51 protein-coding genes (2 of these 51 cut by a window edge) are annotated in these 57,671 nt (G+C 63.9%); all 51 read right to left on the reverse strand.

Annotation, left to right across the window (positions count from 1 at the left end):
- Positions 1 to 818, reverse strand: partial view of a DegT/DnrJ/EryC1/StrS family aminotransferase gene (locus Q8T13_00420; protein MDP3716214.1) — the 5' portion only. It extends 319 nt beyond the left edge of the window; the window shows 818 of its 1,137 coding nt (coding positions 1–818); it begins with the start codon at positions 816 to 818; its stop codon lies off the left edge, out of view.
- A complete protein-coding gene (locus Q8T13_00425; GenBank protein ID MDP3716215.1) occupies positions 815 to 1,510 on the reverse strand; it encodes a WbqC family protein in 696 nt (231 codons plus the stop codon). The genes Q8T13_00420 and Q8T13_00425 overlap by 4 nt, the downstream gene beginning before the upstream one ends.
- Before the next feature lie 13 nt (positions 1,511 to 1,523).
- Positions 1,524 to 2,270 carry a class I SAM-dependent methyltransferase gene (locus Q8T13_00430; protein MDP3716216.1) on the reverse strand — a complete coding sequence of 249 codons (747 nt, stop codon included), beginning with the start codon at positions 2,268 to 2,270 and terminating at the stop codon, positions 1,524 to 1,526.
- Positions 2,271 to 3,224 (reverse strand): hypothetical protein, encoded by a 954-nt coding sequence (locus tag Q8T13_00435; GenBank protein MDP3716217.1) that lies wholly within the window; start codon positions 3,222 to 3,224, stop codon positions 2,271 to 2,273.
- Positions 3,221 to 4,183 carry a glycosylase gene (locus tag Q8T13_00440; protein ID MDP3716218.1) on the reverse strand — a complete coding sequence of 321 codons (963 nt, stop codon included), beginning with the start codon at positions 4,181 to 4,183 and terminating at the stop codon, positions 3,221 to 3,223. Before Q8T13_00440 ends, Q8T13_00435 begins: the two co-directional genes overlap by 4 nt.
- Positions 4,183 to 4,581: a GNAT family N-acetyltransferase gene (locus Q8T13_00445; GenBank protein ID MDP3716219.1), complete on the reverse strand. Its 399-nt coding sequence runs from the start codon at positions 4,579 to 4,581 to the stop codon at positions 4,183 to 4,185. Before Q8T13_00445 ends, Q8T13_00440 begins: the two co-directional genes overlap by 1 nt.
- Before the next feature lie 4 nt (positions 4,582 to 4,585).
- A complete protein-coding gene (locus Q8T13_00450) occupies positions 4,586 to 5,722 on the reverse strand; it encodes a DegT/DnrJ/EryC1/StrS family aminotransferase (GenBank protein ID MDP3716220.1) in 1,137 nt (378 codons plus the stop codon).
- Between the two features lie 32 nt (positions 5,723 to 5,754).
- A complete protein-coding gene (locus tag Q8T13_00455) occupies positions 5,755 to 6,447 on the reverse strand; it encodes a methyltransferase domain-containing protein (protein MDP3716221.1) in 693 nt (230 codons plus the stop codon).
- Between the two features lie 8 nt (positions 6,448 to 6,455).
- A complete protein-coding gene (locus Q8T13_00460; protein ID MDP3716222.1) occupies positions 6,456 to 7,451 on the reverse strand; it encodes a glycosyltransferase family 2 protein in 996 nt (331 codons plus the stop codon).
- A gap of 44 nt (positions 7,452 to 7,495) precedes the next feature.
- Positions 7,496 to 10,468 carry a hypothetical protein gene (locus Q8T13_00465; GenBank protein ID MDP3716223.1) on the reverse strand — a complete coding sequence of 991 codons (2,973 nt, stop codon included), beginning with the start codon at positions 10,466 to 10,468 and terminating at the stop codon, positions 7,496 to 7,498.
- A 5-nt stretch (positions 10,469 to 10,473) separates the two neighbouring features.
- The gene (locus tag Q8T13_00470; GenBank protein ID MDP3716224.1) at positions 10,474 to 11,103 is read right to left on the reverse strand and encodes a GNAT family N-acetyltransferase; all 630 of its coding nucleotides are present in this window, start codon (positions 11,101 to 11,103) and stop codon (positions 10,474 to 10,476) included.
- Between the two features lie 14 nt (positions 11,104 to 11,117).
- Entirely contained in the window at positions 11,118 to 12,356 is a 1,239-nt protein-coding gene (locus Q8T13_00475; GenBank protein MDP3716225.1) for a DegT/DnrJ/EryC1/StrS aminotransferase family protein, read from the reverse strand.
- Positions 12,357 to 12,363: 7 nt separating this feature from the next.
- The gene (locus tag Q8T13_00480) at positions 12,364 to 13,209 is read right to left on the reverse strand and encodes a class I SAM-dependent methyltransferase (GenBank protein ID MDP3716226.1); all 846 of its coding nucleotides are present in this window, start codon (positions 13,207 to 13,209) and stop codon (positions 12,364 to 12,366) included.
- A gap of 2 nt (positions 13,210 to 13,211) precedes the next feature.
- Entirely contained in the window at positions 13,212 to 14,150 is a 939-nt protein-coding gene (locus Q8T13_00485) for a polysaccharide deacetylase family protein (protein ID MDP3716227.1), read from the reverse strand.
- A gap of 35 nt (positions 14,151 to 14,185) precedes the next feature.
- The gene (locus Q8T13_00490; protein MDP3716228.1) at positions 14,186 to 15,691 is read right to left on the reverse strand and encodes a radical SAM protein; all 1,506 of its coding nucleotides are present in this window, start codon (positions 15,689 to 15,691) and stop codon (positions 14,186 to 14,188) included.
- A 172-nt stretch (positions 15,692 to 15,863) separates the two neighbouring features.
- Positions 15,864 to 17,924: a hypothetical protein gene (locus Q8T13_00495; GenBank protein MDP3716229.1), complete on the reverse strand. Its 2,061-nt coding sequence runs from the start codon at positions 17,922 to 17,924 to the stop codon at positions 15,864 to 15,866.
- Between the two features lie 124 nt (positions 17,925 to 18,048).
- Complete coding sequence (locus Q8T13_00500; GenBank protein MDP3716230.1) at positions 18,049 to 19,308, reverse strand: methyltransferase domain-containing protein; 1,260 nt, start codon at positions 19,306 to 19,308, stop codon at positions 18,049 to 18,051.
- Positions 19,305 to 21,362, reverse strand: coding sequence for a hypothetical protein (locus tag Q8T13_00505; protein ID MDP3716231.1), 2,058 nt, complete (start codon positions 21,360 to 21,362; stop codon positions 19,305 to 19,307). Before Q8T13_00505 ends, Q8T13_00500 begins: the two co-directional genes overlap by 4 nt.
- Entirely contained in the window at positions 21,359 to 23,266 is a 1,908-nt protein-coding gene (gene asnB, locus Q8T13_00510; protein ID MDP3716232.1) for an asparagine synthase (glutamine-hydrolyzing), read from the reverse strand. The genes Q8T13_00505 and asnB (Q8T13_00510) overlap by 4 nt, the downstream gene beginning before the upstream one ends.
- Before the next feature lie 14 nt (positions 23,267 to 23,280).
- The gene (locus Q8T13_00515; protein ID MDP3716233.1) at positions 23,281 to 24,141 is read right to left on the reverse strand and encodes a glycosyltransferase; all 861 of its coding nucleotides are present in this window, start codon (positions 24,139 to 24,141) and stop codon (positions 23,281 to 23,283) included.
- A 15-nt stretch (positions 24,142 to 24,156) separates the two neighbouring features.
- Complete coding sequence (gene wecB, locus Q8T13_00520) at positions 24,157 to 25,206, reverse strand: UDP-N-acetylglucosamine 2-epimerase (non-hydrolyzing) (GenBank protein MDP3716234.1); 1,050 nt, start codon at positions 25,204 to 25,206, stop codon at positions 24,157 to 24,159.
- A 1-nt stretch (position 25,207) separates the two neighbouring features.
- Positions 25,208 to 27,085, reverse strand: coding sequence for a hypothetical protein (locus Q8T13_00525; protein ID MDP3716235.1), 1,878 nt, complete (start codon positions 27,083 to 27,085; stop codon positions 25,208 to 25,210).
- A complete protein-coding gene (locus Q8T13_00530; protein ID MDP3716236.1) occupies positions 27,082 to 27,828 on the reverse strand; it encodes a glycosyltransferase family 2 protein in 747 nt (248 codons plus the stop codon). The genes Q8T13_00525 and Q8T13_00530 overlap by 4 nt, the downstream gene beginning before the upstream one ends.
- A complete protein-coding gene (locus tag Q8T13_00535) occupies positions 27,791 to 28,492 on the reverse strand; it encodes a WbqC family protein (GenBank protein MDP3716237.1) in 702 nt (233 codons plus the stop codon). The genes Q8T13_00530 and Q8T13_00535 overlap by 38 nt, the downstream gene beginning before the upstream one ends.
- A gap of 4 nt (positions 28,493 to 28,496) precedes the next feature.
- Positions 28,497 to 29,621, reverse strand: coding sequence for a methionyl-tRNA formyltransferase (locus Q8T13_00540; GenBank protein MDP3716238.1), 1,125 nt, complete (start codon positions 29,619 to 29,621; stop codon positions 28,497 to 28,499).
- Between the two features lie 14 nt (positions 29,622 to 29,635).
- Complete coding sequence (locus Q8T13_00545) at positions 29,636 to 30,382, reverse strand: hypothetical protein (GenBank protein MDP3716239.1); 747 nt, start codon at positions 30,380 to 30,382, stop codon at positions 29,636 to 29,638.
- 7 nt (positions 30,383 to 30,389) lie between these two features.
- Positions 30,390 to 31,268, reverse strand: a complete 879-nt coding sequence (locus Q8T13_00550) for an NAD(P)-dependent oxidoreductase (protein MDP3716240.1) — start codon at positions 31,266 to 31,268, stop codon at positions 30,390 to 30,392.
- A 4-nt stretch (positions 31,269 to 31,272) separates the two neighbouring features.
- The gene (asnB, locus tag Q8T13_00555; GenBank protein ID MDP3716241.1) at positions 31,273 to 33,141 is read right to left on the reverse strand and encodes an asparagine synthase (glutamine-hydrolyzing); all 1,869 of its coding nucleotides are present in this window, start codon (positions 33,139 to 33,141) and stop codon (positions 31,273 to 31,275) included.
- 4 nt (positions 33,142 to 33,145) lie between these two features.
- Positions 33,146 to 34,108: an NAD-dependent epimerase/dehydratase family protein gene (locus Q8T13_00560; GenBank protein ID MDP3716242.1), complete on the reverse strand. Its 963-nt coding sequence runs from the start codon at positions 34,106 to 34,108 to the stop codon at positions 33,146 to 33,148.
- Entirely contained in the window at positions 34,105 to 36,102 is a 1,998-nt protein-coding gene (gene asnB, locus Q8T13_00565; GenBank protein ID MDP3716243.1) for an asparagine synthase (glutamine-hydrolyzing), read from the reverse strand. The genes Q8T13_00560 and asnB (Q8T13_00565) overlap by 4 nt, the downstream gene beginning before the upstream one ends.
- 35 nt (positions 36,103 to 36,137) lie before the next feature.
- On the reverse strand, positions 36,138 to 37,406 hold the full coding sequence (locus Q8T13_00570) for a class I SAM-dependent methyltransferase (protein MDP3716244.1): 1,269 nt from the start codon (positions 37,404 to 37,406) through the stop codon (positions 36,138 to 36,140).
- A 31-nt stretch (positions 37,407 to 37,437) separates the two neighbouring features.
- Positions 37,438 to 39,129: an ABC transporter ATP-binding protein gene (locus Q8T13_00575; GenBank protein ID MDP3716245.1), complete on the reverse strand. Its 1,692-nt coding sequence runs from the start codon at positions 39,127 to 39,129 to the stop codon at positions 37,438 to 37,440.
- A gap of 77 nt (positions 39,130 to 39,206) precedes the next feature.
- On the reverse strand, positions 39,207 to 40,163 hold the full coding sequence (locus tag Q8T13_00580) for a lysylphosphatidylglycerol synthase transmembrane domain-containing protein (protein ID MDP3716246.1): 957 nt from the start codon (positions 40,161 to 40,163) through the stop codon (positions 39,207 to 39,209).
- Positions 40,163 to 41,176: a transketolase C-terminal domain-containing protein gene (locus Q8T13_00585; GenBank protein ID MDP3716247.1), complete on the reverse strand. Its 1,014-nt coding sequence runs from the start codon at positions 41,174 to 41,176 to the stop codon at positions 40,163 to 40,165. The genes Q8T13_00580 and Q8T13_00585 overlap by 1 nt, the downstream gene beginning before the upstream one ends.
- Positions 41,177 to 42,052 carry a thiamine pyrophosphate-dependent dehydrogenase E1 component subunit alpha gene (locus Q8T13_00590; protein ID MDP3716248.1) on the reverse strand — a complete coding sequence of 292 codons (876 nt, stop codon included), beginning with the start codon at positions 42,050 to 42,052 and terminating at the stop codon, positions 41,177 to 41,179.
- Entirely contained in the window at positions 42,049 to 43,173 is a 1,125-nt protein-coding gene (locus Q8T13_00595; GenBank protein ID MDP3716249.1) for a 2-oxo acid dehydrogenase subunit E2, read from the reverse strand. Before Q8T13_00595 ends, Q8T13_00590 begins: the two co-directional genes overlap by 4 nt.
- A 1-nt stretch (position 43,174) precedes the next feature.
- Positions 43,175 to 43,438 (reverse strand): acyl carrier protein, encoded by a 264-nt coding sequence (locus tag Q8T13_00600; protein ID MDP3716250.1) that lies wholly within the window; start codon positions 43,436 to 43,438, stop codon positions 43,175 to 43,177.
- Positions 43,435 to 44,013, reverse strand: coding sequence for an acyltransferase (locus Q8T13_00605; GenBank protein ID MDP3716251.1), 579 nt, complete (start codon positions 44,011 to 44,013; stop codon positions 43,435 to 43,437). The genes Q8T13_00600 and Q8T13_00605 overlap by 4 nt, the downstream gene beginning before the upstream one ends.
- On the reverse strand, positions 44,006 to 44,950 hold the full coding sequence (locus Q8T13_00610; protein MDP3716252.1) for a Gfo/Idh/MocA family oxidoreductase: 945 nt from the start codon (positions 44,948 to 44,950) through the stop codon (positions 44,006 to 44,008). The genes Q8T13_00605 and Q8T13_00610 overlap by 8 nt, the downstream gene beginning before the upstream one ends.
- Positions 44,947 to 46,041 (reverse strand): glycosyltransferase family 4 protein, encoded by a 1,095-nt coding sequence (locus Q8T13_00615; GenBank protein MDP3716253.1) that lies wholly within the window; start codon positions 46,039 to 46,041, stop codon positions 44,947 to 44,949. Before Q8T13_00615 ends, Q8T13_00610 begins: the two co-directional genes overlap by 4 nt.
- Positions 46,038 to 46,487: a hypothetical protein gene (locus Q8T13_00620; GenBank protein MDP3716254.1), complete on the reverse strand. Its 450-nt coding sequence runs from the start codon at positions 46,485 to 46,487 to the stop codon at positions 46,038 to 46,040. The genes Q8T13_00615 and Q8T13_00620 overlap by 4 nt, the downstream gene beginning before the upstream one ends.
- Positions 46,448 to 47,503, reverse strand: a complete 1,056-nt coding sequence (locus Q8T13_00625) for an IPT/TIG domain-containing protein (GenBank protein MDP3716255.1) — start codon at positions 47,501 to 47,503, stop codon at positions 46,448 to 46,450. Before Q8T13_00625 ends, Q8T13_00620 begins: the two co-directional genes overlap by 40 nt.
- Positions 47,494 to 48,876, reverse strand: a complete 1,383-nt coding sequence (locus tag Q8T13_00630; protein MDP3716256.1) for a hypothetical protein — start codon at positions 48,874 to 48,876, stop codon at positions 47,494 to 47,496. The genes Q8T13_00625 and Q8T13_00630 overlap by 10 nt, the downstream gene beginning before the upstream one ends.
- Positions 48,873 to 49,976: a glycosyltransferase gene (locus Q8T13_00635; GenBank protein MDP3716257.1), complete on the reverse strand. Its 1,104-nt coding sequence runs from the start codon at positions 49,974 to 49,976 to the stop codon at positions 48,873 to 48,875. The genes Q8T13_00630 and Q8T13_00635 overlap by 4 nt, the downstream gene beginning before the upstream one ends.
- 23 nt (positions 49,977 to 49,999) lie before the next feature.
- A complete protein-coding gene (locus Q8T13_00640) occupies positions 50,000 to 51,214 on the reverse strand; it encodes a glycosyltransferase (GenBank protein MDP3716258.1) in 1,215 nt (404 codons plus the stop codon).
- Complete coding sequence (locus tag Q8T13_00645) at positions 51,211 to 52,362, reverse strand: glycosyltransferase (protein MDP3716259.1); 1,152 nt, start codon at positions 52,360 to 52,362, stop codon at positions 51,211 to 51,213. Before Q8T13_00645 ends, Q8T13_00640 begins: the two co-directional genes overlap by 4 nt.
- Positions 52,359 to 53,321, reverse strand: coding sequence for an NAD-dependent epimerase/dehydratase family protein (locus tag Q8T13_00650; GenBank protein ID MDP3716260.1), 963 nt, complete (start codon positions 53,319 to 53,321; stop codon positions 52,359 to 52,361). The genes Q8T13_00645 and Q8T13_00650 overlap by 4 nt, the downstream gene beginning before the upstream one ends.
- Positions 53,318 to 54,040, reverse strand: a complete 723-nt coding sequence (locus Q8T13_00655; GenBank protein ID MDP3716261.1) for a class I SAM-dependent methyltransferase — start codon at positions 54,038 to 54,040, stop codon at positions 53,318 to 53,320. The genes Q8T13_00650 and Q8T13_00655 overlap by 4 nt, the downstream gene beginning before the upstream one ends.
- Positions 54,037 to 54,849, reverse strand: a complete 813-nt coding sequence (locus tag Q8T13_00660) for a DUF2334 domain-containing protein (GenBank protein MDP3716262.1) — start codon at positions 54,847 to 54,849, stop codon at positions 54,037 to 54,039. Before Q8T13_00660 ends, Q8T13_00655 begins: the two co-directional genes overlap by 4 nt.
- Entirely contained in the window at positions 54,846 to 56,003 is a 1,158-nt protein-coding gene (locus Q8T13_00665; GenBank protein ID MDP3716263.1) for a glycosyltransferase family 4 protein, read from the reverse strand. Before Q8T13_00665 ends, Q8T13_00660 begins: the two co-directional genes overlap by 4 nt.
- Positions 55,994 to 57,671, reverse strand: the 3' portion of a protein-coding gene (asnB, locus tag Q8T13_00670) for an asparagine synthase (glutamine-hydrolyzing) (protein ID MDP3716264.1). It continues 206 nt past the right edge of the window; the window shows 1,678 of its 1,884 coding nt (coding positions 207–1,884); its start codon lies beyond the right edge, outside the window — the gene reads right to left on this strand; the stop codon is at positions 55,994 to 55,996. Before asnB (Q8T13_00670) ends, Q8T13_00665 begins: the two co-directional genes overlap by 10 nt.

Here is a 57,671-nt window from a genome sequence, read left to right on the forward strand (position 1 = left end):
GCCAATCCCGGCACCCCAGCCAGGCGCTCGCGGTAGCGCGCAATGATGGCCCGTCGCAGCCGAAGCTCGTCGGTGACGCAGTCGAGCACGGCCAGTCCGAGGGCCGCCTGCAGCTCGTTCATCTTGCCGTTGATGCCCACCACGTCGACTTCCTCCTGGTTGAGGATGCCAAAGTTCTTTAGGTGGTCGAAGGCGGCCTTGCTGTCGGCCTTCGGTGCCGTCAGCGCCCCGCCCTCGGCCGAGTGAAACAGCTTGGTAGCGTGAAAGCTGAACATCGAGGCATCGCCGAAGTTGCCAATTCCCACGCCATTGATCTTCGTGCCGAAAGCGTGCGCGGCATCGTACACGAGCTTCAGGCCCCGTCGGTTGGCAATGGCCTGCAGGGCGTAGACGTCGCACGGGATGCCATAGACGTGGACCGCCAGGATGCCGGTGGTCCGCGGTGTGATGAGCTCCTCTACCTTCGCCGGATCCAGGTTCATTGTCACCGGATCGATGTCGCAGAACACCGGCGTCGCGCCGCTCCAGCTGATCGCGTGCGGCGTGGCCGGAAACGTGAACGGTGTCGTAATTACCTCACCGCGCATCCCCAGGGCCCGAACCGCGGCCAACAGCGCGATGGTGCCGTTATTGAACAGCGACACGTGCGGCACGGCCAGGTAGTCCGCAATGGCCTGCGTCAGGCGCACGTGCTGCTGGCCGTCGTTGGTGAGCCAGCGCGCTTCCCAGATCTCGGCCAACCGCGCTTGCAGCGCCGGCAGGGGCGGCAACAACGGCCGCGTCACGTAGATGGGTTCGTCAAACGGCTTGATCGTCACAGCAGGTCGTACTCCCCGAGCAGGCGACGCACGGTGTCTGGAGAATTGAACATCATGACATCCAGAATCGACAGGCCGGGCACAAACGGCTGGCCGAACTGCGGATACATCACCGGCCTGGACTGGATGAACTTCAGCTCGACGCCGGCCGCGGCGAAGGCGTCGGCCTCATACAAGGTCCGCCCGCCGATGGTGTTGAGGTAACGGTTGGCGCCGAGCGCGCCGCACACGGCGAGCACCTTGTCGCCGGCCTTCAGGCGGTGGTCGACCGGCACCGTGGACGAGACAATGATCGGCGTCTTGATCTCAAGGTAGGCGGCCGTCATCACCAGGCTGTTCAGCAGGTATTCGAACAGGTTGCGGGGCGCCGCGGTGACGATGGTCTCGATCATCGGAAAGACCGCATCAAAGAATGGCGCCTTTCGGTACGACTCGCGAAATGGATTCAACAAGGTCGCGGGATTGAAATCGTCAGCCAGCGACCGCTCCCTCACGTCCAGGAAATCCGACCCTTTCTTGAGCGGCAGCGTGAATGTGGCGTCGGCACCATTGCGGAGGAACCGGTTGCGGTTAATCCAGCCCTTCTTCGTGTACTCGATGTTGTCGTAAACCACGAACCGATCCACGGCCGCCAGCAACTGCCAGTAACCGAGGTACGGCAGGAAATACGGCTGCATGATGCCGAGGGTCACGTGCGCATCCAGCCTACTGGTCGCCTGCTTCACACAGCAGGAAGATGCTCGAGCACAGATCAGGATAGACGTGACCAAGCTGGTAGCAGCCCTCGAGATAGTCAGGCGAGATAATGTCCGTAGCGAGCAGCCGATCCCACTGAAAGTTTGCCAGCGCCTTGAAGAAGATTCCCGAGCGATGCACCACGGTGAGGCCGGCGGCCTTCGCCTCGCGCTCGAGCGTGTCGAGCGAGTAGGTGATGCGGTGGCCATGTGCCGCCTCGGCCGGTGTGACCGCGGCATGGTGCGTGATCAGGCCCATGCGGACCGCGATCTGCCGTGATGCCGCGTTGGCATTGGGGCACACCAGGAAGAAGCGGCCGCCGGGCGCCAGCCACTCGCGGTTGACCCGGGCCATGACCCCAACCGGGTCGTCCAGGTGTTCGAGCACGTGCGTCAGGATGATGTTGTCGAATCGGCGGCCCAGCGAGACGGCTTCAAAAGTCCCGTTCACCACGTTCACCTTGTCGCCAAGCGCTTGGCGGGCGGCGGTGACCGCCTCGCCCGAGCCCTCCACGCAGGTGATGTCGGTGAAGTGCGGCAGCAGCCGTTTCGTGAAGTCGCCGCGGAAACTGCCAAGTTCGAGCACGCTGCCCGGCCGGAGGAACGGCTGGAACGAGCGCAGCATGAACGGGTGCATGACGTCGAAATCAAATGTGTAGGCGTACTTGTGGCCCAGCGCGTCCTGCGATTCCCGATCTAAGTCTCTACTCACGCTCATCTATTGCTCCAGGACCGCCACGCCAAAGCCGTCGCGACCGAAGGCATTGCCGTTGTACAGCAGGTAGGCCTGCCCATCGCTCCAGAATACATGAGGATAGCAGAGCATCTCGGCGTCCCAGCCATCGGCAGATACGTCAATTCCCGCGCGCGCATCGTCGCGGGTCCAGTGCTGCAGGTCGTCTGACCAGGCGTAGCCGAGCCGGTAGCCGCGCGCCTTGTTGGCCCGGAAGTCGGTGGCCTGGCGATAGCAGAAGTACATGTGCCAGCGCCCGTCCACCTCGATCACGGTGGGCAACGCCTGGCATTCATCAGGCCCGAGCGCGTCATTGATAATCGTCTGCGCGTCGCGCTGCCATGACACGCCGTCGGCCGACCGGGCATACGCGAGCTTGTAGACGCGCGCCGGCCCCGGATCTGACGGACTCTCCACCCAGTTGGTGCCGAAGATGTACCACATGTGCCAGACGCCATCGCGCACGGTCACGAACGGGTCGCCGACCAGGAAGGGTTCGTGCGGCGTGGGGCCCATCACGGGGCCGGGGCCAACCCGCGCGAACGTCAGGCCATCATCATGGCTGACCGCCAGACCAATGGCGGTCTCGACCGGCACCGAAACGCGGCGACTCCAGCCACACGTGAAGGCGTAAATGTGGTGGTCGTGGCGAACCATGTTGACGGGAAAGATGCCGTGTTCGTCGAAGGCGCCGAGTTCGCCCTGGGGAATCACCGTGGCTGTCGATGTCCGCAGGACCCGAGACACGGACTTGTCCACGTCCACAAACGCGATGTGGCTCACATACTGGCCGCCGGCATCGCGGCTGCGCGTCGAGAAATAGATGCGGACGAAGTCGTCGAACACCAATGCCTGTGGCGACTGCGCGAACTCGGTGCAACCGTTGGGCAACGAGTATTTCTGCGGCTCGAATAGCAGGCCGCACTTGGTCCACTTCACGCGAGCACGCCGTCCAGTTCCGCGAGGCCAAAGCCGTGACGGCCGACGCCGTTGCCCAAGTAGAACATGTAGGTCTTGCCATCGAGCTCGAAGACGTGGGGGTAACTGATCATCTCGGAATCCCAGCCCTCGGTCGACACGTCGATGCCAGCCTTGGCATCGTCGCGGGTCCACGTGACGAGGTCGGGTGAACTCGCATAGCCGATACGGTAGCCCTTTTCACGACCGCGATAGCCGAGGCTGTAGCGGTAGCAGAAGAACATGTGGTACTTGCCGTTGGCGTAGATCACGTCGGGGCTCGCCTGGCACTCGTCGGCTTCGAGCCGGACGGGAATCAGTTCCTGGCCGTGCCGGTTCCACGTCAGACCGTCCGGCGACGTCGCCATGCGGATGCGATAAACGGGTTCGGCGCGACCCTCACTGGGAAGCCACTTTGTGCCCGCGATGTACCACAGGCTGTAGAGGTCGCCGAACTGTCGGATCTTCGGGCCGCTGATCACGAACGGTTCGTGCAGGCTCGCACCCAGGACCGGCCCGCGGCCGTGCTTCTCGAACGTGACACCCTGATCGCGGCTGACCGCGTAGCCAATGGCGACGTCAAACGGCACCGACGAGCAGCGCGTCCATCCGCCGTAGTAGGAACGGACCTCGTCGCCATGGCGAATCACCGACATCGGATAGGTGCCGAACTCGTCGAACGCGCCGAGCCCGCCTAGCTCCATGATCGGCTCGGGCGACACGCCTACCACCTCGAACAGGTTGTCACGCTTGAGGTCCACGTAGGCGGCGCGGCTTACGTACTGCCCGGCGGCATCGGCGGGCGGGCGGCACGAGAAGAACACCCGCACGAAAGTGTCGAACACCAGTGTCGCCGGTGCCTGTGCGAACTCCCGCATCCAGTCGGGACGGTCGATCCGCTCGGGGTCGAAGACGTGCCCGAGCTTGCGCCACGAGAACATCAGAAAGCGACTTCCATCAGGTCCTTGGCCGCGCGCGTCTCGATCACCCCAAAGCCGAGAGACCGGTAGAGCGCGTGGGCCGTCACGTTGTCCCGCGCCACTTCGAGGCGGCACGACGTGAAGCCGCGGCTCTTGGCAAGGTCCAGGGCGGCGATAACGAGCGCCCGGCCGATACCCAACCCGCGATCCTGGGGGTCGACCAAGACCAAGGTTATGTACGCTTGCCTGGTTTTCTGGTCGTTGCAGTAGAACGCCACCAGCCCCCGGCAGCGTCCGGGCGCGGAGGCCTGCACGAGCTCGGCGCGGTCAGCGATCTTGGCCAGGTAGGCATCGAGGTCGACGTCCGCGATGAACCGGCCGCCCTGGCGTGCTTGTTCCGCCCGGATCAGCGCGGTCACCTCCTTACAGAGCATGCGCGGCCACCGACGCCTTGACATTCTCGATCACGAAGTCAATCTCAGCGTCCGTGAGCTTCGGGTAGAGCGGCAAGGTGATCGTGGCATCGCCGATTCGCTCGGCCACCGGGTACGTACCGCGCGGAATCCCCATGGTTTCCTGGTAGTACTTCATCAGGTGCACGGCGCGATAGTTGACAGCAACACCTACCCCGCGGGTCTGCAGGTCGTGGAGAACCTCGTCACGCCGGGCGGGCTCGACCCAGATCGTGAACAGGTGACGCGCGGACCGGGAGCCCGGCAGGACGGTCGGAAACGAGACGCCCTGGACGCCGCGCAGTCCCACCTCGTAGCGCCGCGAGAGATGTTCGCGCCGCTGCCAGAGCTCGCCAATCCGCTCCATCTGGCCCAGCAGGAGCGCGGCCTGCAGGTTGGTCATGTTGTACTTCCACCCGAGCAGCTCTATGTCGTAGTGGCGGTAGAGCCCGGTGTAACGGTCGCTCGCGCCCGCTGACATCCCGTGCTGGCGCAACAGTCGCAGCCGCGTATTGATGTCGTCCGAGTTCGTGACAACCGCGCCCCCTTCGCCGCTGGTGATGTTCTTGGTGGCGTAGAAGCTGAAGCTCGCCGCGTCAGACAGCGCGCCCGGCTTGACGCCGTCGCGTTCCGACTCAATGGCATGGGCGCAGTCTTCGATCACCGAGAGCTTCGCGCGATTGGCGATCGTCTTGATCCGCCGCATGTCGGCCATCTGACCGTAGAGATGCACGGGCACGATCGCCTTTGTTCGCGGCGTCACCGCCCGCTCGATTGCCGCGGGACTGATCAGGCCAGTGTCCGGCTCCACGTCCACGAACACCGGCGTTGCCCCGGTGTGCAGGACGACGTTGGCCGTTGCCGCGAACGTCATCGGCGTCGTGATCACCTCGTCGCCAGGGCCTACGCCGACGGCCAGCAGCGCGAGGTGCAGGCCAGCGGTGCAGCTGGTCACGCCGACGCTGTGCCGGGCGCCCAGATATGCCGCGAACGCTTCTTCAAAGCGCTTGGTGTCCTGCCCCGTGGTGAGAAACACCCCGCGGCAGACTTCAACCAGGCGGGCGATGTCGGCCTCGTCGAGACTATGCCGGTAGAATTCGACCTTCATCCTCAAGATTCCCTTGTGCGGTGCGAGGGCGCTCAGGTGTTGACGCTGCCTTTGCGGCCCGACACAAAGTACTGGCCGCCGAGAGGTAGCCAGGCCAGTGCGGGCTCGATAAACCCCAACCAGCGCCACAACTTCTCGGGCAGGAACAACAGGTAGCCTTGCTCCACGGCGTCCAGGCCCGCGTCTTCAAAAATCTGCCGGAGCCGGGCGGGCTTGATCATGTGGCAGCCCCTATCAATTGGGGCCCGCTCGAAGATCCGCTTCGTGACCGGATTGAACGGGTTGTGCTCGAAGATGCAGACGCGGCCGCCTGGCTTCAAAACGCGGCGCAACTCGCGCAAATGCCTGACGTGCTGCGCGTCGTCGATATGGTGATACACACAGAAGGCATAAGCCCCATCAAACGTTCCGTCGGCGAACGGCAAGTCGAAAGGCTCTTGCACCGCCACGGGGCCGCAATGAACCGCCTCCCGCACCATCGGCAGAGACACGTCGGTGCCGATGACGCGCGCTTGATTGCTGAGAAAAGCGATTGCTGTCCCCTGCCCGCAGCCGGCGTCGAGCAAGCGAAGGGTGCGGCCGACCGGCATCCGCGCCTTCAGGTGGCGCATCAGGACGCGGCATTTTTGATGGATGAAGAAAGCGCCGTCGCCGGCAAACTTCTGACGCAGGGGATCATCCAACAGCTCGTCGTAATCACGCGCGTAGCGGTCAAAGGACTCCATGTGCTACTTCAGTCGTGCATGCCCGGCCGGCCGGCGCCGTCGGGCAGGTTCCGCGATTCGCGGACCAGATACAAGGGCCGCCGTTTGGTTTCTTCGTAGATGCGCCCGATGTACTCGCCGAGAATTCCAATCGCTACCAGTTGAAGGCCACCGAGGAACAGGACTGCGACGGCGAGGGAGGTCCACCCGGGAATCAGTCCCGTGCCACCAGTAAATCTGTAGACCGTCAATGCCACCATCAAGGCCATGCTCGCGGCGGCGAAGAACAGACCTGCGTGTGAGGCCAGCCGCAGCGGCTGGCTCGAAAACCCGGTAATGCCATCCAGCGCGAACTTGACCATCTTGCTGAGCGGATACTTCGTCTCTCCGCCGTAGCGACGGTCACGATCGTAAAATACTGGCGCCTGATTATAGCCGACCCAAGTCACCAGTCCCCGGACGAAGCGGCTCTGCTCCTGGAGACGTTTCAGGTCTTCCACCACGCGCCGTGACATCAGCCGGAAGTCGCCCGTGTCGAGCGGAATCTCGATGGTGGTCATCCGCCGAATGAGCCGGTAAAACGCGGTCGCCGTCGTCCGCTTGAACCACGTCTCACCATCGCGCTTGCGGCGTTGAGCGTAGACCACATCGAAGCCCTCCCGGTACTTCGCATAGAGGGTTGGGATCAACTCAGGCGGGTCCTGCAGGTCCGAGTCCATCACCACGACCGCGGCGCCGGAGCTGACGTCAATACCCGCGGTGATCGCGATCTGGTGCCCGAAGTTTCGGCTGAGATTCACGGCCTTCACCGTGCGATCGGCGCTCGCGAGATCCAGGATCCCTTGCCAGGATCCGTCTCGGCTGCCGTCGTTCACGAGAACAATCTCGTGGGTCAACCCGGTCCCGACCAGCACTGCCTTTACCCGGCGGTAGGTCTCGGCCAGGCCGGACTCCTCGTTGAACACCGGTAAGACCACGCTGATCTCAGGCGTCGTCTCCGCACCGCCTCCGCCTGTTCCGCTCATGCTTCCCTCACTCACCGGGGCGCTCCTTTAATTTGGCTCAAAGCCTAGCGGCCAGCCGGACCCGGCTTCGCGACCAGTCCGAACTTGTTGAGCACAATCGAGGTGTCGAGTCCTTGTGGCAGGACGTTGGCGACCAGGATCGAATAGGCCCCTCGGCCGGGTGGGGCGATGACGACGGTGAACTCACCCGCCTCGGTGACGTTGATCTGCGACACCCATTTGTTGTCTCTCAACAGGCCGATCGCGATCCCGCCCTTGGTGACATGGCCACTGACGAGCAACCGGCTGTCCGCATCGAGACGCCGTTCCCTGGTTTGCACCAGGTAGGTGTACGCGCCTTCGGCTTGTCCCTGGAAACTCCAGACGCCGGCGTCGTGGGTGACAATGCCGGCGCGGTAGCCAAGCTCTTCAGGAGTGACCGGCTCGATCGGTCCTGACACGGCGGCCGCGCTGACCACCAAGCCAGCGGGCACCGTCTGCACGTCTGGGCCAGCGCGCTCATCCAGCTGTTCCAATTCGGGATGCAGGGCCGCCACGACGAGTCGCCTGGCGTACGTTGCCGCTGGCGGTTGGTCGAGAATCTCTCCAGGCGACACGGCGAATCGGCTGGGCGGACTTCCCTCGCGCGGATTGCAGTTGGCGTACACCACCCGGAAGGCCTGCGTCTCGTCCACCGTGAACTGGAGCTCGCCTCGCGTGCGGTCCGGGGTGACCAGCCACTGCCGGCCGTCACCATTCAGGATGCCCGTGCAGACCCGGCCGCTCAAGGTCCGCATGGAGATGCGGATCGTCACCTCGTGGGATTCACGGACGCGCACAAAAGGGCTCATGAGCTGGTAGCCTGACCCGCTACCGTCGCCGGTCACCACCAACTCGTTGCCCTCGACTCTGGCTTGGTTGCCAGTAGTCGCCTCCCATTTCTCGAGCGAAGGCAGCGGGAGCGCGCGCGAAGGCAGCTCATCGCGTTCGAGGAGCCCGACCACGGGGTAGGCCGTGACCGCGGCAATCCGCGGGGCCGCACCATTATCGAACTGGCTCACAGACAACGGACCTCCGTTGTGATCGGCGAGCAGGAAGACCAGGGTGTCGCCGGCCAGATACGGCGCGAAGTCCCCTTCTGGGCCGAGCTCGCTCATGGTCTGAACCAACATGGACGACGAGGTGGCCGTAATCATCCGCCGCTCGGTGTCGCCGGCACCCGGCACCACCGACACCCGCAACAGGTAGGGCCCCGGCGGGAGCTCTCCGGCGAGCGTTATGGACGGCCGGGTCTCGGGCGGCTCCGCTTCGTACCCGACGCGCAACACGACGGGCGCGACTTCCTTGAACTCCGCTGGCGACGGCGGGCCGACGCGGTGCAGCCATTGTTGGCGTCCGGGCACGTAGACGCTCACGTGGGGCACGGCCCGGTCGGGATCGACATTGCCCGCGTGACGCGCATAGGTCCTGGAGACACCGTAAGGGGTCGCCGCGACGAGTGACACCAACCGGAGGTTGTGGCCCGGGATAAACTTCTGCGTCTTAGCCAGGAGCCCCTCGGGACCACGGGTGGTCATGAGCATGTTGTCCCGCAGCTCCGGGTACCCAAGCACCACGTAGTCTGGGGACAAGGACTCGCGGCGAGATTCGGGCACCCTGGAGAGGAGTGCCATCGCATCGACCCAGTTGATCATCTGAATGCGATCCGGGGCTTGCAGACCGAAGATGACTGAACCCCACGCGGTGGCGCCATCCGGAAGTGGTTCGATGACCTTGGCGGCGTACTCGGAAAACGACACCCAGGTGTCGATGCGGCGAATCCGCCAACTGTCGGCCGACAGTTGCCAGGCGAGTTGCCGTCCCGCCTGGGCCGTCACCAGCACCAAGGCGACGACGCCAACGACAGACCCAATTCGCGGGTTCCACTGACGGGCGAGCCACAAGGTTAACCAGAGCAGCGTCGCCGCTGTCCAAACGAAGAGCACCTGGTGCAGCACCGCGTAGCCGGAGTGGTAACTCGTGTACCCACCGCCCGTCAGGGTGTAGCCGGTCCACGCGACAAGGGGCGGCAGCATGCTGGCCCGAACCACGCGGCGTTCGGGCGCGTTCATCCGCTCCCCTACTCCCGCCAGCACCCAACTTGCGGCAAACACCGCGCCGACCACGTAGCGCATGCCCGGAGAGAGGTAGACGAACGCGTAGTTGAGGTGATGACCGATCGCGACCAGGAACGTGTCCGATCGCTTGGTCAGATCCCGATAGGCCGTCAGGAACTGCCACTGGGTTCCGAAGTCGAAGCCAAACGACGCATAGAACATCGCCAATCCGAGGGCGATGCCGAGGATCAGCGCCAGGCTCGCGCGCCACAAGTATCGCCAGGTGCTCGGGCGATCGGTGCTCTCGCGCAGGTCCCCCCAGGCGACCACGGCCAGCACCAGCACCGCGCTCGGGATGAGGCTGGCCGCGATCAGGTGGGTAAAGGCCCCACACGTCGCGGCAAGGCCCGCACCGAACCAATAGACCGGGCGTGACCGGAGCGCGCCGAGGCCGGCGCACACCACAAACGCGAGTGCGAAACCGGAGACGAGAATGTCGGGCCTGGCCATCGGCCACTGGCTGGCTTCGAACGCGTACAGCATCCCGAGTCCGTAGAGCACGGCAACCGTCGCGCGGTCGCGTCCGCTGAACCACGCACCAGCCACGCCGATGGTGGCCAGCAGCACCCAGAGATGGATTGACCTTACAAGGGTCAGGCTGAAACCAAACAACCACACCAGCCCACCGGCCAGATAGAAGTACCAGGGGCCATAGTTGAACTGGCCATCGAGCCGCGACATGTCCGCCAAGACCGGGCTGGCGGGAAAGCCGTAGCGACCGTAGGTCGCCAGGTCATAAGCGATGTTCGCCTCACTATCGTCCACGGCGACATAGATGGAACGATCGACGTAGCGATAGAAGTCGTGCGTCATCTTGGCCGCGGAGATCACCAGGGCGAGCCACAGCGCCAGGTACATCAACCGCCACAGCCCGCTTCGCATCCTGGTCAGCATTTGGACTTCGCTCCGTGGATCTCCGGACTCACAATGGTCACATACTCCCTGCCGATGAGAGCGAATCGCTCGCGCACCGACCACCCGAACTTGGCGTACATCGCGATGACACCGTGATTTGCCGCCAGCGTCTTGGTGCGGCAGCGATTCACGTGATGGCGCGCCAGGTGGTCCAGGGTGGCCTGGACCAGCGCCTGGCCCACACCAAGGCCACGCCACTCGCGGTCGACCGCGATCAGAAAAATCTCGCCCTTGACCGGGTCAGACTTGCTGGTCAGAACCGACGCGAACACTTCGGCGCTGAGCCTGAGATGACGGGGATCGCGCAACGCCGCGCGCACGGCATACCAGGCAATTTTCACAACCGCGCGCCGCATCACGTCGCGCGAGAAACTCCCGGCGTCGTGGGCGACGGTCACAAAACCCACGGGCCGACCGCGGGCGACTGCCACGAGGTTGATCCCATGCTCCGATGTGAAGGCGGTGGGATAGTGCACCCGCTCGAGGAAATCGAGGCCCAGTGACGGGAGAAAATCATCGGGCAGCGCGTGGTAATGGATCGCGGCAACAGCTGGAATCTCGTCGAGGGTCGCCTGGCGGACGGTGACCTCGGGTCGCGCCAATGGCTCCCTGCCCATCAGGCGACGCGGGCATCCGTGGCCCCGACGGTCCGCGGCAGGACGTTGACCTGCGCTACCACCCGCGCGCGCGCAGCATCTGACAAGTCCGGATGCACCGGTAAGTTGATCGTATGGCGGCTATTCGAAAGCGAATTCGGGAACTCGCTCTCGGCCGCGGGTCCGTACTCGGGCAGGTGCGGCATGCTGTACTCAATCAACTGACCGAGTTGCACGCCGGCCGCCAGAAAGTGCTTCAAGGTCTCATCGCGATTGGCCACGCGGATGGGAAAATGCGAATAGCTGGTGCCGGGCACCTCTGGGGGGATCACCCAATCGGCCGGCGGGCGCAGGTTGGCGCGGTAGAATCGCGCGTGCTCGCGGCGCCGCGCGGCGAACCCCCGGTAGCGAGCGAGCTGCGCCAGCCCGACCTGTGCTTCCACATCGCTCATCAAGTCGAGCGCATCGGGCGGAAGCCGGATCAGGCCATCAAGGTGGTAGGCCTTGGTCAGGCCGTCGAGCAGCGGCGTCTCGTCCTGCAGCCACCGGACGAAGCCATAGCATGGCGGGCTGAATGCTATGGTCGAGGCCACGAGATAGGCCTGCTGGCCGCGCCGTTTCCCACCCGAAGACTGCGTAAAGTGCGTGTCCCGGTACTGCCTGATCGAGGCGGCCAGCTCCGCGTTGTTGGTCGTCAGCATGCCGCCGAAAATCGACGTCATCACCTTGCTGATGCCCAGTCCGAACAACGCGACGTCGGCCGCGGCGGTAACCGCCCGACCGTTCCACTCCGCGCCGAAGGAATGCGCGCAATCCTGGACAATCCAGATCTTGTGCCCCCACGTGGCGGCGGCGCGATCGACGATGGATTGGATGCGGTCGATGTCGGCAGGAATGCCAAAGAGGTGGGTGGCCAGCACCATCCGCGTGTCCGCGCCAATGGCAGCCTCCAGCTGCTGAAGGTCCATGTTGTAGCCGCCGGTCTCGCTGTCGACAAACCGGCAGCGATTGCCGCTGACGACCACGGCATGGGCCACGACAGAGCAGGTGTAGGCTGGGATGATCACTTCGGCGCCGCTCAGCCCCAGAGCCTTGCACAACGCGAACAAGCCGCCCCGCCCGTAGTTAAACGCGATGCCGTGGCTCGCGCCGAACTGGGCCGCAAACGCCTGCTCGAACCGCGGCACCGCATCCGGCTGGGGCCGCATGGCGGCGGTCAACTCGGCGGTGGTGATCGCGGGCTTGAAGCGGGGAATCATGATGGCGTTACCGGCGCGCCTCGATGACCTGGTAGAACCCCCACAGCCCTGCGAAACGGCGATCGATCCAGCCGAGCACTGGTGCGCCGGCCCGCAACACGGGAATGATGTCGGCCATGCGGCGGAACCCCGGCTGCACGTTGCGAATCTCCACGACGGAGAAGCCCCGGAACATCGCCAACGCCTCGCGGTTGGAGTAGGCCTTGAGCGTCGGCACCCCGAACAGCTCGAGCAGCGCGGTGCCACGGCTGTCGTTGACTCCGTGCTTACCGCGCGCCCGATCGGCAATTCGATCGCGCTTGGCGCGCCGGCGATCGCGCGCGTGCCCCCACGAGCGCAGCAGCGTCGTCGCCCACCACTTCGGATTGCCCGTGCGATACAGCATCACGGTCGCCGTGCCGCCGGGCTTCAGGACGCGCCGCACTTCCTGGACCGCGCCGTCGGTGTCCGGCGTGTGATGCAACACGCCAAACGAAACGACCGCGTCGAAACTGGCGTCGGCGAACGGCAGCCTTTCGGCGTCGGCATGCATCAGCGTGAGCGTGTCGTTACCCAACTCGCGCTTGCCTTCGGCGGCCCGGCGCAACGACGCATCGGACATGTCCATCCCAACTACGATGGCGCCAAGCGACGGCAAATGATTGGCGAGCGGCCCCTGGCCGCAGCCGACTTCGAGTACGCGCCGACCCTGCCACGAGTGCCGCGCGACCGCGTCGTACATGTACGGCTCGACGGTATGGTACCAATTCATGAACTCGCGGTAACTGGCCCACTGGCCGCCGCATGGATTCGAGTTCCAGAACTCGCGACCGGCTTTTTTCTGGGGCGGGTTGGTCGTGCTCACAGCGTCCATGCTCATACCGTCCTGGCCCACTCATCAAGCGTCACGAAGCTGTAGTCTGCCGCAATCAGGTCCACGGCGCGTTCGAAGAGCTCCAGCTTCTGCTTGAGCGGCACCCGCAGCGCCTGCGGCACGTAGACACCGGTGTTGACACCCGGCACCTGGTCGGCGAGGCCATGCTGGTTGTAGTCAACGAAGTCGGAGAGGTGAAACTGGTACTGGATGGGGTACTGCATCGACCGCAGGATCCGATAGCACCTGGCGAACAGGTCGAACCCACTGGCGAGCAACAAGGTAGCCCAGAAGGGAAACCGCACGCCCGGCACCACGGTCAGCGGCAACTCGATGAGTCCGTTGCTGCCGCGGCGCGCGAGGCTGGTCGCGTCCGAGCGATACGGCTGCAGGGGCGCGAACATATAGGACAGGTGCCCCAGGGTGGTGCGATCGCCGCCGGTTCGCTGTGACGTGTTCCACCAATGGAGAAACTTGAAGAGGGGCGTCAACGACATCGGGTGCACCGACGAATCGTACAAATAGCCACGCCGCTGCAGGATGCCGATCGCATCGTCGCCCATGTTCCAGCCCGGCGACCGAAACCCAATCGGGCGCTTGCCGATCACGGCGTAGCAGGCGTCTTCCATCCCGGCGATCTCGCGTTCCTTGTCGGCCGCGGACAGGAGACGGAACCCCTGCGCGTGGGTCATCGTGTGATTGGCGATCTCATGCCCGTCGTTCGCGACGGCGCGAATGACACCGTGATCAGCCGGCCGGGTGAAGTCATCACCGACCATGAACAGCGTGGCCTTGATGCCGTACTTGTCCAAGAAAGTGCAGGAGTTCTCGAGGCCGATGCGCAGCTCGTCGTAGGTATACCCGCCGGCGCGCCGGCACCCACGCCCGCCATAAATGGACTGGAGCGTGTCGATGTCGCTGGAAATAGCTCCGCGAAGCATGCGATCAGGAACAAGAAAAGACGAACCCCGTCCGGCTACTGCCGGACGGAGTGAGGATTGGCGTCGTTGTTGGCAAACCGGTCCGACGAGCTGACGACGTGGGCGCCGCGGCCCTTGCCCATGACGGTCGCCTGGAACAGGCCGAATGCCATGGCGCCCTTGCGCCGAATCTCGCCGATGCTGCCCGACTGGCGCAACTGCTTCATCACGTACTTCGGACGGAAGTAGAACGAGCGGGTCGCCTCGTCACGGATGTCGAGCAGCTGCCGCTTGTTGAGGTGTTCTTCCCAGAAGTGCGGCACCACGAAGTTCGGGGTCGGCTTCTTGGCAAACTCGAGCCAGAAGTCGTAGGGGATCACGCCCTGCTTGAGGCCGTCCTCGTACATCTCGGTGCCGGCATACGGCACGGTGACCGAGAACGTCGAGTAATCAGGGTCGAGACGCTTGGCGAAGCGAATGGTCTCGCGCATGTCTTCGACGGTTTCACCGGGCAGGCCCAGCATGAAATACGTGAGGACCTGAATGCCGTGCTTCTTCGCCAGCGCCACCGCGGCGATCGCCTGGTCGGTATCGATCGACTTCTTGATCGTCTTGAGCGTCTTGTTCGAACCCGACTCAATACCGAAGTGGATGCGCTTGCAACCGGCCTTGGCCAGCCACTCCATGGTCTCCGCCGTGGGGCTGCTCACGCGATCGCGAATGGCCCAGTCGAACTCCAGGCCCTCTTCGACGATGCCCTTGCAGATGTCCACGAGGCGCTTCTTCGACCAGGTGAAGGTGTCGTCGTAGACCTCGATCTCCTTGATCCCAAGGGCCGCGATTTCCTTCATCTCGGCGACGACGTCGGCGGCGCTGCGCGACAGCACCTTCTGAAACGACAGCTTGCAGAAGGTGCACTTGTACGGGCATCCGCGGCTGGTGATCATCGTCGTCACGTAATCGCCCTTGGCCAGCACGCTGTGATACGACTTGTACGGCAGCATCTGGCGGTCAGGGTGAGGCAGCGAGTCGAGATCGCCGTGGATGTAGAACTCCTGCTCGCCCGCCTTGACGCCGTGCTCCTTGAAGTGGAGGCCGGGCAGGTGATTCGGCTTGTAGTCGTTCGACAGGCCGTTGACGAGCCAGAAGAACGGAATCTCGCCGTCGCCGACGATCACCGAATCGCAGCCGGAGTGCTCGAGCGTGACTGCTGAGTAGATGCCGACGTGCGGACCGCCGACCGTGACGTGAATGTTCGGATCCACTTCCTTGGCAATCTGGATGCAGCGCCACGCGTCGTACCAGAAATCGGTCCACGCGCACACGCCAACGACGTCCGGCTTGTATTCCTGGATCTCCGCCTTAATCTGTGCTTCGGTCAGCCGCAGAACCTGGCAGTCGATGATCTTGATGTCATGATCGGTCTTGGCCTTGAGGTACGCCGCGACAAACATCGGGCCGAGCGGTGGCTTCACGCCAATGCCGGTGTTGTCATTATCCTGGAACGTATACATAGCCCGCACGGCGTGCTTGTCCGGGGGGAAGATGAGCAACGTACGCATCTTCTTCCCGGCACGTTCGACGCGCGGATCCTGAAGGTTCAGGAGATTTTCGGCTTTTAGCAGCATTGGGTACTCAAATTGGACTTTTAGGACTCAAATTCTAGCATATTCGTCGCACCTGGCTGACAAGTTCTTTCTGATCAACAAATTACAGCCAGTTCCATCTGGGCCGTCAGCGACGAATGACGAAGACCGGCCGCCCGCCAATGGTCTTTTCGACGATCGTCGCGGCGGGAAACTCGGCTACGAACATCTGCGCGATCCGGGTGGTCAAGTCTTCGGTAATCACACAGTCCACTTCGCGGAAGTGCTGCCGGAAATACTCGAACTCCTGGTCCCACATCGCTGCGTTGAGGATCATCGTTGAACGGTTGAAGCGTTGGGGGGCCGGCGTCAGGTCGAGCATGAAGTAGATCAGCCCGGGGTCATTGGCGGGAAAGCTCTCCACGAGGGTGGGCCGCGCCCCCACCAGCTCACGAATACTGGTCGCTACCTCAAGGAACTCGCGCATGCTGACGCTGCCAGCAGCCAAAACGGGCTCATCGGTCAGAAAGGCGGTCGCTCTCTGAAACGGAATGCGCGTCTCGGGCCCCGGCGCGGCCGGAGGCGTATCCGCGAACCTGGGCGCCGCGAAGAACCTCTGCAGAGGCGCCGAAATCACGGATACGTAGGTGTTTCGCAGCGTCAATCCGATGGGAAATACGTACCACAGTGAGGCGGCAAGAATCAGGCGGGCGGTCCACTGCACGGCGGAACCGCGAGCAACCCACGTCGGCACGTCCCGGACCGCCAGCAACAGCACGAACGGCAGGGCCAGCATCGTGTTCTGGAGATGAGCCGCATCGCTTCGAAAGAGCGCGGTCATGTATGAGGCCGCAAGCGCGCTGAGGAACGCCAATACCCGGAGTTGCGCGGCGTCGAGACCTCGCCGCAGTTGGAGCCGTGACAGGTCGAAAATTGTAATCGTGCCAAGGGCAGCGATCACAAAGGGGGTCAGGTGAAACGTGCGCAACTGCGGGGTCGGCCCATCGCTCCACCAGGTATTGCTGAAGCCCATCGCGACCGCGCCCGACACGAGGAAGTAGTTCTGGATGAACTCGCCGGCGGCGCCGTGGACCAGGTAATAGAAGAGGATGGGGGTCCACATAAGGGCAAACCCGGCTGCCATCTGGCCAAGGATTGCCACGAGGTCGGCAAGCGAGCAGTTCTCAGCAGCCCAGGCCATGGCAAGAAAAAGCGCGATGGCAATCAGCGTGGTGGATCCGCTTTCTTGAGAAATCCAGGCACAGACGCCCCAGCCGATGCCGGCGCCAAGGGCCGCCCAGGCCGGAAAGGGCCTGCTTCCCACCTGGCGAATCGCGAGCGGCAACAACGGCACAACCAGCAGGGGACCAAGGTAGCGCGCACTGTTCCCCCACCCCCACCAGCCATTGATGATGCCGTCCTCGCCGAACTGAAAGAACCCCAGCGGCGAATAGGCCACTCCCAGCACGGCCACGAGTGGGACGGCGAGAATTCCGAGGTGAAAATACGCCAGCAGCATGACAGCCGTGAACACCACTAGGTGAATCGCTACGGACGACTCACGAAAGCCGACGATGTCGAAGCGGCCAACCGCCTTCATGAACGTGTAGGTGAACAACTGAGAACCGGCGCCATATTGGGTCGAGGCCGGCCCGATGTACGGGAGGAACCCCTTGTCGATTGCCTGCAGGGCCCCGAGGTGTGCCTGTGCGTGGTGGTCGATCATGACGTGCCGCTGCTCGACATGCCATGGGGGGCCGACAAAGAACCAGGCCACCAGAACGGCCACCATGAGTCCCACGATCGGGTGCCAGCGAGAGCGCCGGGCCTCGAGGGCCGGCGCCCCTGGCGGCTGACCGTCAGTGTGCAGGCGGCGAAAAACCAGGGGGAAGACGAGACAGGTCGCGAGGAACAGCAGGTACAGGCCCCCCAGCCATCGCTTGTTCAACAGGCCATACGACGACCACTGCTGGGCGTCGTAGCTGTTGCGCCACACGAGCAGCCAGAGGGCTACGGGCAACAACAGGATGGCGGCCTGCAGCGCAAGGGCGTAAGCCTTCGATGTTGCGTCCGCCGGAGACAACCCACGGCCGTCGACCGTATCAAGAGGCTTGGCCGCGGGGATCAGCGCCACGGAGACCACCAAGGCCGCGACCACCCAGCCCACGAGCGTGTGGAGCGACACCGGCGGCGAGGCCGGCTGCAGCACTCGCTGGATCCCCAGCACCGCTAGCGCCAGCACCGCGCTGCCGGCCGCGGTCTTCGGCATCAGCGCCCACGCGCCCTCCGCCGAGAGCGCGCGCAACCATGGCAGCGGAGGGAACATGTGTTCGCTACTCTGGCTTTCGGGCGCGGATGATGATCTCGCCCCCGAGAATGTACTGGTGATCCTCGACCACGAGCCCGAGACCACGCAGGCGGCTGAAGAGCGTGGCGCGCGTGTAGTGCGTGATGTGTTCGTCCGCGTACCCGGTGGGCTTGGCCACGCTGTAGGCCCACTCGATCAAAGGCCATTGCCAGCCGCCGTAATCCACGGTTCCGAGCACCAGGACCCCTCCGGGCCGGAGGCACCGGACCAGTTCGTCAAAGATGGTGTCGTCCTCAGGGAGATGCTCGATCACCTGGCTTGAAATCACCACGTCAAAGGCCGCGGTCTTGAACGGCAATGCGAAAGTACTGCCGCACACCAGGAGCCGGCCCTCGGCTCGCAGGAATCGTAACTTCCTGCGCTGCGGGTCCATGCCGACAATCTGTGGAGAGCCGGTGAGGATCTGCGTCGAGCCGCATCCGGCATCAAGCACCTTCAGGGCGGTCCCTACATAGCCGCGAATGATCTGGTAGCGGCGCCTTTGCCAGTACCGCTGGAGCGGGATCTTGCTGAAGAACGCGCGGCTGTCGTAGTCGCAACTCTCGGTGCTGTTGCGAAGCCGCCACATCGCGCGGAAGGTCTTCAGGTAGTCCGCCCCGAGGCGCCAGAAGCGCTGGTCCGGCCGGCTGGATTCCGGCGCGTAGTGCATCGGAATCTCCCGGATCTTCAGGCCGTCGCAGTACCCCTTGATCAGGATCTCCTGCAGCACCGCGTACGACGACATCTCCAGCTTCTGCCCGGTCACCAGGCGCCGGTTGTACAAGCGATAGCCGCTCGACAGATCGTGGACGGGCAGGTCGAGCAGCACCTTGAACAGGCGATTCAGCCCTCGCGATAGCACCTGGCGGACCAGTCCCATGCGCGCGAAACCCTGGGGCACGTAGCGAGAGGCGATCACGATGTCGGCCTGTTCGCGCAGTCGGTATAGCCGGTTCAGCAACTCAAGGGGATGGGAACCGTCGCCGTCGAGCGTGATCAGGTAGTCATCGGGCACCTGGTCGAGCGCAACCCGGATGGCTTCGCCGTAACCCAGTGGACGCCGGCCAATCACAACACAGCCAAGCCGCTCGGCCACGCCGGGCGTGTCATCGGTGGAACCCCGGTCGATCACGTAGATCGTGGCCGGAATTCCAAAATGCCTCAGGACCCGCTGCACGACAGGCAGAAACGACTCGAGCCGCCTTGCCTCGTTCAGGGCGGGAACGACAACCGCGACGGTGCTCACCGAGCCTCCCACTTGAATCGCTGATAGAGTCTGGACTCCCGCCATTGGGGATCGAGGGTGGCGTACAGAAACGGGAACGGCAGGTCGCCGGGCTTGTCAATCCTCGACACCTGCGACACGCAACCCGCAAGGCGGCGCGGTACCACGATCCCGTCAAAGTGAATCCACTGGTGGCCGTACTCATAGAACGCCGGCGCCAGCACCCTGGCCGTATCCCCGGGGGCCGGCGTCACGACCTTGAAGTCACGATCGAACTGCTTGTCGGTGGAGTTGTTCACACCGGTGTATTTCAGGCGCAAGGGAACCGGCTGGTTCGCCTCGCAGTCGCCTCCCCGCAGTTCCACGACCAGGTACTCCATCCGCACATCGCGATCGCCCTCGGCCGGTCCCGGCGTGAGCCGCTCGCCCAGCCTGTCGTCTTGGAGCAGCACATCGAACTCACCCGCCGGAGACGCGACTGGGTTGAGAACCGATTTCGGGGCGGTGAGTGTCGAATCGATCATGGCCGTCACGTGGCCGGTTTGGTAGCTCCTCAAGAGCCACAGGGCCGCTGCCAGCACGACTGCACTCACCACGACAAAGCCCGCGGCATTCACCGCCCCGCGCTTGATCGCGGTCACAGGAGGCCATTCGCTGCGCGGTCGGCGAATGACCAACACGACCAGCGTGCAGGCGGACTGCAGCAGGAACAGCAGCGCCATGATCGGGAACACGTCCAAGTGGAACGAATGCCTCCGGAAGTACTGAAGCACTGCGTAGCCGCAAAAATACAACACCGCTGCCAGCGCGAGCGTGGCGAGGCGCAGATCCACTGCCGCGAGCAGGACCAGGGCAGCGGCCATGATCCAAAGGCCGTAATCGGTCAATGGGCCCAGCACCGCCGCCCGTGTCCTGGCAATCGCCTGCAAGGTTGGCGGTTCCTTGAAAGCCGGCAGGTTGCGGGACCAGACAATGCCTTCGGCAGTGAACGGAAACCGGACCGACTGCAGGACGGCGCCATAGGTGCGCGTGAGCATGTCCGCGGGAAACTGCTGGCCGATGTCGACGGCGAGCTTCACCCCAGCGGCGTCGTACTCTTTCCCACCAAACGGCATCGGCCCAAGGTCGCGATCGCGGACCCGCGCCTGGGCGGCAATCAAGGTGTAGGCGTAGCCGTCTGAGTAAAGTTCGCCAACGTCATAGGCCGGATTCACCAGGCCCAGGTGATCCGAGAACTGCGACGTGAATCCCAGCAGCACGTGGTGACCGATGCTCGAGCCACCCGAGATACTGGTGAGAATCGGCAACCCTGAGACCACGAAGGCACCGAGGAAAATCGCCACGGCCGCCAAGCGGTTGACGATCCCGCCCTCGGCCTTGGCCCAACGCACCAGGGCCAGCAGGCTCAGCCCGACGAACGGGGCGAAAACCAGCAGGTCGATTCGACAGCCGATGCCGATCCCCATCAGGACACCGGCAATCGCCGCGCCCGACCAAGCTTGTCGCTTCGTCCGCTCGCGCAGGCACACCCAGAGGACGACCGCCAGCAACGCCAGGAACGGCGCTTCCTTGATGTAGTCCCGGTATCCGGTCAGTTCGGTGAGCTTCACCGAGCAGGTCAGCATGATCGCGCCGGCAATGGCGAGCGGCCAACTGCAGAACAGGCGCAACAGCACGTAGGTCAGGATCGATGACACACCGTAGACCACGGACAGGTGCCAGTGGAGTGCTGACCAGTCGGTGCCGCGGAGCTTGAGCGACAGGGCGACGGCGTAGACGCCGTAGCGGGTGCCACTGGCAAATGGGCTGGCAGGCACCGTGACCAGCCCCGGCGGAAGGGCGCCACAGTCAAACGCGAACCGGGTGTTGGCGGCAAACGCCTGCAGCTCCGGGACCACCTGCGCAGGCTGAGAGAACCCGTGCCCACACGCGATCATCGTGGCGGGAACGATTGTCCAGTCGAAGTAGTAGTTGAGGCCGGTGGAGGTTCGCACGAACTGCGCGGCGGCCATGGCACCAACCACGAAAGCCAGGATGGCCAGGCCGCAATCGATGAGGAAGGTCCGTTTCGTCATCGCAGATTGCTCGCAAGCGATGGCCGATCGATGAACTCCCGGCTCCAGAGCTCAAAGCACATCAGGCCCCAGACCGCGCGGCCGTAGTCTTCGTTCTTGCCGACCAGCGATTCCAATTCCACGTTGTCGAAGATGCCGCGTTGCCGGGTTCTGGCGCCGAGCAGGGTGTCGTGGATGAAATCCCGCACGCGGCCGCCTTTGGCCCATTCAGTCAGAGGCACCGGGAACCCCATCTTGTCCGTTCGCGCGGCGATTGGCGCCGGCACGATGCCGTCGAGCACTTCCCGGAATACGTGCTTCAACCGGCCGCCTTTGAACTTGACTTTCGGCGGCATCGCGCCGACGAGTTCGACGATGCGGTGATCGAGCAACGGCACCCGCGATTCGAGCGACACGGCCATGCTGGTGCGGTCTTCCACCTGCAGCAGCGCCGGCAGCAGGGTCTTCATGTCGAACCGGCTCATCTTGTTGATGAGCGCGTGGCAATTGGGATGATTGAAGAGTTCCCGGAACGCCTCATAAGGGCTGTAGCCGCCCGCCTGCTGCCAGACATCCTGCGAGATCAACGGGCGCACGCCGGCGCTGCGGTCGATCAGGTCGAAATACCGGCGATCGGGCTCATCGAACAGGTCCTTCGCCCAGAACCGCTTCAACAGCGGCTCGTAGCCTCGCAGCTGCGGCAGGTTGGGGAGAATCGACTCGAAGGTGACGACATACTTCTCGTCTTCCTGCGAGCCGTGGATGCCGCCCTTGATGCACGCCTCCAGGTAGGCGATCAGATAGCGGGTATACCCACCGAAGATCTCGTCTCCCCCCTGCCCGCCAAGCACCACTTTGACGTGCTCGCTGGCCAGCTTCGAGACGAAGTACTGCGGAAACAGGCCGGGCCCGGCCGCGGGCTCGTCCATGTGGTAGATGAGGGTCGGCAAGGTGTCCACGAACTGGTCCGCCGTCGCAAACACTTCATGCTGAATCGTATGCGCAAAGTCTGAGGCAATGCGCGCGTAGCCCGTTTCGTCGTAGCCCGTTTCGCGAAAACCGCCGCTGAACGTGTGAATCTGCGCGCTGGAGAGCGAACTTGCCAGGCAGGTGACCGCCGTCGAGTCCAGGCCGCCACTGAGATGCGCTCCAACGGGTACGTCCGCCCGGAGTTGGAGTCGAACGGCGTCCTTGAGCAGGTGTGCCAGCTGCTCGACATGCTCGGCCTCGTGCGTGCGATCCACCGTGAAGTCGATCTCCCAGTACGGCCGCGTCGTGAGCCCGCCGGGCCCGACGTGCAGGACGTGGCCGGGCTCGAGCTTGTGCACGCCTTGGAACAGCGTCTTGGACCCAAGACAGAACTGGAACGTAAGGTAGTCAGACAGGGCCTCGGCATCGAGGACCGCACGCACATGCGGGGTCGCGAGCAAGGCCTTGATCTCGGAGGCGAAGACGAACGTGCCGTTCTGCAGCGCGTAGTAGAAGGGCTTGATGCCGAAGCGATCGCGGGCGGCGAACAGGGTCCGTTCGACGCGATCCCAAATGGCGAACGCGAACATGCCATTCAGCTGCGTGACGCACGACTCCCCCATCTCTTCGTAGAGGTGGAGGATGACCTCGGTATCGGACTGCGAGCGAAACTGGTGGCCGGCCGCGACCAACCGCTCCCGCAACTCGAGGTAATTGTAGATCTCGCCGTTGAAGACAATCCAGTAGCGGCTGTCTTCATTGGTCATGGGCTGATGCCCGGCCGGTGACAGGTCGATGATGCTCAGCCTCAGGTGGCCGAGACCGATGTTGCCTTCGACGTATTCACCACGGTCGTCGGGACCCCGATGCTGAAGGGCGTTCGCCATCCCGCGAACCTCGTCGGCCTGGACCGGCCGATCTCGCTCGAGGTGAAACACGCCACAAATGCCGCACATGAGAAGGACTCCGGTTAGAAGCTGACCCGGCTGGCTGACCGCCGTCGGATCGCACTCAACTGATAACGCTCCACGGCGGCGTCGGGATTGGCGCGGTAAAGGGCGGCCAGGCCCTGGTACTGTCCGCGCCAGCCGCCGAATGGCCAATGATAGAGGAACGCCATCAACAAGTATCCAATCGTCGTCAGGCTCGAGACCATCTTGCTCGGCCCCTCCTTCATGTCATACCGGAGCATGAACGGGACCTCGGCGAACCTGCAGCCCAGGATGTGCAGCTTGACGATAATCTCGAGCGTCGAGGTGAAACCAAGGCCGCGCAACTGGATGAAATTGTTGCCGAAGATCTTCACCGCGTCCTGGATCACGCGTCCACGGTAACCACGGTAGCCACAGGAATAGTCGCGCACGTTGGGAATGCGGAACATGGTCTGCATGAATAAGTTGGCGCAGCGGCTGATGAAGGCGCGATAGCCGTCGACGCCCTTCTGTCCCCCGCCGGGCTGAAAACGCGAGGTGTTCACCACGTCAAAGCCCTGGCCCAGCTTCGCGACGATGGCCGTGACGTACTCGGGACCATGGGTGTCGTCGCCTTCGACGCGGACGATGATGTCGTCGGCGGCGCACCGCGCCGCGGCAAACTCGAAGCCATCGCGTTCCGTCTCACCCAGGCCCCGGTTGATGGGATGCGTCACCACGTCCATCGGCAGCCGCGTCGCGAAGTCGGCGAGGATCGACGCCGTGGCGTCGATGCTGCCGTCGTTGACGGCGACCAGCCGGTAGGCGATGCCGTCCGCGCGCAGGCGTTCGTCCAGTTTCGGCAGCAACTTTGGCAACGATGACTCTTCGTTGAAGGCGGGGAGAACAATCCAGATCATGGCAAGGCGCTCAGTTCACTGACACAGGATACGGACAATGCGTTCGGAGGCCTGACCGCCCCCGTACAGCGGAGGGTGCAGAGCCGGTGGCGCAAACGACGTGGCGGCGCGGATGATCCGTTCGCGATCGGCGCCGACGAGGATATTCCAACCGGCATCCACCGTTTCCACCCACTCGGTCTCGTCGCGCAGGGTCACACAGGGAATGCCCAGCCAGTAGGCTTCCTTTTGCAGGCCGCCGGAGTCGGTGAGGACGAGCCGGGCGTGTTGCGTCAGTTGCAGCATGTCGAGGTAGCCGAGTGGGTCGATTACGGCGATGTGCGATTCCAGGCGCGCGTCAATTCGGTCGAGACACCCCTTGGTGCGGGGATGCAGGGGCAGAACCACGGGTTCCTCAAGGGCGTTGAGCGCGCCGACAATGTCCGTCAGTCGCACGGCATCGTCCGTGTTCTCGGCACGATGGAGCGTCGCCAGCAGGTAATTCGCGGGAGTAAGTCGCAGCCGGGACAGGATGGTGGACCGCTCGCGGGCGCGCGCCGAGAGTGGCGCCAGCGCGTCGGCCATCACATCACCGACCTCGTGCACGCCTTTGGTGATGCCTTCGGCGCGCAGGTGCGCCACAGCCACCGCGCTCGGGCAAAACAGCAGGTCGGACACGTGGTCGGCAACGACGCGGTTGATTTCCTCCGGCATGCGGCGGTTGAAGCTGCGAAGCCCCGCTTCGATGTGCGCCACCGGCAGGTTGAGCTTGACGGCCGCCAGGGCGCCGGCAAGCGTGGAGTTCGTATCTCCGTAGACCAGCACCCAGTCAGGAGCGGCTGAGACAAAGATCGGTTCAAGCGCCGCGAGCATGGCCCCCGTTTGCGCACCATGAGGCCCTGAGCCAATGGCCAGGTCGAAATCGGGTTTCGGCAGCGCGAGCTCGTCAAAGAACACGGCCGACATGTTCGCGTCGTAGTGCTGACCGGTATGCACCACGACGTGGTCGTGCGCTTCGAGAGCCTTGGCGACGGCGGCCACCTTGATGAACTGCGGGCGGGCGCCGACGACTGACACGACCCTCACGCTATCGGCCAGCGCCTTCTGTGGAAGGGCCCAGTACGGCGTACGTCACTTCGGCAACCGTAAATCGCAAGGCCTGTCGATCCGACACCGGCCGACAATCCGCGAGCACCAGACGAATCTCGTCAGCCTGATTGGTCTCAAGTGTGAGCCCCGGAGGCGTGCCATCCCCGAAGGCGAGCCACTTCTGCTGCAAACGATCAAGCGCACCTAGACAGACCCGGCCACGTCCGTCGGTAAGATTCGTGCGAATCGCCAGACGTTGCCCGGTTGGTACGCGGATCGGTGGGCTAACCAACTGGTAACCACCGTTGCCATTGCCGTCCACCCGGTATCCGCCCGCCACCGGCGTCAGCCTCACGCCGAGCGAATAGGTCCAGCTCTTTAGGTCTGGGGCCTGCTGAAATGGGGGCGGCGGTGGCTCGATCGCCGGCGCTTGATACTTCGTCAGCAAGTACCACTCAGCTCCGGGTGCGGGAACGCTGGACATTCCCAGACGCGACTTCAGCGTGGCCATCGGATCAGGGTACAGCCCTTGGCCGAGCCCCACTTGCGCGGCCTGGTGTGCCAGGAAAGCTGGGCGCGCCAATGCCGAGTAAAAAATGGTTCCCCAAGTGGCCAGAATGAGGGCAGCGACCGCGACGCGGCTTCGGATCCGCGCGGCGGCTGTCATCAGCGCGAAGGAAATGACGAGCGACATGCCCAAGACACCGACCAGCACATGGTACCCGAGCACCGGCATGCTGTTCATGGGACGGAACTTGATGAAATCGTGGGTCGGCCCGCCGGTGCCCGCCATGATCAGGAAGACCGCAAGCGCCACGCCGCCTGCTGTGGGCGCGTTCAGAGACTTCCGAATCACGTTTCCCGTAACCAGCAGGAAGATCACCATCGCCGCTCCGGCGTAGTATCGCCAGAGGAACATGTGGTTCATGACCACCAGATACGACATCTGTGCGTGGTAATTGACCTGGAGGTCGACAATTCGATCGGGTCCAAGCCAATAGAGAGAATTCGACGAAACGAACGCCGGCGGCAGAAAATTCGTGAACACGATGTAGGCATGGCCGAAGACCTTCGAGATCAGGTCTTCGACTGCGATGATGGTGTTCGGATAGTTGAACACCACATCGGACTCGTTTCCCGGTATCTGACCGTAGCCAAGGGAAATCTTGATCGCGATGTAGGCCACTCCGCAAACCGATGTAGTGCCGACGATGCCTGCTAGCCGCCACAATCGCCCACGATCGCCGTGCTTCCACAGAACCGCAGCGAGGTACGCCCCGGCCAACCAGACGAAGACGAGGAAATCCAGCCAGCCTTCGTATGAAAGTACGGTCGCAAACAGCGCCGGGACGAACAACGTTCGCCACAGCCACGGGCGCTCGCCGGACACCACCTTGTACGCGCACAGCAGGAACACTTGGTAGTACGACAGGAGCAAATAGAACCCGATGGTTCCGGAGACGCCGTAGGTATGGTACAGATGAGTGCCAAAGCCAATGCAGATCGCCAAGGTATAGCTGAAAACCCACGACCGGAAAATGATCCAGGACGCCGCGAACGACACGATAATCGCGATCGCATTGAAGAGAAGCCAGGTGTTTACGACCCCAATCCTGAGCTCGACCAAGTGCGTCAGCATCAGGGTCGTCGTCGTCCACGAACCCGAGATCTGTCTGACTGGTAGCAGGAGTTTCCACCTCGGGAATTCCGGAGAAAAGACGACCTTAGTCGCATCCGGGTACGACGTCTCGAGAAACGAATGCAGGAACTGGCCTGGATTCTCCAGATTACTGCGCAGGTAGTAGTTCAGGGCCAGCAGCGCCGCTAGGCCCACGACAAGGCCGAGTCGACGGAGTGTCCAGCGCGAAGGCATCACGACCTCCCTGAACGCGCGAAGCGCAGCTTGACCATCTCCCACAGCACTTTCACCACAGTCCGGACATTCGTGACCTTCGACTCGCCGCTCAGTCGTGGGCTGGCATACATCAGACCTTCGTTAATCCGGACCCCGCGTTGGTGGCACTGCAACAGGATCTCGAGATTGACGAGGCCCGTCGAGGAGTGGAGCGTCATTTGCTGTACCAGGCTGGTCCGAATCACGTAGATGCCGTCTCGCCCGCGCAAGTCGGCCCCGGCCAGTAACGTCATCAAGACATTCCATACCTTGGTCAACACTTCGCGACCCGTCGAAACACTGCGCACGCGCCGGCTGATCACGACGTCGGCATCGCCCAGCGCGGCGAACAGCGTCAGAGCCTGCTCGATCCCCACTTCCCCATCGGCCGGAATCACCGCGCAGTAATGGCCGCGCGCCCGCCCATATCCCGAGCGCAAAGCGGCACCAAACCCTTGATTCGAAGAATGATGCACGACTTGGACTTGCGGCAGCAGCCCTGCCAGTTCGTCCGCGACCCTGCCGGTCCCGTCTCGGCTGCCGTCATCAACGATCACGATCTCGTACCCTCCGGGCGGAAGGGCCGCTTCGAGTGCCGCGGCGGTGCGCTTGATCACGGGCGCCAGATTGGCCTCTTCATTGAATGCCGGCACGACGATGCTGAGTTCGATGGAAAGGGGGTCCACCCTACTGTCCCTTTCCAATGAGCTGTCGTGTGCCAGCAAACCCGCAGTGCATCAGGGCATCAAGGCACGAGAGACCGGCGACGAAGGTGTCGCCTTGGTCCCCCTGGGAATAGCTGGGATGCACAAAGTTTTGATAGGTCAGTCGCAGACCTGCGTGCGTGAATGCGTCGTCGTCCTGATAGCCGCCCGCGCCGCCACCGCATAAGTACACCGTACCGCCAACGGCTCGGACGGCGGCGATCAGACGATCGGTGGCCCGGCCGGTAACCTGAAGGGATGACCCGAGCACGAGCTTGTTGGTCTCAATCTCCATCAGTCGACACAAGGTGGTGAGCACGTGCAGATTGAAGTCAAGTAGCGAGGGAGTTTCGTTGGCGACCAGATCGGCAATCTGCGGAAACACGGTATTGAAGAAAGGTGCCCGGGCATAGTTCGATCGCAGCGTCTGCAGGAGCTTTCGCCGCCATGGTTGCCGATTGTCGATTTCCATTTCCCGGATCAGGCGGACGCCGTGGTAGGTGCGGACGATGGGCAGGGTCAGCCACTTCGCTTGTCCACCGGCCAGCAACTGAACCCGATTCGACCAAGTTCCGCCAGTCTTCGAAAACTGCACATCGTCCAACACCACGAAGATATCCGCGCGCACGATCTTGTCGAAGTAGCCCAGCCAGGGAAAGAAGTTCGGCTGGTGCAGCGCAACCATTCTCTCACCGTTCATCAAGGTCCAATACGAACCGTTCCGACGGTCCATCGACAACAACGGTGCTGAGACCCAACTCGTCGCGAGCGACCCGGCGGATCAGCCGCTCGACCTCGGGCCACCGGCCCGAACGCTCCTCCCACCATCGCAGAGTCACCGACGCCGACCCTGCTGACCAATCCACTGACCACCCGCAGCAGCCCATGTTCTGCCCACTCCGATCGACGACGAGAAACGCGAACCAGCCGTTACCTGACTCCCAAGCATCGTCGGGGGGAATCGGCAAACCCGCGGCAATGAGCCCTGATCGGTCGCCGGCGCCGCACGGCGTAAGCCGCGTCCCTCCCGACTCGAGCCGGGCGCTCCCAGCCTTGCCGAACTTGAGGCCGAGCACCTCGGGGATACGGAGATAGGAATCGATCACGACCGTACCACCGTCCGTCTCGTAGAACGCGCCCGGCAACGGGCTCACCAGCGCGCGAATCAAGTTGTAGATCTCGACCACGCTTGACCGCCAGTCGATCCGTCCGTCCTCCGGACGGCGGCGCGGAAAGGAGCAGGCATGACGTGAATCTTGAGGCGTCCTGGTGCTGCGCCCGGCCAGAAGCGCGGGCAACGTCTCGGCCAGCAGGTGTTCAGTGGCAACCTCGAGCCTTGAGTACACATCCCGCCATGTGTCTTCGAAGGCAATCGGCAAGGCCCGCTGGGCCACGATGTCGCCGCCGTCGAACTCTTGAGACAGATGGTGCAAGGTGACCCCGGTTTCTCGCTCGCCGGCGATTATTGCCCACTGGACGGGATTTGGACCGCGGTAGCGAGGCAGGAGAGCCGAATGCACATTGACTGCCCCCTGCCTGGCGCAGGCCAACAGATCCGACGGAAGTCGCCGAGAGTAACTATGGACAATGATGAAGTCGGGGTCCAAAGAACGAATCTGGCGCAGGAAATCGAGGTATGCAAGCGAGCCACTTCCGGGCTGAATCGCAAACGGCACCTGCTCTCGGCCTGCAAGAACGCGCAGACCCTCAAGGCAATCGGGGCGCAGCGCACTCGCTACGATGCCTATGAGCGAACCGGCCGGCAGGTGTGGGAGCAGCCTCGGAAGACCGTACTCGTCACCAAACACCAACACTCGCGGCATCCTGGTCACTCGATGTTCAAGCGACCAGTTCGCCGCAGGGTTTCCTCATAACGGCGTCGCGTCCCCTCGGCCCGGCCGTTAATGCATCGCTCGATCCGCTGCCGGGGCGACAACACCTCGTCCTGCCACCATTCCGGATGCGTCAGCACCTGCAGCCGAGGATCCTCGGCGCTGGTGAGTACGTCCTCGAGCCGTCGGAATCGCCAGAAGCCGTTCGAATCCGAGCAATAGGCGACCTCCGACTGGAAATACTCGGCGTTTGCGTTGATGAGTGCGCCGTATCTCATCTGCCGACACGCCTGGGTAAAGGGAGTGGAAATGTGGAACGAGAAGACAGGAAACGGGCATTCAAACAACTCCTCGCAAAATTGGCGTTCACGTGAGAGTGGCTGCTCGATCTCGTCCTCCTTCTCGATGCCGTAATAGTGGGTGTCGAAATGGATGCCCATCTCGTGCCCCAAGGCCGCGATACTACGGATACAGTCCGACACTTCCCGCTCGAAGGGGTTGTAGAATTCGCTGTGTATGTCGATGAGGTAGGTCGCACGGACACCCTCTTCTGCTTCTATCCGCGCGAGCCTGAGTGCCGCGTGGACGGAGAAGTCGAGATCGTGGCGCCAGATCACAAAGGCCTCGTCCCGGCGAAAGTCCGTCATTCTTCGAAACACGTATCGCACACTCGCGAGGCGCAACAGCCGTCGGTAGTTGGCACGCGTAAAGTCGGCAAAATGATAGCGGTCGGCGTTCGTCACTCTAGCCTCAAGGCGCGGTAATCGCTTGGCGGATGCCATCCCGAAACCTGACTTGGGGAACCGACCCGAAAGCCTCTCTTAGTGCACTCAGGTCCGCCAGCCAGCCACCGGGCTCAGGTCCCCTCAATTCGTTGAAGACCGGTTCCCGTCCAACCGCTTGGCCAATCTGTTGACTCAGTTGGCGCAGGTTGAGCCCTTCTGGCCCACCGAGGTTGAACACCGCGGCGCGACCTTCACTGCGAAGTTCGATGGCCTTGGCCAGAAAGTACGCGGCCTCGTCGACCACAACCGGGCTCAGGCGAAGGCCGTCTGCCCCCTGAAGTTGGATGGGGTCACCCTTGCGGATTCGGTCCACCAGCGACGGTATCAACGTGCCAGCTTGGCCGTGGCCGTAGACCGTAAACAGGCGGAGTGTGGTGCACTCGAGGAACTCGGCGTAGGAGCCAACCAGCATCTCCCCGATCTGCTTGGTCTGCCCATAGAACGAGGCTGGCGCCATTGGCGCTGACTCCACCAATGGCTCAGGCCCCGCGCCATAAACGTTGGCCGATGACGCATAAACGAACGAGCGGACGCCGCACGATCTCGCCCAGTCGAGCATCGTGAGAACGGCGTTCGCATTCACGGCCAGAATGTCCCTGGCCTGGTCAGGAAACTCACGGTAGCGGCGCGATTGCGCCAGGTAGATAACAGCATCGGCCTTCACGGATTCAGGAGGCACCTGTAAGGCGGCGAGGTCTAGCACCAACCATCGGTGCGCGCCCGCCAGGGCGGGCTTTTCGCGAGCACTCCGGGCGACGCAAATGACATCGTGCCCTTCTTCGACCAGCCGAGGGATCAGCCGGGTACCGATGAAGCCCGTTGCGCCGGTCACGAGAATCTTCACGAGATCAATCGAGAAACGTCCTAAGCCACCACTCGAAACTCAATGCCGACCAGATAAACAGGCGGTCGTTATGATGCCCCAGCGTGTGCTCGGTCAACCGATGGGTAACATAGTCGTGATTCAGGTACTCATAGATCCGCGCGCTGGGGTCGCCGAGCAGTCCGTTGACATAGTCGATGCTCTCGCCACGGAACCAGCTCGCGTCAGGTGCACTGAAGCCCTGTTTCGCGCGTTCGGCCACCGCGGCCGGAACCAGGCGGGAGCACGCTTGGCGAAGAATCTTCTTCCCGTCCTGAGACTGACTATTGTAACGGAGGCGTTTGCCAGGTTCATTCTCGTCGACCGCCGCGGCCGGCGGGGCGAGATCTCTCAACTTGAAGGTTGGCGGGAGCTGGCAAGCTAGGTTGACCAAATCGTTGTCGAGAAATGGCACCCGCACCTCCAGCGAGTGGGCCATGCTCACCTTATCCTCCACGATCAGCAAGCCGTGAAGGAACGTCTTCAGTTCGAAATGCAGGGACGCGTTAACCCGCTGCTCCGGTGTGTCGGAGGGCATCCCCGCGGGAAAGACGTTGCGAAAGACATCGAAGGTCGAATGGTCCTTGAGGTCCCGATGCGTCGATGGCGCGAACAGGAGGGCCTTCTCGTCATCGGGCACTAACCGTTGCCAGAAGTCATAGTAGCTTCGATAGTAGTCGCCGCCGCCTTCACCACTGATCCCGCGATAGTACCGCCACGGATACCCTCCGAATAGCTCGTCGCCTCCGGTGCCAGACAGCACGACCTTCACGAACTTCCCTGCCAATCGGGCCAAATAGTAGTTCGGATAGCATTGGCCAACCCTCAGGTCTTCGAGATGCCAGATAATCTCCGGCATCACGTGCTCCATGTCGCCTGCGTGGAGGACCATCTCATAGTGCTCGGTCTTGAGCAGGTTCGAGAGCCTCTCGGAGTTGGCCCGTTCGTCGAACGCCAACTCAAGTCCCGATGCGGACGACAGGTCGAAGCCACAGGTGAATGTCAACATCCTGCCCAGGTGCCGCGCCGCGACAGCGGTGATGGAACTCGAGTCCAAACCGCCGCTCAAGTAGCTTGCAACGGGCACGTCGCTGACCAGCTGGCGCGTGACCGCTTGCGTAAAGAGGCGGTAGACCTCGTCACGGGCGTCCGCTTCTGAGAGCCTGCTCGACCCGTGGAGAGTGAAATCCCAGTACTGTTTCGTGACTACTTGTTTCGTGCGAGCGTCAACAACGAGCAGGTGCCCCGGCATCAACACTCGAACGCCCTCGAACAAAGTCAGATCGGTCAGGATGTTCTGAAAAGTGAAGTACTCATTGAGCGCATGGGCACACACTTTTCTCGGGATCCCGCACTCCAGAATCGCCTTGATCTCTGAGGCAAAGACGATACGCGCTCCGTCAGAATAGTAATAGAGCGGCTTGACGCCGTACCGATCCCGGGCCAGCGTGAGTCGCTGTTCGACGCGGTCCCAGACGGCGAACGCGAACATCCCATTGAGTCTGGCGAGGCATTCTTCACCCCATTGCGCGAACGCATGGAGCAGTACCTCGCTGTCGGTGCGCGATCGAAACTGGTGGCCGAGCGCTTCAAGCTCGAGCCGCAGCTGCTGAAAGTTGTAGATTTCACCGTTGTACGTCAGGACGTAACGGCCATCGACCGTCATCATCGGCTGATGTCCAGCCGGAGTGAGATCGATGATGGCAAGCCGTCGATGGCCTAGGCCCACCGGCCCGTCGGTGTAGCAGCCTTCGCCATCGGGCCCGCGGTGAGCGATCGCATCCGTCATCCGCCGAACGACGCCGGCCGGTACCGGCTCGTCGTTCAAGGTCACAAGACCGGCAATGCCACACATCGGTCTAAACCCCTCGGCTCCCCGTCGCGGTCCGCCAGCGGACTACGCGTTCAAGGCCTTCAGCGAACGACGTCGACGCCTTGAACCCGAGTAGACGCTCGGCTTTTTCGGTGCTGCCAATCCGGTGGGTCACGAAGCTCTGCTCCTGCGGCCGGTACTCCGGCTCGAGCTTCGAGCTGGTGGCCTGCAGCAGCGTGGCGACCAACTCGTTGATCGTCGTGCCAACGCCCGTGCCGACGTTGAAGAACTCGTCCGCACACTCGGCCGTCATGCCGCGGACATTCGCCTCCGCAGCGTCCTCGACGTAGATAAAGTCGTAGACTTGGGTCCCGTCGCCATAGATGACCGGCGGCTGGCCGGCGAAGATGCGGTCGAGGACCTTCATGATTACCGAGACGTAGACGCCCCGGTAGTCCATGCGGGGGCCGTAGATGTTCATGTAGCGCAAGCCGATGTATGGCAGCCCGTGCTGTTCGTAGATGGCGCGCAGCATCTGCTCGTTCGCGATCTTGGTGGCGCCGTAGGTGGTGCGATTGTTGAACGGGTGCTCCTCGGTCATCGGCGTGGAGACGGCGTTACCGTACACCGAAGCCGAGGACGAGTAGACCACGCGCTTGACGCCGGCCTTGAGGCAGGTCTCGATCACATTGAACGAGCCGACGGTGTTGACCTCCCAGGCGCTGCGCGGCTCGGACACGCATTCACCGAGCCACAGTGACGCGAGCAGGAAAACGCCGTCGGCGCCGTCCAGGGTCCGCGCCAGGGCGTCACGGTCGGTCATCGACGCCTCGACGATGCGCACCTTGCTGTCCTGGCTTGCGAGGGCCAAATTGCCGCGGGTTCCGCGCACGAAATTGTCATAGACGACGATCTCCGCCACCGGCTCCTTGAGCAGCCGATCGACGATATGCGAGCCGATCAGTCCGGCGCCGCCGATCAGGACAATCCGCTTCTGCTCGAGATTCATAGACAGTCCTCACGGCCCTCAATCCACGACGCGTGCCACAACACAGCGTTCATCACCGTCCACAGCTGGAAGCTGTAGCCCCCACGGCCGGCCATCTGGCCTTTCAACAGGTCGACAAAGTAGCTGTTGTCGAAGAAGCCCTCCTTGGCGAGCGCCGATCGCTCGAAAGCCGCCAGGCAGCGGGGGCCGAAGTCGCCTTCCTGGAACCACTCTTCCATTGGCGCGCCGAACCCCTGCTTCTTCCGGTACACCAGGTCGTGGTCGAGATATGGCTCGGCGGCCTTCTTCAACAGCCACTTGCCGACGCCGTCGCGCAGCTTGTACGACGGCGGCAGCCTGGTGGCAAACTCGACCACGTCGTGATCGAGGAACGGGACCCGCGCTTCGATCGAGTGCGCCATCGTCAGCTTGTCCACGCGCATCAACAGGTGCTCCGGCAGGCGGAGCTTCATTTCCATGTACGGGATCTTCTGCAGAACGTCCGGCTCCAGCAGCCGGCCGTCGAGATCACCGAGGTAGTTGCGCACCACGTTGTGGCTGTCAAGGCTGCGATGCGAGTCGGGCATCAGGCCTTCGACCGGGCAATCGATCGACCCCTGGAAGGCGCTGCTATCCGGCGTGAGCCGCTTACGCATCTCGCCCCACCAGCAGGCGGCGCCGCCCCAGAACAGTTCCTGTCCGGCCTTGGCCCGGTTGATGATGTCGAGATCCTCGGCGTTGGCGCCGGGCGCGGCGGCCTGCGCGCGCGCGAAGAGCTGCTGCCACCATCCGGACGCGCGCGCCGGCTTGTAGACCTGCTCGTGTTTCTGGCGGTAGTGCTCGCACCACCAGTAGCCGAGGAAGTTTTCGTCGGCGCCCTCTCCGACCTGGACCACCGTCGTCCCTGACTGCCGCACCAGGCGGGCCAGGAAGTAGAGCGGGATACACACGTTGTCGGCGATCGGCTCGTCCTGGAGCCGGACCAGCAGCGGCAGGAAGTCCTGGGCCTCCTGGCGGCTGATCAGCGTCTCGTGATGATCGGTGCCATAACGCTCGCTGACACGGCGGGCGAACTGGAACTCGTTGTAGTCTTCCTTCCCTTCGTAGCCGATCGTGAAGGTGGTCACCGGCCGCGACATGAGCTCGCTCATCAGCGCCACGTTCAGCGACGAATCGACGCCGCCCGACAGCAGGACGCCGAACGGGACATCCGACACCATCCGGCGCGCGATCGACTGCTTCAACAACCGTGTCAATTCCGCCACCGCTTCCGGCTCGCTGAGGTCACTCTCGGAGAACAGGTTGGCGGCGTCCGGCCGACAATCCCACCACTGGCGAGCGGTCGCGCGGCCGGTGTGATTGATCGTGATGGTGTGACCCGCCGGCATCTTGAAGATGCCGCGAAACAGCGTCATCGGCGCCGGCGTGACGATGAAGGTGAGGTAGTGCCAGAACGCGGTCTGGTCCATTTCGCGCGAAACATCCGGGTGTGCGAGCAGGGCGCGGATCTCCGACGCGAACAGCCACTCACCGGCGGCGGTCTTCGTGAAATACAGGGGCTTCACGCCGACCCGGTCGCGAATGAGGTGCACCACGGGACGGCCGGCATCGCGGGAGTCGTGGATGATCACCGCGAACATGCCGTAGAAGCGCTTGGTGCACTCCAGTCCCCACTCTTCGTAGGCGTGGAGCAGCACCTCGGTATCGGAGTGGTCGGTCGTCCACTCGTACTTACCAAGCGTTTCGAGCTCCCGTCGGACGTCGGCGTGGTTGTAGATCTCACCGTTGAACGCCACCGCCACGGTGCCAGCGCGGTTCAACATCGGCTGGTTGGCGGCCGTGGACAGGTCGATGATCGACAGGCGGCGGTGGCCGAGAACACAGCTGCGGTCGGCAGACGTCCACAGGCCCACGCCGTCAGGGCCGCGGTGCGCCATGCGGTCGCGCATCCGGCCGAGCACCGCTTCGCTACACGCCTCGCCGCCGGGTTTGAAACTACCTACGATTCCACACATGTTTGAACGTGACCCCTGAGCCGAAAAAAAGCGAACTAGCGACGCAGCAGTTTGCGAGCGAGGCGCCGCAGGCGGGCGTCGAACGTCCGGTCGAAATTGGCTCGGAGCTCGTCGAGGAGGCGGTCGCGCAACTGGATCTCCCCCTGGAGGTATCCCTCGAGCTGCCGCAACATGTCGTCGCGCCGCGTTACCTCAGCCTGAATCGACTGCTGCAGCGCCACCTCCTTCAGCAGCGTGGCCTGCGTCTCGGCGAGCAGTCCGTCGCGCTGATCGATTTCGCGCTGCAGCGCGATCAGCATCTGCTCGCCTTCCGTTGAAACCGACGGCCGGGGCAGGTCTGCAGGGAGAGCTTGCTGCCAGTAGCGCTCCGGGTCCACTAGGGCCGCGGCCCAAACCGCATCATCGACACGCGCCGGCGGAGTCGCCGGCGGTGCCGCCGGCTTGGTCGATACGGTGAGCAAATACTCCCGCATCGTCGGGTCCTGCACCATTGCCCAATGGTTGGCAACATCACGGCCCAGCAGGGTCGCCTGTTCGTACGCGCTGTAGTTAAACGCTTCGACACGGAGGTCGTCGTGTCCCAGTTGCGCCAGCATCCACGACAGCTCAGCGACCGTGTATTCCCGGTGGTGTCCCTCGAACGGCCGCTCCGAGTAATACTGCGCCGGCAGATCAGCCATCACGCTTTCACCACGAGAGAACTTCTGCCGGTTGTAGATATGCGCAAAGTTGGGTGTGTCGAGCACCAGTTGGCCGCCGACCTTCAGCACTCGATCCAGCCCGGCCAGCAGGAACCGCGGGGTGTGCGGAATGTGCTCGATCACTCCTGTGCACAGCACCACATCGTACTCGGCCGCCGGTAACTGCTCCAACTCACGTCCAACCGCGGCGAAGTCAAGCAACCGAACGCCCGCTGCCCGCAGCAGCGCGTTGGGACCATCGAGGGCGGGCGCATAGCTGCCAAAGGCGTCGAGCGCATCAACCGAGAAGCCCTGCCGGGCCAGCAGCAAGCTGAAGTTCCCGAAATACGCTCCGACATCCAGTGCCCGGCCGCCGGTTATCCCGCGCTCCCGCAGCGCCGATGAGGCATGGACCATGCGTGCCACGCTGCATTTCAAGTACGTCGACCACTGCCACTGGCTGGCGTCGAGCGCCGGCGAGTTGCGGGCCAGCGACCGGAAGTCGGCCCCGGCGATGCTCGCGACAATGTCGTCCACTACCGCAAGGGCGGCGGGAACGTCCTGCGGGAAGTCCGCGGCCAGACAGTCGGGGAAATTCAGGTCTACGCGGTCAACGCTAGACATACCGGTTTGGCTCCCCTGATTACCCGTGCGATCACACCAGCGACCAATCGCCCAAGGCGAGGTGGGCTGTGCCCGAGCCGATGAGGCCCGATCCCGTCACTGAGACGTCAAACATGCGTGAGACGCAGCAATAGACATCAGGGTTGATTGTATAGAACAGCGAGGGACTCGAGTCGTAGTACCCCTCTTTCGCGATCATGATGGTGACACTGTATTCGCCGTCGGTCATTCGTAGCGACGGCACCTGCAGCCTGATCGTCCCCTCGCTGCGGTCGGCGGCTCTAAACATGAGATCGCGGGTGATGAACCGACAGACGTCCTGAACGCCGTCCTTATGAAAGGCAATCACGACTTGCGCATTCTCACTCAGGCTTGGGTCGTGAATCGTGTAGTCAATCTCGAGCCTCGCCGCCTCCCCGTGCTTGAGCAGATGCAGTTCCGAGCCGTCATTGTCGACGAACCGCGCGTCGCGCAGCGTGAAAGTGCCGGTCCCGTGGACACCCGTAATGTTGAGCCCACCGGCGCTGCGGCCCACCGCCACCTGCGGCGAGGTCACGGGGCGCCACGTAGTCCAGGCAGATGACGCTGCAGTGATCACTCCCAGCTCAGTTTCCTGGTCGCGGTAGAAGAGCCGCACCACCAGGTCGCAATCCGCAACCGAAGCGTATTCGACCTCACAACTCATCTCGGTCAACGCCAGTTCGCCGTGCGCCGCGGGGATGGCGAAGACGCCGGCGACTTTGTGGAACGGAGTGCCGTAGTTCAAGAGCGCCCTGCCTGGCTTGCCGGCCCACTCCAGTGGTGTGCCCCAGGCGGTCCCAGACTGTTCCAGGTGCGAGTTGTCCCGCCTCTCGAAGGCATCCTCACCAAGAGGCAAGGCGGCCACGGGCTCGTCCTTCACTAGGAGCCTGATTGAACTGAAGTAGACCAGGTCATTCTGAGGCCGCCCACTCCGGCTCGCGATCTCGACGATCGCGTACTCTGGTCGCTGTAATACCGGGAGCGTCTCGCTGATTTCCTGCAGCTTGCGCTGCTTCTTCACCCGGAGCCGGGTCTCTTCTTGCTGACGGATTGAGTCCTCATAGGCCTTGACCACGGTCCCTCCGTCGCCATCCATCAGGATGCGGCCGCGGTCGACCCAGATGATCCGCTCGCACATCTTCACCGCGGAATAGACGTCGTGCGTAACCAGCAGCAAGGTCGTGCCTGCGCCTTCGCACAGCGACTTCATCCGCCTGAAACTCTTCGCGGCGAAGTACGCGTCGCCAACACCAAGGACTTCGTCCAGGACCAGGAGTTGTGGCGTGATGGCGGTGGCGGTGGCGAACATCAGCCTGACGCCCATGCCGCTCGAGTAGGTCTTGACGGGCTGATCGATGTACTCCTCGAGTTCGGCAAACTCAACGATCTCGCCAAACTTTCTCTCGGCGTCGGCTCCCACGACACCGAGCTGGGCGAGGTACGAGTAGACGTTCTGACGGCCGGTGAAATCGGGATGGAAGCCGGTGCCAATTTGTAGCAGCGCATGGGCCTGGGCGCGCACCTCGAGAACTCCCGCAGACGGCTCGATGACGCGCGTGATGAGTTTCAGCAGCGTGCTCTTGCCCGCGCCGTTCCTGCCGATGATCGCAACCTTCTCGCCTCGGCGAATGTCCAGGCTGACGCGGTCCAGCGCGGCGTGCTCGGTGTAGGCGCCTGCCTTGTTCTTGAGCAAGCCGAACATGTCGAGAAAGCGGTAGCCCGGACCAGCGTACAGCCGGTAGACCTTCGTGAGATCGCGCGCCTGGATGACGATGTCGTTCATGGTATAGCCGGCACGACGTCACGCTTAACTTTGAGCCACAACACGCAGCCGACCAGGCTCAGCACGAGCGAGTGCGAGAACAGAAGCAGCGCGATCCATACCGCCACTTCTGGCGGAACGCCGAGACCCGCGAACAGCAGCACGTGTAGTTGCTCCCGCAGGCCGATCCCATTGACCGAGAGCGGCACGTTGACGAACACCGCCATGCCGACAATGACCAGCATCACTGGCAGCACCGGCAGTGCGGGCAGGCCGTTGGCCTGAAAATACCGCAGGTACAGTTCCGTATTCAGCCTCGACATAGCCAGCGCGAACACCAGGGAAACCGCCAGGGGGGCAGGCCGCAGGGCGCCTCGCCGAAGCAGGCCGATGAACTCGGCCAGCCTGGCCTCGAGCGTCCGCCACCGCGCGGGCATGATGCGGGCGATCACTCGCTCAATCGGCAGCTGAGACGCCGAGGCGAACCCCGCCAGGAGCACCGCGAACAACGTGAGGAGATTACGGTTCAACTGGAGCAGTGCCGAATCGGCGGGCACCGTCCAGGCGATGGCCGAGCCGATGAACGCCAGCCACAGGAACCCCAAGAAGCGATCGAGGAGCACCGACGCACCCACTTCGGCGTAGCCGGCGGTGCGCCCAAGGTAGTAGACCTTCACCGCATCGCCGCCCACCGCCGTGGGCATCAGGTTGCTGAAAAACATTCCGATCAGCGCCTGTCGCAGCACTTCGCCGAGCGGCACGTTGACCCCGAGGGCGCCAAGCACCATCTGCCATCTGATAGCGGTCATCAACTGGATGGCCAGAACGACGAGCAGGGACCCGGCATAAAAGCCGGGCGACAACGAAGTCAGCAGGTCGAGAAATCGCGCCCAGTCGAAACTTCGGAACAACAAGCCCAGCAGGACCAGGGTGCCGATCGCCTGCAAGCCGAACCAGACGTTACGACGGCTCATCAGAAGCAATCAACGATACCAGCAACGATGTCGCTCGCTTGCGGCAGGGCCGCTGCTTCAAGAGTCCGGCTGCTGGCAATCGGCGTGTGCGCGCCGCCGATGCGGACGTGGCCGCCCGGACGCCCAGCCGCACTCAACTGCTGCTGCACCTGTGCGAGCACCTCCGCTGACCACCCGTGCTCCACGCTCGCTTCCTCTGCGTAGACAAACAGCTCGGTCTCGCAATCTGCGACAATCCGCTCAATGTGTGACGCTGGCACGGGGGACAATTGGCTGACTACGGCGAGGTCGAGGTGCAGGCCCTCACGGTCCTTCAAGTGCTGCACCGCCTCGAGGCAATGCGGCGTCATCCCGCCATAGCACCACAGCAGGCCGTCGGCCACGTCGCTGCGGTCGTGGCGCAGCACCACCGTGGGAAACGGCGAGGCCTCGTCCGCAATCACGGTTGAGGTCATGCCCGGCACTGCCGAGACTAGGGCCCGGCCGTAGCAGGTCTTGCTCTCGATGAACACCACCGGCGCGTCGCACTCGAGCGTAGCTTGCCGCAGCAGCCTTCCCGGCTCGCCAAGGATGTGCGGAGCCACCACCCACAGGCCGGGGATGCCCATGAAGTGCTTCTCGATCGACTGGCTGTGCGTGGGACCGTAGCCGCGTCTTGCACCCATCGGCGTGCGCACCACCATCGGTACGCTGACCTGGTCGTTGTACATCCACTGAAACTTGGCCGCGTGATTGGCCAGCTGATCACCGGCGAGAAACAGGAAGTCCCCGAACATGATCTCAGTAATCGGCCGCATCCCGCGCAGCGCCAGGCCCGAGGCCAGACCAACGATGGCCGCCTCGGAGATCGGTGTCGTGAAAACGCGATCGGGATAGGCCGACGACAGTCCCCTGGTCACCTTGAACGCGCCACCGTATGGGTCGAGAATGTCTTCACCGAGCACTACGACACGAGCATTCGCAGCCATCGCACCGTGCAGGCCCTGGTTGATCGATTCGAGAACGGTGGGCATCTACGAAGCAGCCTCGAGGGCCCGCGTCCGCGCCGCGAGGATTTCGGCGCCGACGCGCTGCTCGATGGTCACGGCCGTAGCGTCATCAAGACCAGCGCGCGCGGCCTTCAGCGGATCGCGTGACCACGCCTCGCGCAGCTCCGACTCCGGACGCGTGTCGTCGCCCTTGCTGTGTGGGCCAAGCCGATAGGTGTAGCACACCAGGCACTGCGGCCCCTGGCCAGACCGGGCGGCAGCGATCGTCTTCGTGGCGTGTGCCGAGATCTCGCCGGCATCGGTCGAGCGGCACTCTTCAGTGGCAATGCCGAACGCTCGCGGCCGCGCCGCCACATCGCCCGCGATCTGCAGCGCCGACGGCGTGCTCTGCGCGTAGCCGTTGTGCTCGATCACAAACACGATCGGCAGCGACCACAGCGAGGCGATGTTGAACGATTCGTAGACCACGCCTTCTCCGAGCGTCCCATCACCGAGAAACACCACGGCGACCGCGCCACTGCCCTTCTGCTTCTCGGCCAGCGCCATCCCGGTGGCCACTGGAACAATGCCGCCCTGGACTCCGTTGGAATAAAAGTTATCGAAATGCAGGTGCTGGCTGCCGCCCCGGCCGCCACAGACGCCACCAGGCTTGCCGAGAATCTCGAGGTAGAGCCGCTCGACCTCGCCGCAATACGCCAGGAAATGCCCGTGGCCGCGGTGATTGCTGAACACGATGTCGCGGGCGCGGTCGATGGCCGAGACCACGCCAACGGCGACCGTCTCCTGGCCAAGACAGGTATGCGTCGTACCCGAGAGCGCGCCGGTCGAGAACAGGTCGAGCAGCGACTGCTCGAACAAACGAATGCCGAGGAGCTGCGCGTAGCGATCTGCCGCGGTCACGATCGGGGCGACTCCAGGTCCTTCACCAGCGCGGCCAGGAAGCTGGCGGCGTAGACGCCGTCGCAGAGCGCATGATCGTAGCTGAGGGTGAAGGTCACCATCGGCTGAGGCACGGCCACGCCGTCGACCCAGCCGACGGCCATGCGCTCGGACGACACGCCGAGAATCGCGGACTGACCAAAGCTCGGCAGCGCGGCTACGCGGGTGGTGCCGGGGACCGGCACCTGCGAAATCGTAAACGCCGCGCCTTCGAAGTCTTCGACCCTTGCGGTACCGCGCATGGCGCGTAGTGCCGCCGCCTGCGAGGCCTTGGCAATGTCCGCCAGCGACAACTGGTCCACGGCCCGCAACACCGGGGTGAACAACTTGCCGTCCGCGGCGCGGGCCACGAAGGCGATGTCCACGGCGGTATGACGGTAGAGCGAGCCTTCCCACACGAAACTGGTCAGGCGCGGAAACGACGGCAGCGCACGCCCAACGGCGGCAATCACAAGGTGAAGAAGGCTCACCATCCGGCCGGCGGCCTGCGCTTCCTTAACAACGGCGTGTGTGGCGCCCAGGCGACAGTCCATGTCAACGCTGGTCAGGATCAGTCCCTGGGTGGATCGCCTCAGGTTCGCGGCAATCGCGGCATCGAAGCCAGGCAGTGCTCCTTCAAGGAAGAGGTACTTGTCGAGTCCGGCCGGCAAGGCCGCGGATGCGTCGATGAATCGACGCACGTCGGTTTCCTTGATCGTGCCCTGCACACCAGCGGCGCGAACCTGATCGAGCGACACGCCGTGCTGAGCCGCCAGGGCGGCCGCCTTGGGAGTCGCACCGCTGCCGGCGACGGGCCGGGTTGCCGTGACGCGCTCCGCGAGAAATGCTGCCGCCGCCTCGCGCGTCGGGCCAATGGCGCCGATTACCGCACCGACCCTGACCTGATCACCTGCCGTTGCCGACTGCACCAGCACACCGGCGGCGTCGGTCGTGATCTCTGACGCCGCCTTCGTGGTCTCGACATCGCACACCGCATCGCCCGCCGCCACGGTCGCCCCATCGGGCACCGACCAGCACTCCAGGCGCACGGTCTCGTCGTTGACGTTGACCTGGGGCACCACCAGCGGTGTCACGGTTGCCATGTCAGTTGGTTCTCACTTTTTCGAGCGCACCGACAATCGCCCTCACCGATGCCAACTCCGCGATCTCTTCGGCTTCGAACATCAGGTCGAACTGTCGCTCCAGTGCCAGCACCAGCTCGAGGTGCGCCTGCGACGTCCAGCCGGGTAGTTGGTCGGGCGTCGTCGTCATGCTAATCGCCGCCGCATCGGCATCGCTCAACTTCAGTGCCGACTGCATGCAGGCGCGGATGCCTGTCAGCAGATCGCGGTCAGGCGCGCTGCTCATGCCGGGGCGAGATGTCCGTCGGTAGTGGCGTAGTGCGCGCCACACGCCGCACAGGTGGCCTTGGCGGGAGGCGTTGCGCCCGCCGCGAGCTTCACGCCGCAATTGCACATCCAGCCACTGATGCGACCGGGATTGCCAACCACCAGCGCGTAGTCGGGAATGTCTTTCGTCACGACGGAGCCGGCGCCGATAAACGCAAAGCGGCCAATCGTGTGGCCGCAGACGATGGTGGTGTTGGCGCCGAGGCTGGCGCCCTGCTTGACCAACGTGGTCTTGTACTCATCTTTGCGCGAGACATGGCTGCGCGGATTGACGACGTTCGTGAACACCATGGACGGCCCGCAGAACACGTCATCTTCGAGGATGACGCCGGTGTAGATGGAAACGTTGTTCTGGATCTTGACGTTGTCGCCAATCACGACCTGCGGCGAGATCACGACGTTCTGGCCGATGTTGCAGCGCTTGCCGATGCGCGCTCCCGACATCACGTGGGAAAAGTGCCATACCTTCGAGCCCTCGCCAATCTCACAGCCCTCGTCCACGTACGACGATTCGTGCACGAACACCTCAGCCACGCTGCACCACCTTGGGATGCGCCTGAGGACTCGTGACCACGTCTGCCGTGCGAATGGTCGAGGTCAGTTCAATCGACGGCCTCGCATCGTCGATGCCGAAGCCGGCCCCTGCCAACACTTGCTCGTAGACGCGCGTGTGGAGGTCGGTGAACCCTTCACTGAACTCGATCTCCTGGCCGTCCACCATGATCGAGCGGAAGGTGGTCTTCTTGCCGGGTTCCGGCGTGAAGGGCAGTTTCGAACTGTCGGTGGACAGGAACCACTGCACGTCGGCGCGCTCGAGGTCGAGCACTCCCGCGGCCTCATGCAGATCCCGCAGGTTCACCTGCGACGACCGGACGCCTCCAAACAACCAGATCAACAGGTCGAAAAAGTGGATGCCGATGTTGGTGACAATGCCGCCGGAGCGCTCGACGTGGCCCTTCCACGACGTGTCGTACCAGGAGCCGCGGGCGGTAATGTAGGTGAGGCACACCTGATGGCGCCTCGAGGTATCGGCCAGCAGCTGCTCGCGCAGGGCGATGAGCTGGGGATGCACGCGCAGCTGCAGGATGGTCTTGACGCTGCGCCCGGTTTCGCGCTCGATCTCCTGCAGCGCATCGAGGTTCCAGGGATTGATAACGAGCGGCTTCTCGCAGATCGCGTTCGCGCCCACTCGCAGCGCCAACCGGATGTGCGCGTCGTGCAGGTGATTGGGCGAACAGATGCTGACGTAGTCCACCCGCTGATCCGCGGGTCCGCGGCGCAGCTTCTCGAGATGGCGATCGAAGCGCTCGATCTCGGTGAAGAAGCGCACGTCGAAGGCGAACCGATCGAGAATGCCGACGGCGTCGTGCGGATCGGTGGCTGCCACCAGGCGGCTGCCCGTATCCTGGATGGCCTTGAGGTGGCGTGGTGCGATGTAGCCGGCCACGCCGGTAATGGCAAAATTCTTCACGCAGCTCTCCTGGCCGCCCGACTAAGCACATCTGCCAGCTTCGGCGCGTTGACGTGCAGCGAGTAGCGTTCCTCGATCGTGCGACGGCCCGCGGCAGCAAAGCGGGCGCGGAGCGCCGGGTCGGCGATCAGCCGGGCCAGCTTCTCCACCCATTCATTATCCGTTGCCGCGAGATAGCCGTTCACGCCGTCTTCAATGATTTCGCGATTGACGCCTACGGCCGAGGCTACCACTGGCACGCCACACGCCATGAACTCGATGGCCTTGAACCCGCACTTGCCCTTCGCCCACGCATCGTCCACCAGTGGATAGACGCCGATGTCGCAGTTACGGAAGAGGTCGATCTCCCCATCAAGGGCCCAGCTGGGGTTCTCCACCTGGACACCGGGAATTGCGATCGGCTCGCCGGTGCCGCTCACGTTGAGGACGAAGGGATGCTGTTCGGCGACCCGCTGCAGCACCTCGCCCAGCCCCTTGATGTAGCTGGCAGTGGTCGGGCTGCCGATCCAGCCAACGATGGGCACGGCGCGCGGCGCTCTGGCCTGCGGCGTAAACCGGCTGGTATCCACGCACGTGGGAATGGTCGTCACGGCGTCGCTGAACTGGCGGGCATAGGCGGCGAGGTAATCGTTGCCAACAACAGTGTGGGCGCTGCCGCGCACGATGGTCGCAACCTTGCTGGGCATCTTGAGCGTGGCGATCAGGCGATTGGCTTCGCTCACACTCGGCAGAAAAATAGCGTCATCGAAGTCGAACACGATCGGTGGGCCAAACCGTGACAAGAGCCACTCCACCAGCGCTGGCCCTACGGGGAATATCTCCCGGTAAATGAAGATGACGTCGTAGTCCCTGGCGCGGCGCAGCCGCCACAGGTGGCGCAGCACCAGGCCGGCGAACCTTAACGCCTTGATTCCGAGATTGCCCGGTTTGTAAACCAGCCGGAAGAAGCTGGTCGTGAAGAGCGAAATCAACGTCACCTCGAAGCCATTGGCCTCGAGGTATGGGATGTAGTGCCCAATCCGGAATCGGCAACCGGCCCCCTCTTCGGGGATCGGCGACACGACCAAAACCCGGATCTTGCGGTCGTTCAATCGCGCACCTTGGTGGGCGGCCCGAGAAACGACAGCGTGATGGCGGTGACGCCAAACAGGCCGACGATTCCTGGCAGGATCAGCCACCAGCCGCCGACGGGTTTCGAGACTACCGCCAGCATGACGTGGACACCCACCGCCACCAGCAACACCACTCCCGTCATCCGCATCCGTCCCACCGGTCCGGATGCCTCCCATGAACTCGCGACCCGGCGCCATCTCGCCATGGCTAGGGAAGTTGACTGCGCCCTATCGCACTGCTGGACGATCCAGACCAAGAACTTGCCGATTGCGCTTTCGTCAACGATCCGCCACATCACGCTTTGGTCGTCCGTTACACTCTCGGTCAGCCGCCCCAGCCGCCGCTCGGCGTCACGAAAATTGACCGCGATGAAGTCGGTAACGGTCATGGCGTGGCCGTCGGCGCCGGTAGCGGAGGCGCCCACAGGACGGTGCTGCTGAACTGGTAGCGGGGTGTCGTGACCTGAAGTGGCCCGCCGACTCTCAACATCTGGCCCGCGTACTGCCAGCCAGTGAGCGTTGGGAAGGCCGGGATGCGGAGTCGAAAGTCGCGGCTGGCGTTCGGCGGTGAGATCACCACGGCGCCGGCAGCGAATTCATTCTGAGATGCCCCTAGGTCCTTGTCGCCGGCCTGCATGAGCATGGCCGCCTCCTCCGGACCAGCAACCCGCGCATGAATTTCGACCATCGTGGGCCGCAGCGGTGGCTGCACGTCAATCACAAGCAGGGGCAGAGTCCCCTCGTCCGTCGCCAGGTTCAGGTAGGCGGACGGAAAGATCGCGGTGTTGGTCCGGCATTCAGCGACGCCGCCGCCGCTGCCGGCTGTCTGGATATTGCAGAGCATTCGCAGCAGCACGGGAATGCGCACCGTCGCCGGCACCGGTATCTCAATGCTGTGGTCCCCCGTCACGACCCTCGCGGCATCCGGCACCGGGTCCCCGGCCGCCAGGATTTCGCCATTCTGAGGAAACACGTATCCCGCGGTAAATCGTGCCACCTGGCCTGCCGGCACCCCGGTCAGGAATCCGGCGATATGAACGCTGGTCGTGGGCAGCGGCGGAGGCGCAATCGTGAGGGCGGCTGCCAAGCGGTGCCGCTCTTGCGCGAAGTCGTACAACACCACGTCGTACTTGCCGGTCGGAATACCGTCGAAGACGACCTCCGCGGTTGTCGAGTCCTTGAACAGGAACGTGCGGGTCTGAAAGGTCCCCAACGACACCCGCATGTAGGGCCGGAGGTTCTCACCGCGAATCGTAACCCGCATCTCCTTGTCGAACTGCACGGAGGCAGGAGCAACGGCGGTCAATCGCGGCAAGGGGACCCTGAAGAGTGCGTAGCCGCCGTAGCCCAGCGGGATGAGACCGAGCAGCAGGACCGCCATTGCAACATCCAGGAGGTTGAAGCGGCCCAGGATGCGGCCGTGTTCGTCGACTAGAGCCATGTGAGACCAGCCTTGGAACCGAGTCTGAGTTGATTGGTAACCGGCCGCCCGACGCTCGACCGGGCCAACAGTAACTGCGCAGCAACCACGCCACCAAGTCCCGCCAGCCACGCCAGATAGGGCATCGCCAGGCCCCGGTGCCGAATCAGCGTGCCCACGTTGCCGCCAGAGAGCGCCACCATCATGACGGCGGCGGCGCCGTGGGCCAAGAGAAGGCTGGTGAGCAGCGGATCCCGCCGGAACCCAGCGACGATGCCAATAGGCAGGAGCGCCAGAACGGAGTACCAGACCATTTGTTCGGGAAGATACGCGAGCGCTGATCGCGACTCGATCTCCCATGGCACCGGGATGGTGACATAGGCCCACACCGCGCGAACCGTATAGCGCCCGACGTCGGCAACCGTCATCGCTTGGATCGCGCGTCGGTGCTCGTAGAACTCAGACGGCATCAGCTTGTAGGTGAGCCCGGCGGTGTTGATATGCCCCCAGTGCTTTTCCGCCGCCTGGTGGACGAACACCCACGCGCGTTCCTGCACGGCCGGCCGCGTGAACGCGAGGAGGACGACGACCGGCGCTGCGACGCACACGCCCATCAGGACCCGCGGTCGCTGAATGACATAGGAAAGAAGGTATCCCCCAACCACCCCTGTCACCGTCAGTACGAGGCCGCCCTCACGCAGCGTTTGCAGCGCCAGACCGCCGATCGCCAGTGCGACGAATGCTGGGGGCCGCCATGAGGCGCGCGCCCGCGCCGCCGCCCAAGCCCCGGCCACAACCAGCGCCGCCGCCAGAAAATACAAGGGCTCCTTCAGGGCGGACACCGACCATGTGAACAGGCTGGGCAGGAACAGGAGCAGCGCGAGACCAGTTAGCGCCGCGAGGCCGCCGAAGGCGATGCGCGACAATCGGTACAGTACCAGCACCGCAACAAGGTAGAGTCCGGCATTCAACACATGAATGCCGTACGGAGCCAGGCCCAGTAGGGCCTGGAGATACATGAGCACTTGGAGATAGCTACTCCCACCGACCATGTCAAAGGCGTATATGTAGTCCGCCGTGGAAATTGGTATCCCCATGCCGACATTGCGAAGCCAGGTGGTCTTTCGCTTGAAGAACTCCTCGTCGCCAAAGAAGTTCGCGTAGGGGATATCGGAGTCGGCAGTCAGAAACAGGCCACCGATTACCAGCAGGCGTAGGGCAATCGCGAGGCACAACACCGAAAGCAACCATCGCCGCTCGACCGCCGATAAACCTCGACTCACCCACCGCCACATCGGAGCGAGCAGCGCCAGGAAGATGATTGTCAGCGGCGAGAGCGTATAGGCAAATCCGATTGCCAAGCCAGCGGCCGCCGCCCACATCCATGGCGTCACGCCAGAAGCCCCTCAAACAACGCGTCGTACTTCGCGGACACCACGCGTAACGCGAAATCCGCGGCGTGCTTGCGTGCAGTCGCCGACATCTCTGCGCGCAGGGCGTTATCGCCCAACACGCGCGCGAGCGCGGCGGCGACCGCCTCCGGCGTATGGTCTTGAACCAATTCGCCATCGAGTCCCGGACGAACGATGTCTCTCGTGCCGGCGGAGGCGGTGGCGACGACGGGCACGCCGCAGGCCATTGCTTCCACCAGCACGTTGCCGAACCCCTCGTAATGAGACGTGAGCGCAAACACGTCGGCTTTGGCGATGAACTTCCAGGGGTTGCGCTGAAAGCCGCACAGCACCACCGCGTCGGTCAGGCCACGCTCCGCGATGCGGGCGCGAATCGCGCCCTCGAGTTCACCCTGTCCCAGGATGAACAGCTTCGCCGGCATTCGCTGTCGCAACAACGCCATCGCATCGATCAGCAGCGGGTAGTCCTTGGCCTCGGCCAACCGGCCGGCCGCGACGATCACGGGCGAGGTCCACTGCGACTCGAACTCGGTGTCCAGAGGTTCCTGAGCAGCAGCCGCCACGCGATCGAGATCAACAGGATTCGGCACGACGCGCACGTGGGCGGGATCGACGCCAAACGCGGCCTGGAGTTCCTCGGCCACCCCATGCGAGGTGGTGACGACGAGATCGGCCGCCGCGTAGCCGGCACGGGTCACGAGCGAGAACAAGCGGCGATGCCAGCGCCCACGCCAGGGATAGTCGCCGTCGGCAAGGAAGGCCGTCATCGGCGTCTGCTGGTTGAACACCACGCGCGCGCCGACGCCGGCCGCCCGCGTGGCCGTCAGCACCGAGAAGTAACTCAGGAACGACACGACAATCTCAGGACGGGTTTCACGAATGAAGCGCCGCAGGGCCTGCCACCGGCCCCACCGCGAGTGGACCGTACCGGCAGACACGCGAATCGCGGGCGCGACTTCATCAAGGTAAGGTCCCACCCGATCGAACAAGTACATCGAGCGGTCCCACTGCCGTTCATCCAGCGCGTTCAGGATGTGCACGGCCGCACGCTCCGCTCCCCCACCGGACAACGACGGCAACACGAAGCAGATCCTGCGCCGGTCACTCACGCGACAGTCACCGTCGCCGGCTGCTTCAACGTGACCGGCAGCAGCGCCGACACTTCCGCCAACAGCCGCGCCGCCTGCGCCTCGAGCGTGAACCCGCGCGCGGTTTCGTAACCGTTGGCGATCAGCCGGCGGCGAAGACCCGCGTCGTGCACCACCCGCGAGATCGCACCCGCCACCGCGGCCGCCGTTGGCGCCTCGACCAACAGGCCGTTAACCTCGTGCTGGATCAGGCTGGGGATGCCAGCGACCCTCGTCGTCACCACCGGCACGCCCGCGGTCATGGCTTCGAGCAGGACGCGCGGAATGCCTTCGCCCGGCAAGGTCGGCAGCACGAACACGTCGTAGCCTCGGTAGAGCGGCAACAACTTCTCCAACGGCACCGGCCCGAGACACCGCACCCGATCGCCGACGCCAAGGCGTTGCGCTTCGGAGGCAATCGCCGACTGCTCTTCTGCGCCAGGACGGCCGACGGCCGGTCCGACGATGTCGAGCACGAGGGCGATGCCCTGGTCACCCAGCAGCTTCACGACCTCGGGCAGTACCCGGAGCCCCTTACGAGGATCGATGCGGCTGACACACAACACGCGCAGGGTATCGCCAGCGTCTATGTCGGCCCGCGATGAGATGTCGGCGGCGCTGATGGTGGTGGTCGTAGTGGCAATCACCGCCTTCGCGGCGGTCGAGTGCTTGGCCGCCAGCGCTTCGCCGTTGGCGAACGCCACCGAGCGATCCGACATCCACTGCACCGCCCACTCTTCGAACGCGGTGTAGCCGCGCCACAGGACCTTCTTGACGCCCTGATACGGCATGGTCGGCAGCAACGCCTTCAGGTCGCCGACAATCAGCACGAATGACGGCCGCGAATGCAGACGGGCGATGACGAACGCGAAAATCGCTGCGGGGCTTGGAATGCGGCAGTGCAGCACATCGATGCCGCGAACCCAGCGCCAGATCCGCGGCAGCATCACCAGGAACTGCGGATAGAAATGCACCGGCCCTTCGAAGTTCGGCAGCGGCGCCAGCGTGACGTTGGTGGCGCGAATGGGCGTGCCTTCGCCGCGCGCCTCGGCCAGCACCGGCACGCACAGCGAGATCTCGTCGAAATACGGCGCCAGCGAATCTACGTAGCGGGCGAACGAGCCCTCCACTTCGCGCAGGCTGCCGTCGGCGGCCCGCCAGAACGGCATGTGATACACGATGCCGAGCCTCACCTTTCGACTCCGCTCAAGGCTGGCGCCAGGCCTTTCTCCGCCAACAGCCGGTCGTACATCGCGGTCACCGACGCGACGTAGCCATCGACACCGAATCGCGGACGCACGAACGCGCGCGCTTCCTGCCCCAGCAACACGCGCAGCGTGTCGTCGTGCACGACGCGATTGAGCGCCGCCGCCAGCTCGGCGGTGTCCCCGGGCGTCACGAGCAGTCCGCTCACGCCGTCTTTCACGACCTCGGGAATGCCCGCGACGCGTGATGCGACCACCGGCAGGCCGGCGCCCATGGCCAGCACCATCGACAACGGCAGGCCCTCCCAGTACGACGGCATGGCAAACAGATCGATCGAGGCGAGGATGTTGCCCAGGTCGCGCCGGGCGCCGAGGAAGTGGACCCGCTCCTCGATGCGCAAGGTCTGGGCACTCGCGGTCAGCGACGACCGCAGTTCGCCGTCGCCCACGACGAGCAGGTGCAGCTTCGCCAGGCCCGGGTCGTGCGCAATCGCATCGAACAGCACCTGGTGCGCCTTCTGGGGGGTCAACCTGGCGATAATCCCGGCCACCGGCACATCCTGCGGCACGCCGACCGACGCCAGGAATTCCTCCCTGCTCATCGTCGTCTGCAACTGCGTCCAGTCCACCGCGTTGTAGATCACCTCGACCTTGGACGGATCGGCCTTCACCTGATCGATGTAGAACTCGCGCACGGAGGCGGCCGAGGCGACGACGGTGTCGGTGCGACGCATCAGCCATTTCTCGAGCCGCGCGTGCGTCGATTTCTTGTGCTGGTAGATGTTCACCTCGGTGCCGATAATCACCGGCACGTGCGCCATCATGGCGGCAAAGCGGCCGTAGAGGCTGCCGGTGAGCAGGAAGGTGTGCACGATGGTCGGCTCGCACTCGATCAGGAAGTCGCGCAGGCGCAGCACATCGAACGGCCGCAACAGGCCCGGCGTCAGGCCCAGCACCTTGAACGGCACGCCAGTGCGCGCGATCTCCTCGCCGATCGGTCCGGCCTCGTGGATGCACACGACCGCCGGCTCGAACCGTTCCGGCAAGTGGCGAACGAGATTGAGGACCATCTCTTCGGCACCGCCCACCATGTAGGCGTGTGACAGAAAGAGCACCCTGGTGCGACCACCGCTCATGCCTGCACCTGTCCCCGCGACAGCGCCACGGTGCGTTCAAGCCCGTCCCGCAGGCCGATGGCGGGTCGCCAGCCCAACTCGCGTTCGATCCGTGAGATGTCGGCGATGAAATCGCCGGTCTCAATCTGGCCGGCCAGCGCCGGCCAATCCACGTGCTCGACGCGTCCGCCACCCGCGATCTCAATGACGGTGCGCGCCATGTCGATCAAGCGCGTGCCCGTGCCCGAACCGACGTTGTAGGCGCGACCGGCGCTGACCGGTGATTCCGCCAACATCACCAGCGCCGTCACGAGATCGTCCACGTAGATGTAGTCGCGACGCTGCGCGCCATCGCCATAGACCGTCAGCGGCTTGCCGGCCAGCGCCAGGTGAATCAGGCGATTGACAATGCCGTAGGCGGTGCGGCTTTCGGGCTGTCCAGGGCCGTAAGGATTGGTCACGCGAGCGATGGTGTACTTGATGCCGTAGAGCGTGCCGTAGAGCCGCAGGTAGCGCTCAACCGTCAGCTTGTGAATGGCGTGGAGGCACAGCGGATCCGGTTCCTGGTCTTCACCGACCGGCTGCTGATCCTGCTTGCCGTACTGCAGTCGAGAGCCCACGAACACCAGGCGCGCATCGCGATTGGCGGTGCGCAGTGCCTCGAGCAGCGACAGGTTGCCCATGCAGTTGACGTCGAGATCCGTCCACGGATCCTCCATGCTGCGAACCGCGCCCGACTCGCCGGCCAGGTTGAAGACGAGGTGCTGGCCGGCTACGGCCTTGGCCATGGCGTCGCGGTCGCGCAGGTCGCCTTCCACGATGTGGGCGCCGCGATCGGCGAAGGCCGCGGCGCGTGCCTCGTGACGGGCCCGGTTCGGCGTCACCAGGGTGACCTCATCGCCGGCCGTCAGCAGGCGCTCGGCCAGGTTCACGCCAATGAAGCCGAGACCGCCGATTACCAGCGAGCGGCGCGCGCTCATCGGGTCACCCGGCGAGCCACGCACAGGCAATGCAGGTGCGCTTCGGACACAAACCGTTCGATGGATTCAATCTCGAAACCGTCAGCGAGCAGCCCCCGCAGATAGGTCTCATCGGCATAGAGGCCACCTGCCAGGTAGCGATCGCGCAGATAGGCGTGCAGCGGACCGGGAACCCACGGCATCAGCGCCGAGCCCAACCGGCGCGCGGCCGTCTGCGGCACCGACGGTGAGGCCGGGTGCACGGTCGAAAACGCAAATCGGCCGCCTCGCCGCAGCCACGAGTGGACGCGGCCCACCAACTCCGCCTGCAGGGGCACATGTTCGGCGAGCACGCCAATCGAGTAGACCAGGTCAAAGCTGCCGGCCGAGAAGTCGTGTGCCAGCGCATCGCCCTCAAGCAAGGTCACGCGCTCGACGGTGATCGCGGCTTCACGAAACGGGTGCGCGGCCAGCGCCAGCATCGCGGGCGAGGCGTCAAGGCCGACGAGGGTCCGCACGTTCTGCAGCGCGCTGAAGTAGCGGCCCGTGCCGCAGCCAATCTCGAGGGCGTCGGCCGACGACGTGAACCGGGCACACACGCGCTGCAGCCACGCGACGAAGCCGAGATACGGGCCGCTATCAACCAGGCTGTCGTCGTGGCTGCGATAGCGGTCGGCGTAGGCCGCGTCGTACAGCGCGGCGGCCTTCGCGGCCCAAGGTGTTTGCTCAGCCTTCGTCATGCAAACAGCGATTCCGCGGTCACCATCTTCACTTCAGGCACGCGCTCGACGTGGTCGAGAAAGCGAAGCAGCACGTCCTTGATCGCCTGATCGACCTCCCAGTAATGCGTCGCCACGCAGAAGTCGCCGCCGACGGCGCGGGCCTCATCGAAGCCTTTCACCAGTTCCTCGACGGTGGTCCCGGGGATCAGACTGTGGCAGCCGAACTCGGCGTGCCGGGAATAGCGCAGCACGTGGGGATAGACCATGGCATCGCGCTTCGTGCGGCCGGTCGCCGCCCGGTAGCTTCGAATCCGCCACCAGTTGCCCAGCGTGTTCGCATCCCACGCCCGCATTGAGGGCCTAAACGACAGGAACGAGCCCAACAGGTTGAGGCCATGGCTGGCCACGGCTTGCATGCCCCGTTTCGAGATCGCGTTATGAGGCGGCACGAACACCGAAATCGGCGCGCCCAACGTGCCCTTCAAATACTGCAGTCCTTCGCGGACACGCCGTTCGGGATCGGGCGCCGCCTGGAACTCGTAGCCGTTCGGGTAATCCTGGTGCGTGTAGCCGTGCAGGGCGATGGTGACGCGGCCTCGGCCAATCTGGTCCTTGAGGAACGGAACCAGCGCGGTGTTCTTCTCGATCGCAAACGACTCGTCCGATCGCCAATGTTCCTGCGGGATGCCCTTACGCTCGTAGCCGATGGCAAACGGGACGGTGGCCAGGCAGACCGGGATGCGGTCCCACACATCGTGGTAGATGCGCTCGAGCGTCTCGGGCGACGTGAAGTAACACGTGTCATCGTCTCGCAGCGCCACCTTCACGCGGTGGCCTTCATCTGGTGCCGGTCCTGAAGGACGCCGCGATAGACCTCAAGGAGCCGGGTCGCACTCGCCCGCCACGAGAACTCCTGCAAGACGCGTTGGCGGTTGAAGGCGCCGGCCGCGCGCCGGCGTTCGACGCTCGACATCCAATCGCCGAGCACTCCCGACATGGCGGTCGCATCACCGCGCGGCACGAGATCTCCGCCCCGGCCTGAAGCGATGTACTCGGCGACGCCGCCAACCGCAGTGGCAACCACCGGAAGGCCACAGGCCATGGCCTCGAGCACGACGTTCGGTGAGTTGTCGAAGTCGGATCCCAGCGCGAACAGATCGGCGGTGCGGTAGTACGGCGCCATCTCCGCCTGCGGCACGTAGCCGGCGAACGTCACCGCGCGGGCGACACCGAGGCGTCCAGCTTGATCCTTCAACGACTGTAGCTCGGGGCCTTCGCCGACCAGCAACAGATGCAGGCTGGGATCCGCGGGCACCATCTTCGCCAACGCCTCAATCAGCAGCGCCATGTTCTTGATCGGCACAAAGCGTCCGACCGACAAGACGATGCGACGATCGCCGAGGCCGAGTACCTGGCGGAGGTTGGCCCCGGTGGGCCGGAAGAGCTCCGCATCGACACCCTTGGGCACGGCATGCACCGGCTTGCCAACGATTGCCGGCAAGTGCTCCGCCGCCCACCCATCGGCCACCAGCGCATCCGCTTGCCGGATGTCTGGCAGGTAGCTGGGATGCGGTTCACCAGGAAAGTTGATCACCACCGGGATGTTCACGGGCCGCACGCTGGCCGCCTGATAGAGCGCATGCGCATGCACAATGTCGGGCCGCACGGTCCTCGCCGCGATGCGGCGCCACGCGGCTCGACAGAACCAGTCTTCATCCCAGTGCAGCGCGTTCATGGTGAGGCGCCCGAACCCGCGCGTGTGCTGCCACCGATAGACGGCATCGCGCACGTACGGCGAGCGCAGCACGGTGACGTGGTCGCCAGCGATCGGATGGCGCGGGCCGCCGAACAGCAACGGCTGTCCGGTAATCACGTCGACGTCCACGCCAAGCGCCTGCAGTTCGCGCATCCAGTTGAGGTGACGCGTCTCGCCCCCGCCACGCATCATGGCGAGGCAGCGCACGAGCATGGTTACGCGCATGCCTGGGCATCCGACTGAACACGGTCGACATGCTGGCGCGCCCACAACTCGAGACAGACGAGCGCCCAGATTCGCTTGGCGTGGTCGCGACTGCCCTGTTCGTGCTGCAGGAGCATGGCGGTGACTTCGGCCGACTGCGTCCAGCCACGTTGCTGGGTTCTTGGGTCGACGAGAATCTCGCGGGCCCAGCGAATCATCCCTTCCTGGAACCAGCGCCGCAGCGGCACACCGAAGCCCTTCTTCGGCCGGGTCAACACGGCCGCGGGCACCCACGGCTCGATCACCTTGCGGAACAGTCGCTTCGTGGTCTGCGCATCACCGTGGCGGACCGAGGCTTGCGCGCCGGCCAGCTCGATCACATGGTGATCCAACAACGGGCACCTCGCCTCCAGCGAATGCGCCATCGTCGCGCGATCGACCTTCACCATGATGTCGTCAACCAGGTAGTGCTGCTGATCCCAGTGCTGCAGGCGCGTCAGCAACGTGCCCTCCGCATCGCGAATCTGTTCGACGGCGGCACGTTCAGGCAGGGTCGCAGACTTGACGACGTCGGGCGCGACGACGGCCTCGAGCAGGTAGTCGGGGAACACGGTGCGACGCCACACGAACCAGCCTTCGGGGCCGAGTCCCATCGTGCTGAGGCGCCCCTTGCCACGCGCGTGCACCGGCACCAGTCGCGCACCGGCCTGGATCACGCTACGCATGGCGCGTTCGCCGCTCGAACCAACGCGCTTGAGGGCATCGGCATAGGGTGTGTAGCCCGCGAACAACTCGTCGCCGCCATCGCCCGACAGGCACACCGTGACGTGTTTCCGCGCCAGCTCCGACACGTAGTAGGTCGGGATGGCCGACGCATCCGCAAACGGCTCGTCGTAGTGATAGGCGAGGGCCTCGGCGACCTTGACCGCGTCCGGCGTGACGATCTGCTCGTGGTGGTCGGCACCAAAGGCCTCGGCGGTGCTGCGGGCTTCGGTCACTTCGTCGTAGGCGGGATCACCAAAGCCGATGGTGAACGTCTGCACCGGCCGGGTCGAGTGCCGCGCCATCAAGGCGAGCACCGCCGCCGAGTCCATGCCGCCACTCAAGAACGCGCCCAGAGGAACGTCAGACCGCAGGCGAATGCGCACGGCGGTATCGAGCTCGGCCCGCAAGGCGTCGATTACGTCCGCTTCGGAACGGCGGTCTTCGACCGCGCCGTCCGGCCAGCCCCAATAGCGCTCCTGGGTGACCGTACCGGCCGCAGTATCGACGATTAGCGCCGAGCCCGGCTCCAGCCGATGCATGCCCTCGAAGATCGCCTGGGAGCCAGCGACGTAGCCGAACGTGAAGAAGTCGAGCAGCGCTCCGGCATTCACCGACGGCACTTGCTCGAGCACCGCGAGGATCGCCTTGATCTCGGAGCCAAACAGCAACTCGCCGTTCTGCCGGTAGTAGTAGAGCGGCTTCTTGCCAACGCGATCGCGCCCCAGCACCAGGCGGCGGCGGGCCGCATCCCAAATCGCCACGGCGAACATGCCTCGCATCCGCTTGAAGCCGGCAATACCTTCGGTGGCGTAGAGGTGGCCGATGACCTCGGTATCGCAGGCCGTCGCGGTGTGACGGCCCGCGCGCTCGAGTTCCGCGCGCAGCTCGACGTAGTTGTAGATCTCACCGTTCTGCGACACGGTG

The sequence above is a fragment of the Acidobacteriota bacterium genome (genome assembly GCA_030697165.1).
GTDB lineage: Bacteria > Acidobacteriota > Vicinamibacteria > Vicinamibacterales > UBA2999 > 12-FULL-67-14b.

What these genes read in the sequence shown, in the direction of transcription:
- Q8T13_00430 (MDP3716216.1), bottom strand. Translation starts at nt 2,270, where the DNA reads ATGAGCGTGAGTAGAGACTTAGATCGGGAATCGCAGGACGCGCTGGGC.
- Q8T13_00440 (MDP3716218.1), bottom strand. Translation starts at nt 4,183, where the DNA reads ATGTTCTCGTGGCGCAAGCTCGGGCACGTCTTCGACCCCGAGCGGATC.
- Q8T13_00450 (MDP3716220.1), bottom strand. Translation starts at nt 5,722, where the DNA reads ATGAAGGTCGAATTCTACCGGCATAGTCTCGACGAGGCCGACATCGCC.
- Q8T13_00455 (MDP3716221.1), bottom strand. Translation starts at nt 6,447, where the DNA reads ATGGAGTCCTTTGACCGCTACGCGCGTGATTACGACGAGCTGTTGGAT.
- Q8T13_00460 (MDP3716222.1), bottom strand. Translation starts at nt 7,451, where the DNA reads ATGAGCGGAACAGGCGGAGGCGGTGCGGAGACGACGCCTGAGATCAGC.
- Q8T13_00465 (MDP3716223.1), bottom strand. Translation starts at nt 10,468, where the DNA reads ATGCGAAGCGGGCTGTGGCGGTTGATGTACCTGGCGCTGTGGCTCGCC.
- Q8T13_00475 (MDP3716225.1), bottom strand. Translation starts at nt 12,356, where the DNA reads ATGATTCCCCGCTTCAAGCCCGCGATCACCACCGCCGAGTTGACCGCC.
- Q8T13_00480 (MDP3716226.1), bottom strand. Translation starts at nt 13,209, where the DNA reads ATGGACGCTGTGAGCACGACCAACCCGCCCCAGAAAAAAGCCGGTCGC.
- Q8T13_00485 (MDP3716227.1), bottom strand. Translation starts at nt 14,150, where the DNA reads ATGCTTCGCGGAGCTATTTCCAGCGACATCGACACGCTCCAGTCCATT.
- Q8T13_00490 (MDP3716228.1), bottom strand. Translation starts at nt 15,691, where the DNA reads ATGCGTACGTTGCTCATCTTCCCCCCGGACAAGCACGCCGTGCGGGCT.
- Q8T13_00505 (MDP3716231.1), bottom strand. Translation starts at nt 21,362, where the DNA reads ATGACGAAACGGACCTTCCTCATCGATTGCGGCCTGGCCATCCTGGCT.
- asnB (MDP3716232.1), bottom strand. Translation starts at nt 23,266, where the DNA reads ATGTGCGGCATTTGTGGCGTGTTTCACCTCGAGCGAGATCGGCCGGTC.
- Q8T13_00515 (MDP3716233.1), bottom strand. Translation starts at nt 24,141, where the DNA reads ATGATCTGGATTGTTCTCCCCGCCTTCAACGAAGAGTCATCGTTGCCA.
- Q8T13_00535 (MDP3716237.1), bottom strand. Translation starts at nt 28,492, where the DNA reads ATGGTTGCGCTGCACCAGCCGAACTTCTTTCCCTGGCTGGGCTACTTC.
- asnB (MDP3716241.1), bottom strand. Translation starts at nt 33,141, where the DNA reads ATGTGTGGCATTGCCGGTCTTGTGACCTTGAACGACGAGCCGGTACCG.
- Q8T13_00560 (MDP3716242.1), bottom strand. Translation starts at nt 34,108, where the DNA reads ATGAATCTCGAGCAGAAGCGGATTGTCCTGATCGGCGGCGCCGGACTG.
- asnB (MDP3716243.1), bottom strand. Translation starts at nt 36,102, where the DNA reads ATGTGTGGAATCGTAGGTAGTTTCAAACCCGGCGGCGAGGCGTGTAGC.
- Q8T13_00570 (MDP3716244.1), bottom strand. Translation starts at nt 37,406, where the DNA reads ATGTCTAGCGTTGACCGCGTAGACCTGAATTTCCCCGACTGTCTGGCC.
- Q8T13_00575 (MDP3716245.1), bottom strand. Translation starts at nt 39,129, where the DNA reads ATGTTCGGCTTGCTCAAGAACAAGGCAGGCGCCTACACCGAGCACGCC.
- Q8T13_00580 (MDP3716246.1), bottom strand. Translation starts at nt 40,163, where the DNA reads ATGAGCCGTCGTAACGTCTGGTTCGGCTTGCAGGCGATCGGCACCCTG.
- Q8T13_00585 (MDP3716247.1), bottom strand. Translation starts at nt 41,176, where the DNA reads ATGCCCACCGTTCTCGAATCGATCAACCAGGGCCTGCACGGTGCGATG.
- Q8T13_00595 (MDP3716249.1), bottom strand. Translation starts at nt 43,173, where the DNA reads ATGGCAACCGTGACACCGCTGGTGGTGCCCCAGGTCAACGTCAACGAC.
- Q8T13_00600 (MDP3716250.1), bottom strand. Translation starts at nt 43,438, where the DNA reads ATGAGCAGCGCGCCTGACCGCGATCTGCTGACAGGCATCCGCGCCTGC.
- Q8T13_00625 (MDP3716255.1), bottom strand. Translation starts at nt 47,503, where the DNA reads ATGGCTCTAGTCGACGAACACGGCCGCATCCTGGGCCGCTTCAACCTC.
- Q8T13_00645 (MDP3716259.1), bottom strand. Translation starts at nt 52,362, where the DNA reads ATGAGCGGTGGTCGCACCAGGGTGCTCTTTCTGTCACACGCCTACATG.
- Q8T13_00650 (MDP3716260.1), bottom strand. Translation starts at nt 53,321, where the DNA reads ATGAGCGCGCGCCGCTCGCTGGTAATCGGCGGTCTCGGCTTCATTGGC.
- Q8T13_00655 (MDP3716261.1), bottom strand. Translation starts at nt 54,040, where the DNA reads ATGACGAAGGCTGAGCAAACACCTTGGGCCGCGAAGGCCGCCGCGCTG.
- Q8T13_00665 (MDP3716263.1), bottom strand. Translation starts at nt 56,003, where the DNA reads ATGCGCGTAACCATGCTCGTGCGCTGCCTCGCCATGATGCGTGGCGGG.